The 57,671-nt window shown below is 42.0% G+C and carries 52 protein-coding genes (1 of these 52 running past the window's edge); 21 read left to right on the top strand and 31 right to left on the bottom strand.

Annotation, left to right across the window (positions count from 1 at the left end; translation table 11 throughout):
* Positions 1-15: 15 nt before the first annotated feature.
* Genes DQW11_RS18020 through DQW11_RS18030 form a run of 3 tightly spaced genes read right to left on the bottom strand, consistent with a single transcriptional unit; the run spans position 16 to position 2,971 of the window.
* On the bottom strand, positions 16-1,692 hold the full coding sequence (locus DQW11_RS18020; RefSeq protein WP_113925495.1) for an arylsulfatase: 1,677 nt from the start codon (positions 1,690-1,692) through the stop codon (positions 16-18).
* Between the two features lie 18 nt (positions 1,693-1,710).
* Entirely contained in the window at positions 1,711-2,271 is a 561-nt protein-coding gene (locus DQW11_RS18025; protein ID WP_113925496.1) for a DUF4136 domain-containing protein, read from the bottom strand.
* Between the two features lie 22 nt (positions 2,272-2,293).
* Positions 2,294-2,971 (bottom strand): hypothetical protein, encoded by a 678-nt coding sequence (locus DQW11_RS18030; protein WP_113925497.1) that lies wholly within the window; start codon positions 2,969-2,971, stop codon positions 2,294-2,296.
* 251 nt (positions 2,972-3,222) lie between these two features.
* Here DQW11_RS18030 and DQW11_RS18035 point away from each other — a divergent pair, with 251 nt between their 5' ends.
* Positions 3,223-4,797: a tetratricopeptide repeat protein gene (locus DQW11_RS18035; RefSeq protein WP_113925498.1), complete on the top strand. Its 1,575-nt coding sequence runs from the start codon at positions 3,223-3,225 to the stop codon at positions 4,795-4,797.
* Between the two features lie 118 nt (positions 4,798-4,915).
* Here DQW11_RS18035 and DQW11_RS18040 read toward each other — a convergent pair whose 3' ends face one another.
* The 6 genes from DQW11_RS18040 to DQW11_RS18065 form a co-directional block, all read right to left on the bottom strand.
* On the bottom strand, positions 4,916-5,467 hold the full coding sequence (locus tag DQW11_RS18040) for a GNAT family N-acetyltransferase (protein ID WP_113925499.1): 552 nt from the start codon (positions 5,465-5,467) through the stop codon (positions 4,916-4,918).
* 45 nt (positions 5,468-5,512) lie between these two features.
* Positions 5,513-6,508, bottom strand: a complete 996-nt coding sequence (locus DQW11_RS18045) for a bestrophin family protein (RefSeq protein ID WP_113925500.1) — start codon at positions 6,506-6,508, stop codon at positions 5,513-5,515.
* A 72-nt stretch (positions 6,509-6,580) separates the two neighbouring features.
* The gene (locus DQW11_RS18050) at positions 6,581-7,414 is read right to left on the bottom strand and encodes a hypothetical protein (RefSeq protein ID WP_113925501.1); all 834 of its coding nucleotides are present in this window, start codon (positions 7,412-7,414) and stop codon (positions 6,581-6,583) included.
* 3 nt (positions 7,415-7,417) lie between these two features.
* Positions 7,418-8,368 carry a Smr/MutS family protein gene (locus tag DQW11_RS18055; protein WP_113925502.1) on the bottom strand — a complete coding sequence of 317 codons (951 nt, stop codon included), beginning with the start codon at positions 8,366-8,368 and terminating at the stop codon, positions 7,418-7,420.
* Entirely contained in the window at positions 8,365-9,666 is a 1,302-nt protein-coding gene (locus DQW11_RS18060; RefSeq protein ID WP_113925503.1) for a cryptochrome/photolyase family protein, read from the bottom strand. The genes DQW11_RS18055 and DQW11_RS18060 overlap by 4 nt, the downstream gene beginning before the upstream one ends.
* A 47-nt stretch (positions 9,667-9,713) precedes the next feature.
* The gene (locus DQW11_RS18065; protein ID WP_113925504.1) at positions 9,714-14,336 is read right to left on the bottom strand and encodes a translocation/assembly module TamB domain-containing protein; all 4,623 of its coding nucleotides are present in this window, start codon (positions 14,334-14,336) and stop codon (positions 9,714-9,716) included.
* Positions 14,337-14,348: 12 nt separating this feature from the next.
* On the opposite strand from DQW11_RS18065, the gene tsaD reads away from it, so the two are divergent.
* The 4 genes from tsaD (at position 14,349) to DQW11_RS18085 (ending at position 19,633) form a co-directional block, all read left to right on the top strand.
* Positions 14,349-15,353: a tRNA (adenosine(37)-N6)-threonylcarbamoyltransferase complex transferase subunit TsaD gene (gene tsaD, locus DQW11_RS18070; RefSeq protein WP_113925505.1), complete on the top strand. Its 1,005-nt coding sequence runs from the start codon at positions 14,349-14,351 to the stop codon at positions 15,351-15,353.
* A 610-nt stretch (positions 15,354-15,963) separates the two neighbouring features.
* Positions 15,964-16,434: an SsrA-binding protein gene (gene smpB, locus DQW11_RS18075; protein ID WP_113925506.1), complete on the top strand. Its 471-nt coding sequence runs from the start codon at positions 15,964-15,966 to the stop codon at positions 16,432-16,434.
* 55 nt (positions 16,435-16,489) lie between these two features.
* Positions 16,490-16,996 carry an HNH endonuclease gene (locus tag DQW11_RS18080; RefSeq protein WP_113925507.1) on the top strand — a complete coding sequence of 169 codons (507 nt, stop codon included), beginning with the start codon at positions 16,490-16,492 and terminating at the stop codon, positions 16,994-16,996.
* A gap of 93 nt (positions 16,997-17,089) precedes the next feature.
* Positions 17,090-19,633, top strand: coding sequence for a hybrid sensor histidine kinase/response regulator (locus DQW11_RS18085; protein ID WP_113925508.1), 2,544 nt, complete (start codon positions 17,090-17,092; stop codon positions 19,631-19,633).
* Here DQW11_RS18085 and DQW11_RS18090 read toward each other — a convergent pair whose 3' ends face one another.
* Positions 19,634-20,968, bottom strand: a complete 1,335-nt coding sequence (locus DQW11_RS18090) for a sigma-54-dependent transcriptional regulator (RefSeq protein WP_113925509.1) — start codon at positions 20,966-20,968, stop codon at positions 19,634-19,636.
* Positions 20,969-21,057: 89 nt separating this feature from the next.
* Entirely contained in the window at positions 21,058-21,381 is a 324-nt protein-coding gene (locus tag DQW11_RS18095; RefSeq protein WP_113925510.1) for a hypothetical protein, read from the bottom strand.
* 621 nt (positions 21,382-22,002) lie between these two features.
* Between DQW11_RS18095 and DQW11_RS18100 the strand changes: the two genes are divergently transcribed.
* The 7 genes from DQW11_RS18100 (at position 22,003) to DQW11_RS18130 (ending at position 28,340) form a co-directional block, all read left to right on the top strand.
* Positions 22,003-23,886: an amidophosphoribosyltransferase gene (locus tag DQW11_RS18100; RefSeq protein WP_113925511.1), complete on the top strand. Its 1,884-nt coding sequence runs from the start codon at positions 22,003-22,005 to the stop codon at positions 23,884-23,886.
* A gap of 104 nt (positions 23,887-23,990) precedes the next feature.
* Positions 23,991-25,043: a M42 family metallopeptidase gene (locus tag DQW11_RS18105; protein ID WP_113925512.1), complete on the top strand. Its 1,053-nt coding sequence runs from the start codon at positions 23,991-23,993 to the stop codon at positions 25,041-25,043.
* 74 nt (positions 25,044-25,117) lie between these two features.
* The gene (locus DQW11_RS18110) at positions 25,118-25,336 is read left to right on the top strand and encodes a hypothetical protein (RefSeq protein WP_113925513.1); all 219 of its coding nucleotides are present in this window, start codon (positions 25,118-25,120) and stop codon (positions 25,334-25,336) included.
* An 88-nt stretch (positions 25,337-25,424) separates the two neighbouring features.
* Complete coding sequence (locus DQW11_RS18115; RefSeq protein ID WP_113925514.1) at positions 25,425-25,907, top strand: glutathione peroxidase; 483 nt, start codon at positions 25,425-25,427, stop codon at positions 25,905-25,907.
* A gap of 31 nt (positions 25,908-25,938) precedes the next feature.
* Positions 25,939-27,177 (top strand): NADH:flavin oxidoreductase/NADH oxidase family protein, encoded by a 1,239-nt coding sequence (locus DQW11_RS18120; protein WP_113925515.1) that lies wholly within the window; start codon positions 25,939-25,941, stop codon positions 27,175-27,177.
* A gap of 32 nt (positions 27,178-27,209) precedes the next feature.
* Positions 27,210-27,653 (top strand): DoxX family protein, encoded by a 444-nt coding sequence (locus DQW11_RS18125; protein WP_113925516.1) that lies wholly within the window; start codon positions 27,210-27,212, stop codon positions 27,651-27,653.
* 234 nt (positions 27,654-27,887) lie between these two features.
* Positions 27,888-28,340, top strand: coding sequence for a MarR family winged helix-turn-helix transcriptional regulator (locus DQW11_RS18130; protein ID WP_113925517.1), 453 nt, complete (start codon positions 27,888-27,890; stop codon positions 28,338-28,340).
* Between the two features lie 132 nt (positions 28,341-28,472).
* On the opposite strand, the gene DQW11_RS18135 is transcribed toward DQW11_RS18130, so the two are convergent.
* The 7 genes from DQW11_RS18135 to DQW11_RS18170 form a co-directional block, all read right to left on the bottom strand.
* Entirely contained in the window at positions 28,473-29,594 is a 1,122-nt protein-coding gene (locus DQW11_RS18135) for a hypothetical protein (RefSeq protein WP_113925518.1), read from the bottom strand.
* 66 nt (positions 29,595-29,660) lie between these two features.
* Positions 29,661-30,047, bottom strand: a complete 387-nt coding sequence (locus DQW11_RS18140; protein ID WP_157966146.1) for a hypothetical protein — start codon at positions 30,045-30,047, stop codon at positions 29,661-29,663.
* Positions 30,048-30,600: 553 nt separating this feature from the next.
* Positions 30,601-31,728: a glycoside hydrolase family 10 protein gene (locus DQW11_RS18150; RefSeq protein ID WP_113925521.1), complete on the bottom strand. Its 1,128-nt coding sequence runs from the start codon at positions 31,726-31,728 to the stop codon at positions 30,601-30,603.
* A 117-nt stretch (positions 31,729-31,845) separates the two neighbouring features.
* Positions 31,846-32,325: a hypothetical protein gene (locus DQW11_RS18155; protein WP_113925522.1), complete on the bottom strand. Its 480-nt coding sequence runs from the start codon at positions 32,323-32,325 to the stop codon at positions 31,846-31,848.
* Positions 32,326-32,364: 39 nt separating this feature from the next.
* A complete protein-coding gene (locus DQW11_RS18160; protein ID WP_157966147.1) occupies positions 32,365-33,072 on the bottom strand; it encodes an outer membrane beta-barrel protein in 708 nt (235 codons plus the stop codon).
* 49 nt (positions 33,073-33,121) lie between these two features.
* Entirely contained in the window at positions 33,122-33,655 is a 534-nt protein-coding gene (locus DQW11_RS18165) for a hypothetical protein (RefSeq protein ID WP_113925524.1), read from the bottom strand.
* Positions 33,656-33,880: 225 nt separating this feature from the next.
* On the bottom strand, positions 33,881-34,849 hold the full coding sequence (locus tag DQW11_RS18170; protein ID WP_113925525.1) for a magnesium transporter CorA family protein: 969 nt from the start codon (positions 34,847-34,849) through the stop codon (positions 33,881-33,883).
* Between the two features lie 126 nt (positions 34,850-34,975).
* Between DQW11_RS18170 and DQW11_RS18175 the strand changes: the two genes are divergently transcribed.
* Positions 34,976-35,407: a YidH family protein gene (locus tag DQW11_RS18175; RefSeq protein ID WP_113925526.1), complete on the top strand. Its 432-nt coding sequence runs from the start codon at positions 34,976-34,978 to the stop codon at positions 35,405-35,407.
* Between the two features lie 141 nt (positions 35,408-35,548).
* Here DQW11_RS18175 and DQW11_RS18180 read toward each other — a convergent pair whose 3' ends face one another.
* From DQW11_RS18180 to DQW11_RS18190, 3 genes are all read right to left on the bottom strand, one after another.
* Entirely contained in the window at positions 35,549-36,670 is a 1,122-nt protein-coding gene (locus DQW11_RS18180) for a hypothetical protein (RefSeq protein ID WP_113925527.1), read from the bottom strand.
* Between the two features lie 577 nt (positions 36,671-37,247).
* A complete protein-coding gene (locus tag DQW11_RS18185) occupies positions 37,248-38,744 on the bottom strand; it encodes an alpha-amylase family glycosyl hydrolase (RefSeq protein ID WP_113925578.1) in 1,497 nt (498 codons plus the stop codon).
* Between the two features lie 334 nt (positions 38,745-39,078).
* Complete coding sequence (locus DQW11_RS18190; RefSeq protein WP_113925528.1) at positions 39,079-39,468, bottom strand: hypothetical protein; 390 nt, start codon at positions 39,466-39,468, stop codon at positions 39,079-39,081.
* A gap of 309 nt (positions 39,469-39,777) precedes the next feature.
* On the opposite strand from DQW11_RS18190, the gene katG reads away from it, so the two are divergent.
* Positions 39,778-42,000, top strand: coding sequence for a catalase/peroxidase HPI (gene katG, locus DQW11_RS18195; protein ID WP_113925529.1), 2,223 nt, complete (start codon positions 39,778-39,780; stop codon positions 41,998-42,000).
* 61 nt (positions 42,001-42,061) lie between these two features.
* Here katG and DQW11_RS18200 read toward each other — a convergent pair whose 3' ends face one another.
* From DQW11_RS18200 to DQW11_RS22420, 4 genes are all read right to left on the bottom strand, one after another.
* On the bottom strand, positions 42,062-42,868 hold the full coding sequence (locus DQW11_RS18200; protein ID WP_113925530.1) for a sterol desaturase family protein: 807 nt from the start codon (positions 42,866-42,868) through the stop codon (positions 42,062-42,064).
* 253 nt (positions 42,869-43,121) lie between these two features.
* Positions 43,122-43,511 (bottom strand): VOC family protein, encoded by a 390-nt coding sequence (locus tag DQW11_RS18205; protein ID WP_113925531.1) that lies wholly within the window; start codon positions 43,509-43,511, stop codon positions 43,122-43,124.
* Positions 43,512-43,561: 50 nt separating this feature from the next.
* Positions 43,562-45,379 carry a serine hydrolase gene (locus DQW11_RS18210; protein WP_113925532.1) on the bottom strand — a complete coding sequence of 606 codons (1,818 nt, stop codon included), beginning with the start codon at positions 45,377-45,379 and terminating at the stop codon, positions 43,562-43,564.
* 117 nt (positions 45,380-45,496) lie between these two features.
* Positions 45,497-45,715 (bottom strand): hypothetical protein, encoded by a 219-nt coding sequence (locus tag DQW11_RS22420; protein ID WP_198669919.1) that lies wholly within the window; start codon positions 45,713-45,715, stop codon positions 45,497-45,499.
* Positions 45,716-45,726: 11 nt separating this feature from the next.
* Between DQW11_RS22420 and DQW11_RS22425 the strand changes: the two genes are divergently transcribed.
* Together DQW11_RS22425 and DQW11_RS18220 are read left to right on the top strand one after the other, a co-directional pair.
* A complete protein-coding gene (locus tag DQW11_RS22425) occupies positions 45,727-45,924 on the top strand; it encodes a hypothetical protein (RefSeq protein ID WP_198669920.1) in 198 nt (65 codons plus the stop codon).
* A gap of 202 nt (positions 45,925-46,126) precedes the next feature.
* A complete protein-coding gene (locus tag DQW11_RS18220; RefSeq protein WP_113925533.1) occupies positions 46,127-46,414 on the top strand; it encodes a hypothetical protein in 288 nt (95 codons plus the stop codon).
* 62 nt (positions 46,415-46,476) lie between these two features.
* Here the strand turns inward: DQW11_RS18220 and DQW11_RS18225 are convergent, their stop codons facing one another.
* The 4 genes from DQW11_RS18225 to hutH all read right to left on the bottom strand — a co-directional run bounded on the left by DQW11_RS18225 (position 46,477) and on the right by hutH (position 52,520).
* The gene (locus DQW11_RS18225; RefSeq protein WP_113925534.1) at positions 46,477-46,929 is read right to left on the bottom strand and encodes a DUF1569 domain-containing protein; all 453 of its coding nucleotides are present in this window, start codon (positions 46,927-46,929) and stop codon (positions 46,477-46,479) included.
* A 45-nt stretch (positions 46,930-46,974) separates the two neighbouring features.
* A complete protein-coding gene (locus DQW11_RS18230) occupies positions 46,975-48,969 on the bottom strand; it encodes a urocanate hydratase (protein WP_113925535.1) in 1,995 nt (664 codons plus the stop codon).
* A gap of 482 nt (positions 48,970-49,451) precedes the next feature.
* Positions 49,452-50,690: an imidazolonepropionase gene (gene hutI / locus DQW11_RS18235; RefSeq protein ID WP_113925536.1), complete on the bottom strand. Its 1,239-nt coding sequence runs from the start codon at positions 50,688-50,690 to the stop codon at positions 49,452-49,454.
* A gap of 258 nt (positions 50,691-50,948) precedes the next feature.
* A complete protein-coding gene (gene hutH / locus DQW11_RS18240) occupies positions 50,949-52,520 on the bottom strand; it encodes a histidine ammonia-lyase (protein ID WP_198669921.1) in 1,572 nt (523 codons plus the stop codon).
* A gap of 267 nt (positions 52,521-52,787) precedes the next feature.
* On the opposite strand from hutH, the gene DQW11_RS18245 reads away from it, so the two are divergent.
* Positions 52,788-53,660, top strand: coding sequence for a LysR family transcriptional regulator (locus DQW11_RS18245; protein ID WP_113925538.1), 873 nt, complete (start codon positions 52,788-52,790; stop codon positions 53,658-53,660).
* A 58-nt stretch (positions 53,661-53,718) separates the two neighbouring features.
* Here the strand turns inward: DQW11_RS18245 and DQW11_RS18250 are convergent, their stop codons facing one another.
* Together DQW11_RS18250 and DQW11_RS18255 are read right to left on the bottom strand one after the other, a co-directional pair.
* Positions 53,719-54,174, bottom strand: a complete 456-nt coding sequence (locus DQW11_RS18250) for an RES family NAD+ phosphorylase (RefSeq protein WP_113925539.1) — start codon at positions 54,172-54,174, stop codon at positions 53,719-53,721.
* A gap of 2 nt (positions 54,175-54,176) precedes the next feature.
* The gene (locus DQW11_RS18255; RefSeq protein WP_113925540.1) at positions 54,177-54,605 is read right to left on the bottom strand and encodes an antitoxin Xre/MbcA/ParS toxin-binding domain-containing protein; all 429 of its coding nucleotides are present in this window, start codon (positions 54,603-54,605) and stop codon (positions 54,177-54,179) included.
* A gap of 181 nt (positions 54,606-54,786) precedes the next feature.
* Here DQW11_RS18255 and DQW11_RS18260 point away from each other — a divergent pair, with 181 nt between their 5' ends.
* The 4 genes from DQW11_RS18260 to DQW11_RS18275 all read left to right on the top strand — a co-directional run.
* Complete coding sequence (locus tag DQW11_RS18260; protein WP_113925541.1) at positions 54,787-55,077, top strand: AbrB/MazE/SpoVT family DNA-binding domain-containing protein; 291 nt, start codon at positions 54,787-54,789, stop codon at positions 55,075-55,077.
* Entirely contained in the window at positions 55,074-55,409 is a 336-nt protein-coding gene (locus DQW11_RS18265; RefSeq protein ID WP_113925542.1) for a type II toxin-antitoxin system PemK/MazF family toxin, read from the top strand. Before DQW11_RS18260 ends, DQW11_RS18265 begins: the two co-directional genes overlap by 4 nt.
* 180 nt (positions 55,410-55,589) lie before the next feature.
* A complete protein-coding gene (locus tag DQW11_RS18270; protein ID WP_157966148.1) occupies positions 55,590-56,420 on the top strand; it encodes a helix-turn-helix domain-containing protein in 831 nt (276 codons plus the stop codon).
* Between the two features lie 238 nt (positions 56,421-56,658).
* Positions 56,659-57,671: the 5' portion of a glycoside hydrolase family 16 protein gene (locus tag DQW11_RS18275; RefSeq protein WP_113925544.1), read on the top strand. The gene runs 109 nt beyond the window's last position; only the first 1,013 of its 1,122 coding nucleotides appear in the window; it begins with the start codon at positions 56,659-56,661; its stop codon lies off the right edge, out of view.

Raw genomic sequence — 57,671 nt, forward strand, 5'->3', positions numbered from 1 at the left:
ATCGCTTTAGATCAATCAATGTTCACCCATTAGGCTTCTTCCAAAAAGAGAATCATAATGTCCTTTGTGGTCATAAACATCATTCTTTTTGGCGTATTGAAGCCAATCATTGATGAGAGAGTCTTTTATATCAGGATACTGTAGTGAAAGATCATTGATTTCTCCTGGGTCATTTATCCTATCAAAAAGTTGCCACTCCCCTGTGCTGAAAGGTTTCGGTAACCTCAGGATCTTCCATTTTCCTTTTATGTAGGATTTTCGCTCAAACAATTCCCAACCCATGCCTTCACTGGAAAGATGGGTTTCCTGGGCTGACCCGGATAACACAGGCATCAAAGATTTACCTATAGGTTGTCTTACATCTTTTCCTTTAAATTGTTTTGGATAACTGGCGCCGGCCAATTCCAAAAAAGTAGGCATTAGGTCTGTCACATGGGCAAAACTCGTATTCCAATTCCCATTATTGGCAGAAGTTTGAGGTAATTTTACAATGAGTGGGGCTTTAATGCCGCCTTCAGATGTAAAACTTTTGAATAACCTGAATGGAGATGATGATGCCTGTGCCCAACCAGGACCCATTTCAATAAAGGAATTGGGTAAGCCCCGATTTTCCAAATCATTATTAAATGATCCCAAATATTTACCATCACCATTTCCGGGATATGTGGTTGCCATGACGCCATTGGCTCCATTATCCGACATAAAAACAATAAGCGTATTGTCATACAACCCTTGATTTTTCAAATAGTCTAAAAGACGGCCAATGCTCATATCAAGGTATTCGACCATAGCGGCATATACCTCCATATCTTTGGCAAATTCTTTCTTTTGCTCCGGACTGAGTGAGGACCATGCAGGAATATCACTGGGAGCGAAATCGTTGACGTTTTTGGAAATAATCCCAATTGCTTTTAGGTTGTCGAGCCGAAGGACCCTAAGAGAGTCCCAACCCATATCAAATTTCCCTTTGTATTTGTCGATATATTCTTTTGGAGCATGAAGTGGGTCATGGGGAGCAGTGTATGAAGCATACATGAAAAAGGGTTTGTTATCCGCTTTATGTTTCTCAATATAGCTGATGAGTGTATCTGTGTAATTTTTGGTAGAATAAAAATCCGCCGGTAGTTCAGCTACTTTTTTCCCGTTTGAACGATAGTCCATGACTTGGGGTGGTGACAGAGGGTTTTGGTCAGCATAGTGACTACCACCGCCTTGGAGGAGTGAAAAAGATTCTTCAAATCCTCTCGAGGAAGGGATATGTGCGTCTTCATCCCCAAGATGCCATTTACCTGCCATATAAGTATGGTACCCGGATTCCCTTAAAATTTCCGGAAGGGTTACCACTTCATCATTCAAATGTCCGGAATACCCGGGGAGGTTTGCCACAGAGGGATAGCTGACTTCACTCATGATTCCTACTCCGGCAACGTGGTTGTCATTTCCGGTCAGTAGAGCAGAGCGTGTGGGTGAACAGGTAGGCAATACATAAAAGTTCGAAAACAGCATCCCCTCTTTGCTGAGCTGTCCTAATACCGGGGTTTGAATATTTCCACCAAAAGGTTCAATATCATTAAACCCCAAATCGTCAGCAACGATCAAAAGGATGTTTGGCTGTGGGGAAAGGGTTTCAACATTTTGGTTTTGGCTACACCCTGCCAATACAAAGAGAAAATATAAGGATAGCTTTTTCATTAAAGGATTTACTTTGTTTTACTTCTTTTTAGAACCTGGAGGGAAATCAGAAAGAATCTTGTTTATGTAGGTAGGAATTTCAGTTTCAGGTTTTTTCAATCCTGTATCAATTTCTTTATTGCCTGTTCCTTGCCACAGCAAATGTTTTGTGGAGGCATCCAAGATGTCAATTATCAAAGAACCTTCTTTGAGGTCAGTAACATTGTAAACTGTTGATCCGCCATAAGAAGGACCCCATCGGTATGGCCTGTAGTACCCACCGTAATTATAGTAGCTATTGGCAGTAATCTGCTTTTTTTCATTGACTATGGCCGTAACATTGACTAGAAGTTGAGGATTGTTTTGATCCTCGATAAAGCCTTTTTTGATGAGCTCTTCTCTGGTGGCATTGATGATTCTCTGTTGATTGAGTTCACTTAAACCAGGTCCTTTGTCCTTTAACTCAAAAAAGGAAAAGGATTTGTATTGGCTGAAGTCAGCTTTTGAATCATAATCTGTAATTACTTTCAATGGAGAACTGCAGGCCATTGCAGTTAAGCTGAGTAAAATCAATAATCTGATTTTTGATTGGATTCCCATTTTTTAATTGTTTTAATGAAGTCTATTTTATCCGAATGGTATAATCTTGGTTCTTTGCCTCAACGATCATATTTTGGGTAGGCATATTCAAAGTAGTGGTGGACAAGTGATTCGTTCCGTTGCTGAACTTTTCGTAGTTTAGTTTTCCTTCCACTTTATCTTTTCCCAGCAAAGTGGAAAATTCTTTATAGGTAAATAGGAAGGTTTCAGGATCAATCCGGATCATCAATCGATCCCCGTCCACATGGACATTGTCAGATACAGCTTCAATCTGTCCATCCTTTTCTGTAACCGTTGCTTTATTGAAAAAATCAAGCATTTCACCCTTGGTCATAAATGCATAGTCAGTCGCCAAAGCAAGAGATTTTTCTATGTAATCAGATTTGTCCTCGATGGCACTTGCCTGCGCTTTGCCTCTTAGACCTGGTTTTTTTTCAACACTGGTTTTGGTATCAATGATTTTTGTATCAAGTTTGCCTTCAGGGGTATAACCAAATTCTGTTATTATCGTCAATTTCAGTTCGTTTGCTATAAAAACATCAGACCTCCTTTTCCATACATATTCTTTCAGTTTCATTTGATTGGCTTCCTCAGCTTTTGAAATATCCAAGGATAATTTTTCTTTATCGATTTGGGCTTCTGCATAGAAAACCCCTAAAAACAAGAGCACTGATAATAAAATTGATTTTGATAAATTCATAATTGATGTAATAAAATAGAACTTTAAATTTTTGGCAGTCTTTATCCAATTAAGTAACATCCTCACTCCGAATCGGTATAAAAATTTCTCAATGGAGCCATCTTTACCAAACCTGAATATTTTTCTCCTTGACTGGGTTTAGCTGTAAATCCTGATGGAAACCATCCTTGTCGGAGTTTTTATTTAAATTTTATTCAAAACTATTATTTTGTAGTTTTAAGCGGCAGTTAAGCCAGTTAATTAACCGTTAAATGGAACCCATTCCCCCTATTCAAAAGCAGGAAATAATTGATCAGATGAACCGGATTCTTTCATTCCCGGTATTTAGTAATTCAATGATATTGTCTGAGTTTTTCAGATTTATTGTCCTGGAAACAATTGAGGGGAGATCACATTCCTTGAAGGAATATACCATTGGCACTCAAGTCTTATTGAAAAAAGCTGGATATGACCCACAGACGGATGCCTCTGTTAGGATTCATGCAGGAAGGCTCCGTAAGGCCTTGGATGACTATTATTTTACTTTGGGCAAAAATGACCCTCTGTTGATCTCAGTACCAAAAGGGGCTTACATTCCAACTTTTGAGCCTCCCAAAGCAATCAATCCTTCACCACAGGGAATCTCCCAAAATTTCATCCATAAACCTACCTTGGCAGTGATTCCCTTCTATTGTCTTGGAGAAAATGGCCTTCAGACTTTTGCGGATGGATTGTGTGATCAGATTTGTACGGAGTTTACAGGATTTAGCGAGCTTTCTGTAGTCTCTTATTTTTCTTCGAGGAAGATTGCTTCAGAAGTGTTGGAAAACAAAGATATGGCACTTCTATTGGATGCGACATACCTGCTTACCGGAAGTATCCAATCAGGAGATGACAAGGTTCGGATCAGGGTCCAACTTATCCAAAGCAAATCACAGCATCAGATTTGGGCTTGTTCCTATGAAAAGGAAAAATCCGCAATGTATAATTTTGCCATTCAGGATGACATCGTAAAGCATGTGATCAATCAGATAGGGGGTAGCCATGGAATCATTTACAGAGAAGCAGCCAAGGCAACACCCATCAAACAATCAGTAGATATAAAAGTGTATGATGCCGTTTTTTGGTATTATTATCTGGTCAATGATTTGAATGAAATCACCTTCAAGAAAGGATTGGAGGTCATGAAAAATACAGTACAGCTTGACCCCCAATATGCTTTAGGTTGGGCTATCCTTGGGGAAACCTATATCGCCGGATCCTTTTTTGGTTATGATTGTGGGGCGGCAGACCCCATTGAAGAGGGTGTGAAATGTGGTCAAAAGGCAATTCTCATAGACCCGCGCTGTCAGCACGCCTACCAAACTCTCAGTTTGGCCTATCTTTTCCAGCATAAGCCAAAGAATTGTTTTCAACTTTATGATCAATGGAAAAAATTGAATTTGAATTCCACGGGAATATCCGGAGGATTGGGATTTTGCCTGATATGTGCAGGCGATTATGAACGGGGTTATAAACTTTTGAGTGAATCGATCCAAGTCAATCCCTATTATCAATGGTGGTTCAATGCAGGTCTGAGTATATATCATTTTCATAATTCCGAATTTGAGGAAGCCCTTTACTGGGCAAATAAAATTCAAAAGCAGAGTGTAATTTGGGAATTGATCTTGAAAATTACCTCCTATTCTGAATTGAATAATTATAGTGATGCGTCCTTCTGCTTAGAGGAACTTCGCAAGGAGATTCCTTCGATATCGGAAAATATTAAACCAATTTTAGGATCATTTCTTCAATCTGAAATTTTAGTGGATAGATTTTTGAACGCTTTCAAAAAGGCGGAAATTTAAACAGAATAGCCATGTTGGAATGTTCCATCCACATGCGATGCTGTTTTGGATACATTGATTCGAAAAAGCTTTTCACTCTTATCTTGGTTTCAATGATTCCTAATTGTAATTACCTCCCTCACTCCATCCAATCCCACACTACAATGACCCAAATATCTCCATCGGCATTGGGGTAGCGGCTGAGTTCGCGGAAGCCGACCCGGTAGTGGGCTGCCAGGGAACGGTAGTTTTGGTCCGAAATCTCTGTAATTGCAAAATCAAAATTGTCCCCATGGACTGCACGATAAACCTCGTAGCAATAGTCAAAAACTCCCTGTCCCCGGTATTCTTTTCCCACAGCCACCTGCCCGACGACGAGGTAATTGTATTCCGAAAGCGGGATTCCCTTGTATTCCAATTGGTCAAACTCCTCAAACATCGGAATCAGCATCTCAATGTCATCTTTGCAATCTACCGTCATGGCCAGGATGTAAGCAGCGACGTGTTCGTCGTCTTTGGCGATGATATGCGGCGCAAAGGAATTCATCTTCCAAAGATCTTCTACGGTATGCTCTGCAAAGACAAATCCCTGATCGAGGGATTCGAGGTTTTTGATATGATTTTCCTGCTGCAGGTCAAGGATGCCGACAAATTCCTCATAGGTTTCGGCGGTTTTGAAAATTAGGGACATAGGATGGGATACCACCGACTTTTAGCTGTCAATGACGCTTTCAATTTACATCAAAAAGCCATTCTCTACAGGGTATGGTTTGGGAATTTTTTCATCATTTAACATTTCCCTCAGGTCTATTTCTATACCCCGGGTGATAGCCGAAATAGGCACATCATTGTAGGCGCCTTCAAAGGGGTTTTCGGAGTAATCTCCGATCCTTTCCATCAGGAAGAATATCCAGGTGATCAATCCTGAAAATGGAATGGTCATCCAGACCCATAGTTCTGAAGAGATCAAAAAAATGTCCAATAAGCCAAAAGGGATCAATGCACAAAACACATAGGTCATCCAAAGAGCAACAGAAGCATATTGACGGGGAAGAGGAAAATTTTTGATCCGCTCGGCCATGCCCTGGTTGTCATAAAGCCGCCCGACCAATTGGTGAAACCAGACCTGCTTGAAATCACTGATCAATCCTTTTGAGGTAAGTTCTTGGATCACATCGGATTGTTTCTTTAAAATCTGTGAAGGAATATTTGATTTGGTTCTGTAATGCTGCAACTCTGATTCGGAAATATACTCGAGCAATTCTTTGTCCAGGCCGTTGTTCAAAATCTCGTTATAGGTCGGAACAAAAAGAGTATTCTTTGGACCATATTTATGTTCCCATGTTTTTGGTATCCTGAGCAAATACCTCAGGGAAATGATCCAAGCCAGGTGCCTGTAAATAATGGATTTCTTGATGGCGTCAGTGTTTTCATTGGGGTTTTCATGAAGTAATGTAATGACAGCAGTGGCAAAGGTCCTGCTATCGTTCACAATTGCTCCCCAGATTTTGCGTGCTTCCCAAGTCCTGTCATAGGAGGAATTATTTTTGAAACCCAGGTAAAAGGAAACAGCGATACCGATGATGCTGATGGGCTGCCAGGGTAAGGTGAATTTGATCTCTGTGACTTGGTATAGAATAGTGATGATTGCTGCGTAAGCAAGTCCATAATAAAAAGGATTTCTGGACCATTTGAAAGTCATCCAAAAGCCGTAGTTTCTGTTTACATACATATCGGTATTGCTATATTTCTTTCATCAAAAATGAACTGACTGCTTTTTTAAACTCCGGACTTCGAATTTTTTCTACTCCAAAATCCTCTCAAATAAATCCCTGCATTTGGCTTCCACCTTGGCTGTATTGGTTTTTTTATTTTGCTGCAATGAAGCCAGGAGGTCGATGTATTTTTTGGAAATATTTTCTTTGTCCGTCAAAAATCCCGTCAGGTGCTGTAAAAAAAGATGGTTTTCATACCATACCAAAAGGTCTTTTTGAAGTTCACTCATCCTGTCATGGATTTCTTTAACAAAGACCGAATTGAAGCCGGACTCAATCCGGAGGTTTTCCAGGGCTATGATGACCCGGATGCCTTCATAGATATCCTTGAGCGCTTTGGTGTCCAACTTGGATTTGTTGTCGAGGTTGAAATATTCCAGTTCCTCACTGATGATTTGGGTAGTGGCGGTATTGATCATGAGGGGCTTTAGTCCCTTGCTGTATTGAAATACGGAATTGTAAAATTCATCCCACATCTGCAGTGGTGCGGATACTATCAGGTCATAGATTTCTGCATAAACCTGGTTTTTTTCTGCTTCAAGTGCTTTGGTGTAGGAATTGAAAACCACATTGTCTTTCATTTTGACAGCCTCCACCTGCTTCATGATCATTTTGAGGTGTTTGGTTTTCTTCAGCCCTTTAAAGATTTTTTTGAAGGGTGAAAACAGCTGGAACTTCAGGTTTTCTTCTTTGAAATGGATCCTTGAAAGGAAGTCCACATAGATTTCCAGGAAAATGAGTTTTTGTTCCAGTTCGCCGGATTTTTTTCCTCTATATCTTTTGCTCAGTGATAAAAAAGCTGATTTTGCGTCTTCAAACTGCTGTGTGAACAACCTGAAAATAGGGGAAATCTTTCCTTGCATGGCTTAAGAGATTCTGACCAATGTAGCGCCGTATCCAAACCGGCTTTTTTGTGTGTCCTGAAAATACTTAATATTTCCCAAATGGCTCAAATACTTGTGTATTTCTTTTCGCAGCACGCCGTTGCCGATGCCGTGGATAAAGGTGATCTCATCCATTCCTGAAGCGATGGCGTAGTTGAGGTTTTTTTCGAAGGTTTCCATCTGAAGGCGCACCATTTCACTGTTGCTCATCATAGAGAAATCTTTGGTGAGCTGCTCAATGTGGAGGTCAATTTCCCTGGGAGGTTTTTGGAACTTTAGCACAGGAACAGTTTTTTCTGTGTTCAGCTGTTCGTTCAGCTTTTGGATGTCTATTTCTTTGGTCTGATCCGAAAGCTTGAATACAAAGCCACTTTTGTCCAATATTGGAGCTGTGCCACGGCTTTTGAAGAAGGAGGAAGCCTTGAATTTCAGCCTTCTCTCAAAGGAAGGTTCCATCTTTTCGATTTTGGAATGGATGGGAAAAAACTGCACCAAAAGCAGCGGCCACTCCTCAAAATCATTGATTGATTTTTCACCGAGTTTTTGCGAAGTTTTCTTTTTGAGGATACCTGCAAAAATGGTTTGGCCATTGCCGCCATAGACTTCCGTAGCCATCAGGATGTATTCACGGTCGGTGTTGTTGCTGATATAGATGCTGTGGTCTTTGTCGTTGAGTGGGATGTAGGCTAGGAAAAGACTGTCTTCTTTGGAGGTTTTGACCTTAGAGAAAGAACTTGGCTGGACAGTCACAGCTTCTTTGGACTCGCCAAAATGTTGCTTCTCGGCACTTGAAATGACAACGATCTCGTTTTTCATGGCTGGAATCCGGAACCCGTCTTCGATCTCTACTTCCACCCTTCCACTCGCGGATATTTTTACAATTACTCCTGATTCGTTGCCGTGAAGCAAACGGACTTTGTCTCCTATGTTCATGTGTTCAATGCTGTTTTGTATGTTTCTATGGCCCTTTCTCTTGCGAATTTGTGGTCGACCATAGGTTTTGGATAAGCGGATGTCCCGAACTCGGGCACCCATTTTTTGATGTACCGGAGGTCTTTGTCAAATTTCTCGGTTTGGGATTCGGGATTGAATACCCTGAAATAAGGCTGTGCATCAGTCCCTGTCCCCGCGGCCCATTGCCATCCTCCGTTGTTGGAGGAGAGTTCGAAATCGAGCAATTTTTTTGCAAAGTACGCTTCTCCCCATCGCCAGTCAATCAAAAGATGTTTGGTTAGAAAACTTGCGACGATCATCCTGACCCTGTTGTGCATAAATCCGGTGGCATTGAGCTCCCTCATACCGGCGTCGACTATCGGATATCCAGTCTGGCCTTCACACCATTTTTCAAAATCTTCTTCATTATTCCGCCATGGAATGTTATCATATTTTGGCTTGAAAGCATGGTCGGTCACTTGGGGATTGTGATGGAGGATCATCATGTAAAATTCCCTCCAGATCAATTCATTCAGGTAAGTCGCATTGAGTTTGGAGGCTTCTAAGGCAAGTTTCCTCACGCTGATGGTACCAAATCTCAGATGAATCCCAAGCCGGGAGGTTCCCTTTATTGCAGGGAAATTCCGCTGTGAATCGTATTTTTGGATCAGAGGTTGGTCTATGTCTAGTGAAGGGATTTCGATACCTGATTTCTGAAAACCCATTTCTTCCAATGTAGGAACAGGTAGGGGAGAAGTCTGGTGAAAATTGTTTTTTTTCGGATCCAGGCTCAAAAGCTGAAGTGAAGTTTTCTGGAATTTTTCTAGCCAAACTTTGCTGTAAGGAGTGAAGACTTTGTAAAATTCCCCGCTGCCATTGACGATTTCTTCCTTTTCAAAGATGACCTGATCTTTGAAATCCAAAAATTGGATTCCCTTTTCTTTCAACAAATCTTTGATGGCTTGGTCTCGTTCTTTGGCATAGGGTTCGTAATCCCGGTTGGTATAGACATTTTGGATGTCGTATTCTACCATAAGTTGGCGGTAAATTTCTATTGGTTTACCGTACTTTACCAAAATTGAGCTTCCAAATCCCTTCAATTCTTTCTGGAGTTTTAGAATTTGGGCGTGGATGAATTCCACACGTGCATCTTTTTTGTCTTCCAGTTTGTCAAGGATGTCTTTGTCAAAAATAAACAAAGGGAGGACGTTTTTTTCCTGCGAATAGGCGTAATACAGACCGGTGTTATCTTCGAGTCTCAAATCTCTCCTGAACCAAAATAGGCTGATTTTTTCCATACTGTTTGTTTCCTTTCAGCTATCAATATCCTGAAAGCAAAATTGTTTCAATCCTGCTTCCCTTTTGGTGGATTTTTTACCGGAGGATCCATTTGATAATCCAAAGGACTCACTTTTCTTTGGAGGCTGTCCAATGGAATATTCTTCCAACCTTCCTCTTCACCGTTGTTGTATCTCAAAAAATCATCTTGGTCATTGATGCGGAGACGTTGTTTTTCCTTGTTTCTGATCCTGTCCCACAACTCACCGAAGGTATTGAAAGAAAGGTTTTGGGATACCGAAACACCATAAGTCGCGACATTTCTCGCCAAAGAAAGTGAGGTGAAGGTATTGAAATTATTTCTGTTGTAAACCCTCACCCTGTAGCGTCCATCTTGGGTGACGAGGTATTCGGCCTGCCAGTCGCCCGCGATGCTGTTGAGATCGGCATTACCCTGCAAGTCAGTAAATCCTCCGTCTCTTGATACCCTAAGCCGGCCATCCAAAAAGGTATATGCTACCCGAAGTTGAAAAGTTTCTAAGGCATTTTGATCAAGATTAGCCAAATTGATGTCAACTTCCAGATTTTGATCTACTTGGGCGATGAAACTGTTGAGTTGGGATGAAAGCAACTGGCTGAGGTTGGAGGTAGCGATGTTGCTGACACCTGAAAATTGGCCCTCGGGAGAAAGTGAGCGCATCATGATGACAGAAAAAACCTGCCTGTTTTTTTCCTGCTCGTCGTTTGCGATGCGGTTTTGGAATGCTGAAATATAAGTCTGGATATTGCCTTCTGTCGGGAATTCTGCAAAGTCGAATTTGAAAGTAATCTCCGGCGATAGGAGCTGGCCTTTGAGGTTCATGAGAACTTTTAAGGGAAATCTTCTGCGCATGGCAGGATCTTCCAAAGCGGCGTTTTGGTTGGTTTGTAGACTTTGAAGCGAAACACTTTCGAGGTAGTATGCATTAATGTCCATCACGCCTTCATACGGATCTCCAAACCATGAAATCCGGCCACCGGGCTGTACAATAAATTCTTTTCTCAGGATATTATACAGTGAGAAGTTGTATTTGGCTTCGGTGATCTCATAATTTCCCGACATGGAAAAATTGCCTTGGGTATCAATGTTCATTGTCAAAACCCCGCGTCCCCGGCCTTGGATGGTTTCGCCCGTCCTCGGATCAATCTGGATTTCGGTATAGGCATCAGGCGTGACATCAAAAGTGAAATTCATTCTCACATTGCTGATGTCCAATTTGTCTATTGTTTCTTCCAAAGAAATATTTCTCGCCGTATCGAGTACATTGATGATTTTGATAAATTCCTCCTGGGCTTCATAGCTTTTTGAGCCTAAAGGAATATATATTCTGGTGTTTTTTTGCGAGGTGGCGCGGGCAGTGATATCGAGGTTGTTGGCCGCACCAAAAATATTCAAAGTACCGGTGACATAGGCCGTTCCATAGAATTGGTCATTGTCTCGGGATCCGGTATTTAGGACTTGAAAATTGTCCAGGTTGGATGAAATATCCAGAATAAAATCAGAGAAGTAGTCATGTGAAATTCCCCCGCGCATTCTTGCCCTGTTGCCGTTGGTGTCTTTTAAGGTCAATTCCCTGAAGCTGATTTCATTGTTGTTGAAAATCAAATTACCGTCTACGGTATATTGGGTTTTGAGGTAATTGACTAGCAATGTCCCTCCGGATACCAATCCATTTCCAATCACAACAGGAAAAGCCAGTGATCCTGTTATGTCAAAATCTCCTGAGACAGTGCCTCCCATTCGGGTGATATAGTTGGACAGAAAAGGCTCCAAAACCGACAGGTCAGCTTCGTTTAATTTGGCGTTGAGGTTAAGTTGGTTGTCGGTACTGCCCAAAAACCCATCGATGGCAATCACTTTTTTACCGTTTCGGGTATTGCTGATTTCGACGTTGACGAGCTTGTCAGCGATAAAAGTCGCCGCGTTGATATTGCCTACAAGGAAATTGTTGATGTATAATTCATCCACATTGATCTGTCCATTGACTCCTATGGATTCATAAAAATTGGTAAATCCAAAATTTCCGTTTGCAAGTCCGCTGAATTCTTTGGTGCTGAGGGTATTGAAAAAATCAAGATTGACATTGTGTATTTCCAAACCCAGCATTTCATTGGGATTTGGCGAGATGGTGCCGTTAAGGGCTATAAACTGGTCCGCATTGAAGAGTTTGATGTTGTCAAACAGGAAGGATTTCTGTGCGATGTAGATGCTGTTGTCTTCATCAAAACGCCAGGTTTTGTCAAGGATTTTGAGTTCTGAAGGCTCAAAAACCACAGTCGTATGGTCGGGATAGATGGTGATTTCGTTTTTGATCCGGACAAAGCTTCCAGTCTCCAGTTGGTCTTGGTCATACCTGAAATCAATGCTTGATTCATCCCAGATGGCTTCTATGGCCAGGTTGTTGAATTTTAGGCCGGTGTTGAGTTCCTGTTTTTTGGAAAAGATATAAAAGGAAGCCAAAACCTCCGAGCTGTTGATCAGCTTCGAAGTGTTAAAATCCAAATTGGTATCATAGAGGAAATTCCCATCGTAGTAAATGGTATCAATGCTCGAAAAAAAGTTGAAGATGGTATTGTCCGGTGTCTGGTAAAAAGCCCCTTCGATGATGGTGTTTTTTGAAATAGACGCCCTTGGTTCAAGGAGGTTGATGATGGGATTGATGTCAATGAAATTGAGATTGAGGTCAATACTGTATGGTTCCTCGTTGGCATCAGCCCTGAGTGAAATCTTCTCATCCGAATTTGTCAGGATAGCAAGGTATTGTTGGCTGAGGTTTGTGATGTCTTCAAGCAGTTGTCTTACTTTAAATTTACCAGAAATACCGGCTACAAGCAGATCCGAATTGAGGGAGATCAGCCTTGATTCATCGGTGAAAAGTGATTGAAAATAGAAATTATCTATAAAAAGGTTTCTTCCTTCATAGCTTAGGTTTACATCACTGAATCTTGCGATTCCCTCGATGTCATCCAGAGTCACCCCTTTGGTGTCCAAGGCAATTTTGCCACTCACAAAGGCGTCCTGCTCAATCAAATTCAATTCCTTTAGGAAAGCAGTGTCCAATTTGGCAGTCAGCCGGATAGAGTCTTTGCCATCTCTCAGATCCAAAACCCCACTGAGTTCTCCTTTAAGGTTGGGATCATTTACTTTAAGATTTCCCCTAAACAGATCCTTTCCATAAGTGGCATCAGTTACAATATTCGCATAATTGTAGCCATTGATTCCTGCACTTTTGATATCGGCATCTACCTGGAGGAGTGCAGTTTCCAGGGTCAGACCTGTACCTTTGATCTGCCCTGTCATGGTGACTTTTTGGAACTTTTCCGGATCCTCTACCAAAACGCCTATGTCGAGGTTTTCGAGTTGGAGCCTTCCGGTGTAGGTTGGTTTATTATTTTCAGTTTTGAAGCTCAGCCGCCCGATGATTGTTCCTATGCCCGTTCTGAAATTACCGTTGGCTGTGAAATAGTCAAGATAGCCGGAAAAATCGGTGTCAAAACGGACGTCTTTGAATTTGTTGATTTCTTTCCTTGCATTTTCTCCGATATATGGTGAAAGGTCATTGCTGTTCAGGACCGAATTCAGGAGGGACAATTCAAAGAATGTGCTGTCAATATTGGGGAGTCCGTCGATTTTGAACTTACCAAAAAGTGCACTTTTCTCCCCAAACCTCACCAGGAGCTCGTCAGATGCTAGGTCATCAACTGTACCCTCGATTTCTCCGCTGATAAAAATCCTGTCTTCAATATTTCCTAGGCTTTCAGTAAAGTATTTTAAGTCTTTGATATCCAATGCGGCTTCATCCAACCTTGCCAAAATGTTGACTTCATGAATGAAATTTGAAAGATCTTTGGAAGAGTTGTAGCTGAATTTGAGGTAATCTTTGATTTCTGTATCATTGGATCTCAAGTAGAGATCATCAAATTCCATGAAAGTGGGACCGTATGTGAAATCTGTTTTGAGCTGTTGGAAGACAAGGCCCGAGGTGGACTCCAATCCCCGGAGGTAATTGACTTTGATCCCGATGGTCGGACCTTCAGAATAAAAGTCGTCGGCATCAGCGATCAAATCCCGAAACTGTAACTTATTAAAATCAAATCCACTCTCTATTGGAATACTTCCATAATTGATGATGTCCAAGGACGCTTCTTTGAGACTGATATTTTTGATTCCAAACCTTGAAGCTTTTTTATTGGGATCTCTTGGAGCACTTGGGAAAAGAAGGTTGATCTGGTACAGATATTCTGCGATATTGATAAAATCTTCCTCCGGATGGAATAGCAGCCTGACATTGCCTTTTTCCAATTTGATCTGGTCCAAACCCGGATTGCTGCTGTCCAAAAGTCCTGAAATGGAAAAATCAATATAAACATCTTCCAAGTCCACCATCAAACTGTCATGATGGTCATAAATTACCACATCCTGCAGACTGATAGCATCCCACCACCTGATCCGGACCTTGGATATACTGGTCTCAAATCCGGTGTTTTTGCTGAGGTATTCGGTAAAGGATTTTGTGATTCTTGTCTGGATAGCGGGGATCTGAACAGCGATCACAACTAGTAGGAGAATCAGGAAAAGTAAAAGAACCGCCCTGAAAAGCACCCTTAAGGCTTTCAGTAATTTTTCCGTAACTTTGGGGTTCTTTTCCAAGAGGCAAGCGAAATGAAGATAAATATTCTGGCTATTGAATCATCTTGTGATGAAACGTCGGCGGCGGTCATTTCTGATGGCAAAATACTCAATAATATCATCGCCACCCAATCGGTACATGAAAAATATGGGGGGGTAGTTCCTGAACTTGCCTCCCGTGCACACCAACAACACCTGATCCCGGTAGTTCATGAAGCCATTGATTCATCTGGAATCAGTAAGCAAGAACTTTCGGCCATCGCCTTTACCAGAGGTCCTGGATTGATGGGTTCTTTATTGGTCGGGGTTTCCTTTGCAAAATCGCTGGCCTTTGCCTTAAATATCCCTCTTATTGATGTCAACCACATGCAGGCGCATATTTTGGCACATTTCATCGATGAACCAAAACCGAACTTTCCATTTATCTGTCTGACGGTAAGTGGTGGCCATACCCAACTGGTGTTGGTCAGGGATTATTTGGATATGGAAGTGATAGGAGAGACGACAGACGATGCCGTCGGGGAGGCTTTTGACAAGACAGCCAAGCTGCTTGGATTGCCATATCCGGGGGGACCTTTGATCGATAAGTATGCCAAAACAGGCAACCCAAAAGCTTTCAAATTTCCCATATCTGATATGCCCGGTCTGAGTTTTTCATTTTCAGGGATCAAAACCGCAGTATTGTACTTTCTTAGAGATAATCTCAAAGAGAATCCAAATTTCATTACCGAAAACCTTGCCGATATCTGTGCGTCTGTCCAATATACCCTGATCAAAATGCTTTCCCAAAAACTGGTAAAAGCAGCAAAAGATTACCGAATCAAAGAAATTGCAATTGCGGGAGGGGTATCCGCCAATTCCGGACTGAGGGAGGAACTGAACGTATTGTCAGTCAAATATGGATGGAAGGTGTTCGTCCCGAAATTCGAATACTGCACCGATAATGCCGCGATGATTGCCATGGCAGCACATTTCAAATACCTAAAGGGGGAATTTTGTGGACTGGATGTGGTACCTGAAGCGAGGATGAAGATTTAGAAATAGTATCAAGTATCGAGTATCAAGTATCGAGTACCAAGTATCAAGAACAAAGAAACGAGAAGCGAGAAACGAGAGTCGAGAACTGGGAACCGAGAAATAAGAAAATGGGGTTGAGATTAAAGAAAACCTATCCTTGTCATTTCGAGTGGTCAACATTAATTTGAATGTTTAGAAAGAGTAATGGCATTAATGTGAAATAAATTGGCCTCGGCAAGCTCGGCCACCGCGGTTGTTCTTGGGAGAGGGGCAGGAGGGGAAAAGCGGCGGTGCCGCTTTTCCCCTCCTGCCCCCTAAATTGCCAAACACTAGTTCCCCGAGCTTGCCGAGGGGGTCATTTAAGTTTATGTCATTGGTAGGAGGTACGACTGAGAAATCTTAAAGGAGTATCAAGAACCAAGACACAAGAAGTAAGAAGCGAGAGTCGAGAGAAAATGGAGTAAGAGTGTTCAGTTTCAGTAGAAAGTATGCCCCTGTTCCCAACAACCTGACAACCCGACAACCTGACAACCCGACAACGCGCAGCAGACAAACAATACATCAATTACAACTACTACAACCTCTACAACCATTACAACCATTACAACCATTACAAATAGTAAAACCAAGCATGGCTGTTACCAAAAAAAATAAATTCGATAAAATCATCAATATCAGGAACAAGAAGGCAAGTCATGAATTTGAGTTCTTGGATACCTATACTGCAGGCCTGGTGTTGAGTGGCACAGAAATCAAATCCGTACGGGAAGGAAAAGTCTCCCTCACTGAAGCCTATTGCTATTTTCAAAGGGGGGAGTTGTATGTCAAACAGATGCACATCGCGCCTTATTCGATGGCAGCCAGCTATAACCACGAAGCTGTCCGCGAGAGGAAATTGTTGCTGAACAAAAGGGAGATTGAAAAGATTGAAACAAAATTTTCAGAAAAAGGGCTTTCGGTCATTCCGATCAGGATTTTTATCAATGACAAGGGCTTGGCCAAAATGGAAATAGCCGTCGCAAGAGGCAAAAAACTCCATGACAAGCGGGAGGATATCAAAGAAAAAGACGTAAAAAGAGAGCTTGCCAAGATGAAGTTTTAAAACATTTAAATTCCACAACAGGTTTTTCCAACCAAAGATTTTATATTAGAGGATTATGGAAAGACGTGTTTTGGTTTTAAACTTGGATCATTCTCCTGTCGCTGTGGTGACTGTCCAAAAGGCCTTTGTCTTGACTTATCTGGAGAAAGTAAGTTGCCTGACTTTTTATCAAGACCTGACCATCAGGACAGTGACCAAAACTTTCCAATACCCTGCCGTAATCAGATTGAATGAATATAAAAACATTCCCTACAAAGGTGTTTTGCTGAACAGGGCCAACATTTTCCGTAGAGACAGTCAGGAATGCCAATATTGCGGTTCCAAAAGGCAACTGACCCTTGACCATGTGGTGCCACGATCCAAAGGTGGTAAGTCCAACTGGGTCAATCTGGTCACAGCCTGTCACCGCTGTAATGTCTATAAAGGAGACAAAACCCCCGAGCAGGCAGGAATGCAGCTGAAATCCCAACCTTTCAAACCTAGCTTGGGGTATTTTTTGGCAGAATATGCAGAACGCCATGCCGAAGAATGGGTTCCTTACCTTGAGCTCAGGACAGTTTAGAGTGATTTTTTAATCCGAGCAATTTTCTCTCTGATAAATTGACAAGGATAATGGAACAGTTATTGCCTTTTTGGAAAGTAAAAAAAGGCACCGATGCGGCTTACAGGAAAATATCAGGTCAGGGGAAAGGTTGTCATTGGTTTTATCCTTGCATTCTTTTTGGTGTTGGGCATCAGCGCAGTGACCTATTTCAGCATCCGAAATCTCCTCGACACGGTCCAGGATCTCACCCGGCCAAATGAAAAACTCCAGCAGCTGAATGGCCTCATGGCGGATGTCTATGTGCTTGACATCAACAAAACAGAGCGCACTACGGACAAAGATTCTGTCTCCGAACTCACAAGAAAACGGGTCAAAGAAAGGCTTGAATGGCTAAAATCCAATTCCCTCGATTCAACCGAAATCCAGAACTACCAACAGGTCGGTCTGACTATTTCCGAATTGATGGTAGTTTTTGCCGGATTGGAAGAAGTGAGAAATTACCTTGCCAATAGAAATTTCAGTGCGGAGGCATTAAAAGGAATAGAGATCAGAATCAAAAGGCAGCAAGAACAGAGCGACATGCAGTTTTTGGGAAAACTCCGGACCAAAGATTTGCTTTCCTCATTAAATCCAAAAGATACCAAAGCCGATTCAGATACCACAGGAACTGAAAAAACAGAACCCGAGGCGGAAGAGGGTTTTGACATCGGGAATGAATTACTAGAAATTGCCAAAGACATCAAAAAGTCAGGGACGGTTGTCGCGCCGCCGGTGCCCCCAAAATCCACCAACCAAGATTCAATCCTGCTCGTAATCCGCAAATCTGTAGAGAGGATTTACAAAGATGAACAGCGCCTTCAAGACAGGTTTCTTAGGTTGGAAGAGAACCTGATCGAAAAGAATACAGATATTTTTTTTCAAATCCAGCAAATGATTTCCAATCTTCAGAATGATTTATTGAAGGAATACAAAGTCCAAAACCGCTCTGCCTACAAGCTTACCTATACTGTCTCATGGATTTTGGGGATTTTGGTGTTTTTTGGGGTAGCCGGTTCTTTGGGTTTTGTATTTAGCATCCTCCAAGAAGTAGACAAAGCTGATTTATATGGGGAAAAATTAGAGGAAGCAAAAATGCGATCTGACAAACTAGCCAAGACCAAGCAGGAATTCCTTGCCAATATGAGCCATGAAATCAGAAACCCGCTTCATGCCATTCAGGGTTACCAAAAAGCTTTGGAAAATTCTGATCTCCGCGGCCAACAAAAAGAGTTTGTCGAGAGAATAGGCTTTGCTTCCAATACCCTCATCGCTGTGGTAAATGATATTCTTGATTTTTCTAAGCTCGAAGCGGGGCAGGTTCAGGTGGTGAAAGAACCCTTTGAGGCAAAGGACTTTTTCCTTTCGATCAAGAGTTTTTTTGCATTGAAGACCGAGCAAAAGGGCTTGTCTTTTCATTGGAACATTGACCTTCCCCAAGATCAATGGCTAGTTGGAGACCAATTGAGGATCAATCAGATCATGAATAACCTTCTGGGAAACTCACTTAAATTTACCCAAAAAGGAGGAATTGTGGTCGACATCACTTGGGTAAAAAAGCATCTAGAAATTAAGATTGCTGATACAGGGATGGGAATGACGGCTGAAATCCGAAAAAACATATTCAAGGAATTTAACCAAGGCGATTCCGCCATCAACAGAAAGTTTGGTGGTACAGGTTTGGGCTTGGCGATTGTCAAGAAATTGATTGACAAACTGGGAGGGACCATTCAGGTATCAACTGAAGTTGATAAAGGCACCATTATTTCCTTTACAATACCCTGCGAGGTGATCGAACCTGTTTCCAAACAGTCCGAACATACTTTTGAATTTTCCCTTCAAGGATTAAGAATTCTGTTGGTAGATGATGACCCGCTAGGATTACAATTGCTCAAACTGATCCTCGAAAGCCGCGGGGCAATGGTATCGGCAATACAGGGAGGGGCAGCGTTTGTGAGGGAATTTGTTGCTGATGAAATTGATATTGCCATCATTGACATTCAGATGCCTGAAGTCAGCGGATTGGAGGTGGCGAAAATATTAAGAGCCAATGAAAAATTCCTGACTTTGCCGATAATTGCCATGACTGCCAATGTTTTTGTGGAGGAGGAAAGAAAAATAGAGGAAGCTGGATTTGACGGATTGATTTTAAAACCTTTCAAAGAAAATGAAATAGTCAACAAGATAGGATTGATGTTAGGCCTCACCCAAATAGCTTTTCGCCCGGAAAATCCCACAGAAAACCAAGTGGAGATAAAATCTGATTTGGAATCAATAGACTATGACCTGTCCGACCTGATGAAGTTTTGTATGGGAGACAGGGAAATGCTGATGGAAGTCCTTCAGGATTTTATAAGCGCTGCAAAGGAGGATGTAAGGGGTCTGAATTTGGCTTTGGAAAAACCTGATTTTGGGAAAATACTCGAAATTGTCCATCGGATGTCCAGTCGGCTTGGACAGCTGAAAATTCCCTGCGCCAAATTGGCAATAGAAATTGAGAGGGATTTAAAACTTGGAAAAACTGTCGAAACAATTGAATCGATCAGAGAATTGGCAAAAAATACCGCCGAGGTCATGGTAAAAATTCAGTCTGAATGGATGCCTGAACCCGCCAAATAATTACTTCAGGCCGTATTTTTCCATTTTGTTATAGAGGGTTTTCCTGTCCATCCCAAGGACTTGGGAAGCTTTTGATTTATTGAATCTCACTTCCTTCAAAACCCTGTCAATCATTTCTTTTTCGTGGTTTACCAAATTGCTTTTGTAATCCAAAGCAGGCTCGTGGGATTCAGGTTTGATTTCAAGTAAATCCTGAGGCAACAAATCTTTGCTGATCACTTTATTGCCACACAGTAAAACTGCTCGTCTGACGATATTTTTCAGTTCACGGAGATTTCCGGGCCAGGCATATTCCATAAAAATCCTTTCCACCTCCGCATCAATCCCGGTGACATTTCTATCTAACTTCATGTTGCTTTGCTGGATAAAATGTGCGGTAAAAAGCTTGATGTCCTCTTTTCTTTTCCGCAAGGGCTGCAGGTTGATGGTGAATTCATTCAATCTATGGTAAAGGTCCTCTCTGAAATTACCTTCCTGACTTCCTGACTTCAGTTCATCGTTGGTAGCGGCAATAATCCGAACATCTATTTCTGTTTCTTTGTTGGCTCCGATCTTGCGGATTTTCCTTTCTTCGATGGCCCTGAGCAGTTTGATCTGAATGTCATAACCAAGGTTACCAACCTCATCCAAGAATATAGTGCCCCCATTGGCCTGCTCAAAATGACCGGTTTTATTGTCCAAAGCTCCGGTAAAAGATCCTTTGACATGACCAAAAAGCTCACTTCCTGCAAGTTCCGAAGACAAGGCTCCACAATCAATCGCCACAAAAGGACTGTCTTTGCGATTTGAATTTTGATGGATTTTCTTGGCTATATATTCTTTTCCGGTTCCTGTTTCTCCCAAAACCAGCACACTAAGGTCGGTAGGTGCGACAAGGCTGATGAATTCCTCCAATTTGGAGGCATTGGCGCTGCTCCCTTTGACATAGTCCTGTTCTTTTTTTTCAGCAACAGGCAATTGGGGTTTTGATTCAACGGGTCCTGATAAGGCCTCTTTGACAGTGACGAGCAACTCATCAGGATTGATGGGTTTGGTGATGTATTCGAAGGCCCCCATTTTCATCGCCTTCACTGCGATTCTGATATCGGAATAATTCGTAATCAGGATGACATTGATTTCGGGGTTTTTCTTGATGGATTGCTCCAATAGTTCCAATCCATTTCCGTCAGGAAGCCGGTAATCCGTAATGATGAGTTGTGGCCAACCGGATTGGAAAATGGGTACGGCTTGGGCCAAACTGTTGACTGATTGGACCTCAAGGTTATTTTTTTCTAAAAAATTCCGGATAATCCGGGAATATGTCATGTCATCCTCTATCAAAAGTACCTTTTGCATCTCTTTCCGTTCTTCGTTCGACGGGGAGTATAACAAAAAAAGCACCAGAATATTTCCGGTGCTTTTAAATCTGACAAATTTAAGATTGATTAGTCTTCAATCACTTCTCCTAGGGCAGTATATTTTTTGACAAGTTCTTGGCCCTCGTTGTCAAATTTGATTACGAAATGGCTTGCTGCGTCGTCGCTAACTTTCCAGGCTTCGCTGATTTTCAAAGCTTTCAAAGCTATGTCTTTTTCAATCGCTTCCTTCACAGGAACCGGAAGATCGGCAGGATCAACTTTCACTTTTTCTGATTCCTGAGAAACTTTCATTTCAGTTATTAGACTTGAAGCGGTGGTAGAGTTTGCCATCAAAGGAGCAGTTGCCATTCCAATAACAAACATTGCGGGGATAATAAATCGGGTTTTCATAATAATTTGGTTTAGTTAAAATTGATAATTGGTTTTGTTTAATTTTTGGATTGCTATCTCTTGCTTTTGGCATGGAAATAGACAACTCTGTTTTTTTGAAGCGTGATTCAGTTTCAAATTTCCGGTGCATTGCTTTCCTGTTGTCAGGATGACTTTGCCGGTTTTGAAGTTTTTGATTTCCGTTTCATGTTTACCCTATTTGCACATGTCGTGCCAAGGGGAAAAAGGGCCTTATTTGGTCATAAACAGTGATTCTATTCTTCAAAAGTGGGGAATCATTACACAAAGTGGGGAATAATTCCCCAAACTGAGGGTGAAACAATCCTATTTGGTCGGGTTGGGTTGGCTCAAAATGCAGGTCATTCTTAAATCCGCTTAGGTTTAGTTGACTTCTCACGGTTTAGATCATCTTTGTTTTTAGAATCCAAAAAGTGTAAGGAAGAATGGTATTTGAAAATCTGATATTTTGGACAAAGAATACCCAAAAAAATAAAAAATTGGGTCCGTGGTTTTTTCTGTGGAAGCCAACAAAATATTATATAACCGAACTTTTTTTACTTCCATAAACTTCTAAAAAAGATTTACCTTTACATTTCCAGAAATTACTCGTGTACAAAACCAATGAGTGACCAAATCAAACATGAATGTGGTATTGCGATGATCAGGCTTCGAAAGGAGCCACAATACTACATCGAGAAGTACGGTTCGCCGCTATATGCCCCCAACAGGTTGTACGTCCTGATGCAAAAGCAGATCAACAGAGGTCAAGACGGCGCGGGAGTTGCCAACATCAAGCTTGACACCAAACCCGGCACACGATATATCAGTAGGTACCGGTCTATAGAACCCCAAGCTGTCAATTATATCTTTGACAAAATTTATAAGAAATACAAGAAGGCCAAAAAACTGGGCGGGAAGAAGGGGATGAACAATGCCCAATGGTTGAAAGAAAACGTGGCTTTTTCAGGAGAAGTATGGTTGGGACACCTCAGATATGGAACCCACGGAGAAAACAGCATCGAAACCTGTCACCCTTTTTTGAAGCAAAACAACTGGAGGAGCCGAAACCTCGTCATGGCAGGGAATTTCAACATGACCAACGTGGAGGAATTGTTCAGCAAATTGGTACAGCTTGGACAGCACCCTAAAGAAAAAACGGATACCGTCACCGTCATGGAAAAAGTCGGTCACTTTTTGGACGAAGAAAACCAGCGGATTTTTGACAAATATAAACATCAATATTCCAACGAACAGATTACTGCTGTCATAGAAAATGAAATCGATGTTGCACGCATCCTCAAAAGGTCCTGCAGGGATTTTGATGGAGGATATGCCATGGCGGGAATAATCGGCAACGGTTCAAGTTTTGTCGTCCGCGATCCTTCAGGAATCCGGCCGGCATACTATTATGCAGATGAGGAAATTGTCGTGGTTGCTTCCGAAAAGCCTGCCATCAAATCCGCGTTCAATGTAGATTACAAGCAAATCAAAGAAATCAAACCCGGCCATGCCCTGGTAATCAATAAAGATGGTTCCTACGCAGAGCATGAAATCCTTCCTGCAAGAGAAAAGAAATCCTGCAGTTTTGAAAGGATATATTTCTCAAGGGGAACAGACCCTGATATTTACAGAGAAAGAAAAGCACTTGGCCGCGCACTTGTGCCCCAGGTTTTGAAAGCTATAGATTTTGACCTCAAGAACAGTGTATTTTCCTACATCCCAAATACTGCGGAAACAGCCTTTTTGGGCATGATCGAAGGGCTCGAGGATTACCTGAGTGCCAAAAGGAGGGAAGTGCTCCTGGAAGGAAAGCCTCATTTGGAGGATCTGGAGGAGCTTCTCAACTTCCGTCCAAGGGTAGAAAAACTCGTCAGCAAGGACGTCAAATTGAGGACTTTTATTACCAATGATTCCGACAGGGATGCCATGGTGGCCAATGTATATGACACCACCTACGAAGTCGTCAGGGCGGGACTTGATACCTTGGTGGTCATCGATGACAGTATTGTGAGAGGAACTACTTTGGAAAAAAGCATATTGACCACATTGGACAAACTCAATCCCAAGCGGATCATCATCGTGTCCTCAGCTCCCCAGATCCGTTTCCCGGACTGCTACGGTATTGATATGTCTAAGTTAAGAGAGTTTATCGCTTTCCGTGCGACAGTGGAATTGCTTAAAGACAAAGGCATGAGCTATTTGTTGGATGAGGTTTATGAGAAGTGCAATACCAATCAGATTTTGACAGAAAACTATGTAAAGGCACTTTATGAGCCATTTACCGATCAGGAGATTTCAGATAAAGTAGCCGATATCATCACCACCGACGACATCCATGCGGAGGTAAAAGTCCTCTACCAAACAGTCGACAACTTACATAAATGCATCCCGGACCATTCAGGAGATTGGTATTTTACAGGCGACTTTCCAACTTCAGGAGGAATGCGCGTAGTAAATAGGGCTTTTGCCAATTACATGGAAGGAAAAGTGGTCAGGGCATACTGATCATTACCAATATTTAATCCAATGACCAAACTTCAAGTCCCCAAAGCACTTGTTTTTGGTCATTGTTTGTTTAATTTAAATTCATCTTTATCAAACCCATAATCATGGAAGTCAATGTACCCTTGCTAAAACAGATTTGTGAAATCGCCGGTGCTCCGGGATTTGAAAAAAGAATCAGGGATATGGTCATCGAATTGGTGTCCCCTCTTGCAGACGAGGTCATGACGGACAACATGGGCAGCGTCATAGCCATCAAAAAATCCAAGAAAAATCCCGATTCCAAAAGAGTGATGGTGGCTGCACATATGGATGAAATCGGATTTATCGTCACCCATATTGATGACAAAGGATTTGTGAGATTCCATGTTTTGGGAGGTTTTGACCCCAAGACCCTGACCGCCCAGCGTGTTATCGTCCACGGCAAAAAGGATTTGGTGGGTGTCATGGGGAGTAAACCCATCCATGTCATGACCGCTGACGAAAAGAATAAACTGCCTCAGATCACTGACTTTTTTATTGACTTGGGCATGGAAAAAGAGGAAGTGGAGAAGTACGTAACCATAGGAAATCCCATCACGAGAGATAGGGAACTGATAGAAATGGGAGCCTGTGTCAACTGCAAATCCATTGACAACAGGGTAGCGGTTTTTATACTTTTAGAGACCTTGAGGGTATTGGACAATCCGGCCTATGATGTGTATGCCACTTTTACAGTGCAGGAAGAAGTAGGTATCCGTGGCGCAAATGTTGCAGCACATGGTATCAATCCTGATTTTGGGATAGCATTGGATACAACCATTGCCTTTGATGTACCGGGAGCACAACCTCACGAAAAAGTCACCGAATTGGGTAAAGGAACTGCCATCAAAATCATGGATGCTTCGACCATCTGCGATTATAGGATGGTGGCTTTTATGAAGCATACCGCCGATCAGCATCAGATCAAATGGCAACCTGAAATCCTAACTGCAGGAGGTACAGATACCGCCGGAGTGCAGCGTATGGGCAAGCAGGGGGCTATCGCCGGTGCGATTTCCATACCGACACGTCACCTGCATCAGGTCATAGAAATGGCCCACAAAGAAGATATCTCCAACAGTATCCAACTTCTGAAGGCTTGCTTGGAGGACATCGATGGCTTTGATTGGAGTCATTGAGAAGGTAAAACATAAAATGAATTTCCATTCCGAGGTCTGATTTTTCAGACCTCTTTTTTTTCTTAAAAAATTAAATGTTTGTACACAATTATGCCAGTAGATTGGATATCCATTTAAATTTTTGTCTGCAGACTGAAATATCCGGTACATCCCTGCCCGACGAGAGGCGGGGGTCTTCCGACTTCCTCCCGATAGCTATCGGGATCCGTCCCCATGAAGAAGAATATAGGGTTACTGGCAAAGAAGCGTATATCATGAAAAATTATTCTCTTTCATTCAAAAACAAAATCTAAGGATTTAGATTATAATAAGTCACAAGCGATATAAATTAAGATTATATTTGTATCGCGCACGATATAATACGATTTAACAATATGATTTATGAAAAACAGGTTTTACGATTTTTCTGCCAATAACCTTCAGGGCAAAGAAGTATCCATGTCAGAGTTCAAAGGAAAGACGGTTTTGGTGGTCAATACCGCCAGCCAATGCGGTCTGACTCCACAATATGAAGGCTTGGAAAAACTCAACCAAAAGTACAAAGACAAAGGCTTGGTCATCCTGGGATTTCCCTGCAACCAATTCGGCAATCAGGAACCCGGGGATTCCAAGGACATTGCGGAAGGATGCCTCCTGAATTATGGGGTAAGCTTCCCCATGTTTTCCAAAATCGAAGTCAACGGAAAGAATGCCCATCCTGTATTCAAATTCCTCAAACATGAATTGGGTGGAATATTTGGGTCAAGTATCAAATGGAACTTTACCAAATTTCTGGTAGATGCAAATGGGAAACCCGTCAAGAGATTCTCTCCCATTACCAAGCCTGAGGAAATCGACAAATACCTTAGAAAAATTTTAAAGTAATCATACCGTTTTTATTTCTTTCCCACCAATAATGCCTGAGAATCCATTAAACCGTCCATTTACTCTTCCTAATGGAGTGCTGATCAAAAACAGACTTTTCAAATCCGCCATGAGTGAAGGACTCGGCAATAAGGATGGATCGCCCAAGCCAATGCTCGATCTCCTTTATCGTAAATGGGCGGATGGAGGAATTGGTCTATGTGTCACGGGAAATGTCATGATTGACAGACAGGCACTTGGCGAACCGGGAAATGTTGTCATTGAAGACGCTTCAGGATTGGAAGGATTGAAATCATGGGCCAAAAACGCCACCGCCAACGGGACACACTGTTGGGTTCAGTTGAACCATCCCGGAAAGCAGGCACCGAAGGGACTGAACAAGGAGACAGTTTCTCCCTCGGCTATTCCATTTAGGAAGGACATGCAGTCTTTTTTCAACATTCCAAGAGAACTGACCGAAGCGGAAATCCGGAACCTGATCAAAAGATTTGCGTTTGCAGCGAAAATGGTAAAGGAAGCCGGGTTTTCAGGGGTTCAGATTCACGGTGCACATGGGTATTTGGTCAGCCAGTTTCTTTCTCCCCATCATAATCAGCGTACAGACCTTTGGGGAGGTGACCCGGAAAGACGCAGAAAGTTTGTATTGGAAGTCTATCAGGCCATGCGAGATGCTGTCGGAACTGATTTTCCTATCGGGATCAAACTCAACTCTGCTGATTTTCAGAGGGGTGGTTTTACAGATGAGGAATCTTTGGAAACCATCAAGGCATTGGAATCGGCTGGCATTGACCTGATAGAAATATCCGGCGGAACATATGAAGCCCCTGCGATGATGGGGGCAAAATGGAAAGAAAGCACCCAAAAAAGGGAAGCCTATTTTATGGACTTTGCGGTCAAAGCCAGGAAAGCGGTTAAAATTCCTTTGGTAGTAACGGGTGGATTTAAGAGCTATGAGGGCATGGCAGAAGCTATAGAGTCAGGAAATGTGGATTTTGTAGGTTTGGCAAGGTTAATCGCAGTAGAACCGGATGCACCTCTCAGACTCCTGAATGGACAATCTCCCAAGATATCTATCCAATCAATCAAAACCGGAATCGGACCTATTGACAAAATGAGTGTCATGGAGACTGTGTGGTACCGCGAACAGTTGGAAAGAATGGGCAAAGGAATGGAACCCAAGCCAAACTTATCAGCCTTTGTCGTATTTCTGAAATTCGCTTATAAACTGATATTTAAAAGAAAAGGGGCACTTAAGGAAAGAGCATCCTGATTTTTATTTTCAATGTAAAATCTTCAATAATTATGGAATCAACTTTCAATCCCACCATTCAGCCCAAAACCAACATCGGACAGACTATCGTCAGGGTCCTGCTAGGCAGTTTTCTGCTTTTTGCAGGTATCAGCCATCTTTCCTTTAATCGGGCAGAATTTTTGGCGCAGGTACCGCCTTGGGTTCCCATGGATCCGGACCTAGTTGTAATCTTGTCAGGAATAGTGGAAATCCTCCTTGGAGCATCCTTGCTTTTCCTTGCCTCCAAAAGGGCGCAAGTCGGTTGGGTGGTAGCGCTTTTCTTTGTGCTGATTTTTCCAGGCAACATTTCTCAGTATGTCAATGGGATTGACGCCTTTGGGTTGGATACTGACCGCGCACGGTTTATCCGTTTGTTTTTCCAGCCGGTCCTGATAGTCATGGCATTGTGGTCCACAGGCGCTTGGCAGGTTCGGAGGAAAAAAAATAGTTTTTGATTATCCGTTTGATAGTAGCTTAAATTTAAAGATAAAAGCTGAGGATAATCAGACCATAGATTACAGTCGATAGTCCATAGTCACTACACTTGAACTTCAGCCCAGGAAATTGGCAATGGGTACCAAATCAATATCCGCAATATCCAATATCAATGAATATCGATATGAAAATAGATTTCCAAGGGATTAGTCCAAAGATGAAAAAGTGTTGAAACGTTCTTTTATCAAATCAATATGGATCAGTTAAAACTTGACAATCAGATATGTTTCCCAATGTATGCGGCCTCAAGGTTGATCATCAGGGAATACCAGCCTCATCTGGACAAACTTGGGATTACTTATCCCCAGTATTTGGTCTTGTTGGTTCTTTGGGAGGAGGATGGGATTTCTGTCAATGACATTGCCCATAAGTTGATTTTGAATACCAATACAGTGACGCCGCTTTTGAAGCGGATGGAGACATTGGGATTGGTTTCCAGGATTCGATCTGAAGAAGATGAGCGGAAAGTCATTGTCAGGCTTACTGAAAAAGGAAGCATAATGAAAGCCGAGGCCGCCCATATTCCTTACAGCTTGATGGCGGATATTTCCCCTGATGAGCTCAAGATGGAGGAATTGGTAGCCATGAAAATAAAACTGGAAGAATGGATTGATTTTTTAAAAAAGAAATCTGAAAAAGAGTTATAGAATTAATATTCGCTTGTTTGCCTGTAAACCAATATCTACTTCAATCGTGACGGAAGACCGATGTACCGGAAATGTCAGTCAAAACCCCGAAGATTTTGAAACCTCCGGGGTTTGGGTTTATAGGATGTACGCTTAAAGACCAAATCTATACTGGATGCCTGTCATCAACTGGGTTCTTGAACCCAAAAAGCCAACTTCGGCACGGAACATCAGACTTTTATTTAATTGGTATTGAGATCCAACAATAAAATTCCACAAATCCGCAGGTCTTCGGTCCATGGTATATTGGACAGTGCTGGATTCTCCATTATTCAGCGCACCGTCCACAGCTACAAGAAAAGTACTCGCTTTTTCAATGGCAAGATTGGCGGCGGTAAACTTAGCGATGTTTACCGGATTCAGGCGTTCTACACGGGAAAGTCCTTCCCACCATTCATCTACCCTTACCTGTGCAAGTTCGACTTTTTCAAAACCTAGATCTACTTTTGGCTGGATTTGATCCACAGGTAGGACTTCATCAAGGTTTACTGATCCGCTTTGTTCCCTATTGATATCGATTCTGAAGCCACCCACCCAAACTGCTATTGCGCTTTCAGGTTTGTTGAGTTTGAAGTTTTTGCCAAACCTCGGCCCAACAACAAATGTTCTTGTTGGCACGCTTAATTGCGGTACATCTGTCCAAGCGATGTTTAAGTCTAAAGCTATAAAACCTCCGCCCACACCTATTGTGGGAGTCATTCCAAACCCGAATGTGCCTGCATTGAAATCCACCCTGGAAGCTCCTGAGAATACTTCAGAATCAAAATTGAGAGAATCCGGAAGCCAGACACTATATCCGACTTCGGTGGATGCACTCGTCCGTGCCAATATTCCATAGACGTTCAGGAAAGGGAAGACCCAAACATCCGGCCTTACAGAAATGGCCCCTGCTCTTGATACAGCAGTATTGAATCGAACGATGTCATCCACGTCAAACTTTTGTCCTCCGTTGAACCCTACCATTAGGTTTTCGAGTACAATATCTGATTCTTGCCAAAGGTAATTTACACTTATACCTGCAGAATAGGGGAGGGAAAACCCTGCTTTGGTAGCCTTATCTCCCCAAATTGGCAGGACATAGGGATATTCAGCTGCTTTGATACTGTCAATGTAAGATTGATTTTTTGGACCCACTTCTCTATTCGTAAAAACCTGAGAGAAGCCGGCGCTGACCGAAATAAGTAACACAAACCAGGTAAATAGGGAACGCTTCATTTTTGAAAAACAGTTAATTGGTTTAAAAGAATTATAAACTGAAGAAATTTTTTACTTTTTATGAGACTAGGTTATTTTGATCGGAACATAGAAATAATTCACCTTAGTTGTCAAAACCCCATATTTGAAAACTTCATCAAAACCTGGATCATTTAGCAGATAAGTAGGCATTCCTGTGGCGCCGACATTGGATCTGACCAGAACTCCCATGCTGAAAAAGGAGTATTCTCTGAGCTTGATATGGAAATAGAATCCCAAGTTGAAATTGTTTAATGCTTCAGAATCATTGTATCCATTAAAACTTGACCTATTTAAACCACCTGTCAATCCAAACTCTATTTTTTCGGTATTGAGTGCCTCTCCAAATAGTAAACCGATGATGATTTGGGCTTTGGCTGGAATAGAAATAGAAAAAAGTATTAGCAGGAGGAAGACTTTTAGTTTATTTGCCATTACCAATAGATACATTCATTTGGAGACGAATTTCACCAAAAAAATGGTTTACATGATAATTGCACAGTAAGCTAATTTACCTCAATTGGTGGAATGTTTGCAGGTATTTCAGCTGAAGGGGACAATTTGGGAGTATCTGCTTCAAAAAAAATAAGCTTCAGGAGTGGATTGATTTTTTGAAAAACAAAAGATAAACTCTTGTATTTTAGTTTGACCAAGGCATTGAAAAAGTTACATAAGCAATATTGCCAAAAAGATAAATGTTGCTATTTAATCTTTGGATTGATGTAGAAAAGAGCGCTACATCCGACTTCGGTCTTCCGTCTATTTTGAAATGGTATTTTGGACCACAAGCAAAAAAAATGGGAATTATGTTAAATGTATGTACACAATTATGCCAGTAGATTGGATATCCCTTTAAATTTTTGTCTGCAGACTGAAATATCCGGTACATCCCTGCCCGACAACAGGCGGGGGTCTTCCGACTTCCGTCTTCCGTCCCCATGAAGAAGAATATAGGGTTACTGGCAAAGAAGCGTATATCCATGTTATGTTATTTTATTTCCTCTCTATAAAGTTTTTTCATCACTTTTATTTTGTCCGGGTTTTCGACAAGCGATTGGTCCGAAAACATCATGATGCCGGATGCGGGCGCTTTGGAACCTTCAAGCATGACTTGTCTGAATTCTTCGGGACTGATAATTCCGGGATTGTTATGAGATTGGACTATGGGCCAAATCTGGGGACGTGCTCCTTGGTTCAAGTCTTCTCCTAACCTTTGGTTCAAGTCTTCAGACTTAGACCCTAAGTTTTCTATCTCAATCAAATCACCCAACCAGGTCACATAATCCCCGACCCAAGTGGTTGGCCTTTCCTTCATTTTGTGAAACAACATGGGAGACATCACATCGGCCATTTCGGAAAATGCCTTTGGGTCAATGCCCAAAATTCGGTAAAGTGCAGAGTCGTAATCTGCAGGATACCAGGAGCAATAAAATACGCCCAGTTTTGCATTGGGCTGGATTTCATCCAATACTGATCCCATATCCCTGACCCATCCGTTCAATACCCCACTTCTCCAATTTCTCCATTCTTTATCGGCATGGTTCAAAATCCATTCGGCTTTGTGTCGGGCGCTGTCTCCGGGAATTTCTTTTCCGATACTTTCTCCAAATTGACGGGTACAGCGATCACAAAAACAGGTTTCGGGGAGGATGGGATTTTTGGTTTCAAACTGGGCATGCCAATGGACATAGTCTAAAAAAATCCCGTCTACTTCAAATTCCCGAAGGATATCTTTCAATTGTTCTTGTCGAAAATTCTTAAAATCCGGATCGGTTGGGCAAATTCCCATAAACCAGTCTGCAGGTTCGGCCTTTTCGCCCATTTCTGTGATGGGCCAAGCTTCAGGGTGGTCCTGAAGGTATTCTTTTCCGTTGAGCGTCGGAAACTCTACAAAAACCTTAGTGCCTTGTTGGCGGGCTGTATTATAAAACTCCCTGTTGAGGGAAATGCTTCTGACAAATACCGCATTCATTCCCAAAGAATCTAACCTGTATCCTGCATCCAAAAGTGTGGCGGGATTGCCATAAATTCCTTTTACAAAGGGAGTGGGTTCTTTTTGTGCAGATGTGCAGCAGTAAAAAAGAAGCAAGGTGATCGGTAATATGTTGAATTTCATTTTCCTAATTTACCAATTACAAAACCGGTATCCCAAAAATTTTGCTAGTCAAGTGTATTTAGCAAACTGGAGGTAAAAAAAGGCCGGATATTTTAAATCATCCGGCCTATGAAAGTTTTATTTATCGAACTCTCCGATGTAAGGAATGCCTTCCATAATACCGGCGCGTATTTCACTAATAAAGTATTCCTCTAATTGGAAGAACTGCGCTGCCACCTTAGAGCCATTGGATTTTTTGACTTTTTTGTAATAATCTTCTATCAGCTTGTCGGTATTTTTCCTAAGAGCGATCATCTGACGGACTATTTCATCATAATCCGCATCCCCAAGTTTATCATAGTTCTCAACATACCTATTGAGCAAGTCGAACCTGGTCTGTCCCAAATCTTTCCTTTTGACTTCGTATTCATCATAAATGGTCCAAAAGGGATCGGTCGGATTAATTTGAAGAAATTCAGAAACCATGAGTTTCTTGTCCATGCCATATACGGATTGGAAATATTCAATTTCTCCGTCCTGGATTTGCGCCATGCTGTTTATTCCAAAGCCAAATACCATCAGCCAAGCGGCAATCATAATTAATGTGATTTTTTTCATATTGGTTTTTTTTAGATTGTTTGTATTTTGATTTTTACTCTATTTTTCTTTTTGACCGGCACCGATTGGAATTCTCAAGTAGACATTCAGGGAGGAATTATTGACTGTCGCATCAGGATTCTTCATGACATCGACCAAGCCATAATAGTATAGCATCCCTACACTCATACTTTTCAGGTCTTTTTTAAGCTTATAACCCATTCCTCCTACCAAGCCAAAATCAAGTCTTGTAAAATCATCACTGACTTGGCGTCTAAACTCCAAATCACCGCCATTACTTTCTAAGTTAAAGTAATCATAGGCTTTGGACCTTAATCCTGCCTGTATGCCACCTTCCAAAAGGAACCTTTGGTTGATGCGTTGCTGCCACATGATCGGGACGTAAAAGACATTGACCTTGGTGGTCAGATTACCTTCTTCGAATAACTCGTCAAAATTTTCATCACCCAGTGCATAAGTCGGCATTCCAGTCGCACCCACGTTTGATTTGACCAATACACCTGTGCTTAAAAATGAATTTTCTTTGACCCTGATGTGGAAATAGAAACCCAAATTGAAATTGTTCAGTCCCTCGGAACCATTGTATCCATTGAAATAGGAACGGTTTAATCCGCCTGTCAACCCAAACTCGATCTTTTCAGTGTTGAGGGCATCCCCAAACAAAAGCGAAATGATAACTTGGGCTTTGCTGGTTCCCGATACAGTAATGAACAAAAGTAGAAGGGATATTTTTAGACTTTTTGCCATGATAATGGTTTGTTGGTTTTTGATATGCACTTTTTTTCTTGATTGATAACTATTTTTTGATGGGGATACTTTCTTTCTTGTGGAAAAACAGTCCCCAGATTTGGTCATTGCCAATAGATCTAGCCAATTCTTTGAAAGCGAAGAATGGAATAAAAGAGAAGCCGACCACCAATAGACTTGCAAATAAAACGATGTTAAAATGGTGTGCAAAACCTTCGGCGATTCCTTCCCACGAAGCGGTTTTCACGACAGCCCGTATGAAAACCTCAATTGCCTCAACTATGAGTACAAAAATACTGAAGAAGAAGGTTTTATAAAGGGTGGGAATAAATAGGGGCTTATTTTCGAATTTTTTACTTACGTCCAAAAAAGCCCCGATCATAATGACTTTCCCGATGATCAATGCTTTTACAACCCCAATTAAATAGTCATCCAAGAAAATACCATATTGGGCTAAAAGTACCCTTCGGTAAAAAATAATCACGCTGAAGCAAAGAGACAGGTACAACACATTAATGCCATACTCCTTAAGTTCATGCCATAATTTTTGTTTGAAAGTCTTACTCTGTTTTGAATGTTCCATATTCCGGTTGTTTTTTTTGGATTTTCAATTTTTCGCTAAGATGGTGTTCTATTTTTTAAATGTTTGTACGTAATTGTGCCAGTAGATTGGATGTCCATTTAAATTCTTGCCTGCGGACTGAAATACCCGGTACATCGGTCTTCCGACTTCCGTCTTCCGTCCCCATGAAGAAGAATATGGGGTTACTGGCAAAGAAGCGTTTATCCATGTTTTATAATTTAAATTTCAATCAAACCAACCTCTGCTACGGAAATAAAAAAACATCCCTGCGCTGATGAGGATCATAGCGGCTATGGCATATGCATAACCAAATGGATTGTTGATCAGTGGGATATATTGGAAATTCATTCCCCAAATTCCTGCAAGAAATGTAATCGGCATGAAAATGGTCGACATGATGGTAAGTCTCTCCAGTCTTTTGTTGGTTTTTTCTCTGGCTTGGGCATCATAGAAGGACCGAATAGCATTTAATCTCCTCTCCAATAATTCCAATGTCCTGTCCGCTGAATTCAGATTTGCGGCAGACAGGGTCTGGTATTCTTTAGTTTTTTCGGCGCTGTTGCTAGCTTTATCTGAAGCAGCAAATGCAAGATAAACCGGCAACTGACCTTGAACCACAGATTCGAGTAACAACAAATCCGACTGCAAATCTGCAATTTCTTCTAGTTGGATATCACCTTGGTTGGCATCCAATTTTTTTTCCAGGGTTAGGATGCTTTCGCTGAGAAAAGCGGTCCTCCTTAATAAAACCATGGAAAGGCCAAATAGGAGGGACGAAATAAATCCTAAAATACTGTTGTCGGGGAGCACAGTGGCAAAATCTTCCCATTTAAGGTTTTTTTGAAATCTTGTGAATTGGTTGTCATAAAAGGTAAGGAGGAATCCATTTCCATACAATGATCCCAGATACTCCATTTTACGGTTTACCTTCTTATCAGTAACAACAGGCATGACAAGCAGTGAAAGCGGCTTTAGGGGGTAATAACCGGGATGATCCCTAGAATCTATGCAAAACCTCCTGATCAGGCCATGAACCTTTAGGTCTTCAAGTATCTGCTCTAATTCAGCAACACTAGCTCCTTCTACATCTATCCAAATACTGGTGTTTTCTTGCCCGAGGGAATCGATGGCAGTCTTATAGTCACAGGGTTGGAGATGCTTGTCTTCAAATATGATATTGCAACTGGTTTTCATGTTTTATCGCATTTTTTGATTCCGGATAGAATTCATCATTAATAATTAATCTGATACTTGCTGCGGACTGAAATAAGCTATAAATTATCAAATTACTTATTTATTTTGGAATCAAACAAAACACCGATGAACACAGCCAAACATGAGGAACCTGACCATCTGTCCCATGATGACGAATTGAAGAAGGATAAGAAAGAGAATAAGAAACTATTACAAAACGAAAGGATCAGAGTTGCTTTCGAAAGACTTCAACTTGCATGGATCCGTACCTCAGTTACCTTATTGGCTGTTGGGGTAGGTGCCTATCAGTACTTTTATGAAAGAGTAGAATCCGGACGGACAGGGTTTTTAAAACACATTACAGGAGCCCAGGTCGGCATTGTTTTGATCATTGTATCGTTTATAGTTTTACTCTTGGCTACCTTTCAGCACAATCGCAGCATGACCAAGTTGAAGGAACACTATCGTGAAATGAGGTATTCGATAGGTTCTCTTTTAGCATATTTCATTTTGGCTTTGTCTTTTACTATTTCTATGATGGTTTTATTTGGACTATAATTCAAAGCAGCATCTTCTCAAAGTCAATTGCTCAAATGCTGAAAATTTTTGGGTTGATGCTACAAATCAACTTATAGTAAACCTAAAAATCTCTTTATTTCTTATTTCAAAGTGGTTTTTGGGATTTTGCAAATGAAGATTTTATAACCCAAATCTGTATTGAATTCCTCCCATATACTGTTGTCTTGAGCCAAGAAATCCATATTCGAATCTAAACATGAAGTGTTTGTTAATCTGATATTGGGACCCGACAATGAAATTCCACATATCGGCAGGTCTTTTATCCATAGAATATTGGACTGAAGCAGATTGGTCATCATTTAATGCGGCATCTGCTGCTACAAGAATTTCACTTGCCCTTGTCAAGGTTGCGTTAGCGGCATTGTATTTTGCGATGTTAACTGGATTTTTTTGATCCAAAGGGGAGAGTCCTTCCCACCATGTATCCACTTTGACCTGTGCGCCACCGACTTTTTCGAAACCTTCATCTATTTTTGGCTGAAGGGCATCCGTATCAATTATATCACTAAAATTGACAGAACCATCGGTTTCAGAATTAAGATGGACCCTAAATCCTCCCACCCAAACTGCTATAGATCTTTCCGGTTTTGCGAGTTTAAAGTTTTTCCCCATCCTTGGTCCAAAAACGAATGTTCGTGTAGGTCGACTAAGTTGGGGAACATCAGACCAAGTAACATTTAGATCCAAAGCCAAAAAACCTCCTCCTACTCCTATTGTAGGCGTCATTCCAATTCCAAAGGTTGTGGCCTGAAAGTCCACTTTTGTGGATGTGGCAAAAATCTCGGAATAGGTATTGGTCGAATCCGGTAGCCACAATCCAAACCCCACCTCTGTGGAGGCCTGGGCTTTGCCCAGGATTCCATAAACGTTCAAAAATGGGAAAACCCAAATATCAGGTCTAATTGAGACGGCACTAGCAGTTGCAGCTGCTTTATTAAACCTGACCACATCATCGACATTATACATTTTCCCCCCATTAAATCCAACCATGAGGTTTTCAATGATGAGGTCAGATTCCTGCCAAAAATATTGCACACTTAATCCGGCAGAATAAGGGAGGGTATATCCTGCCTGGGTTGCTTTTGCTCCCCATATAGGCAGCGAATAGGGGTATTCTGAATTTTTAAGGCTATCCCTTTTGGACTGGTTTTTCTCGCCCACTACCTTATTGGTAAAAACCTGAGCCTGGGCACCGGATACTATAAGTAGAAATAAAAAACAAAATATATATAAAGGTTTCATTTGAGAAGGGTACTCTTTATGTTTTTGGATTTCTTTGGTTTTTTAAATGGAAAGTAGCCTTTTCCAAGACTGGGTTTTTCCCAAATATGCAGTGTTTTTTTATTTTTTTGAAAATATCCTTTTCTTAAATTTAACCTTTGAAAAACGGTATTTTTAAACGTTATCGTTTAATTTGAATAAATATAATTTTATGAATTTTCTGTCCCTCTTTTGGAATTTTACGGCTAACGAAATTTGATTTTATCAGGATTTAGAAAATCATTTTTTCCCCTTTTTGGGTGATTAAGGTGGTTTAAGAAAAAAAATTGAAGCTTTCTGATATTTTGGGTTTCAAAAAATACAGGGCTATAAAATCAGCGTTCAAGTCAAGAAAAAAATGGTCCCCAACAAGCTTTTTGTTGACCAGATTTTTTACATGGTCAGGCAAATGAAGGATATTTTCGAGGATGAATTTTGTCAGTTGGAAAAACCCTATTCAGTAACAAATTTTCTGATGCCAATCTGTCTTGGAATAGAAAACAGTAATGGTTTTGATCAAATCTAAAGGAAATAGAAGGGGTTTTCTTTTCTTCAAGATTTAGAGCGTCTTTTTCAATGGCTTAAATTCAAATACATGGTAATGCCAGGCAGGCATATCCAGAAAGAGACCTTCTGACAACATGCTGTTTCCGTCTCTTTCATAATATTCTTCGCCCATCATGTTTTGAAGCTTCCATTTTTTATCTGCCAGATAGGGCAAAGGAAGCTGAAGAAAACACTGACTGGAATATGGGGCGTAATTCACCACAACGACTCCTGTCTTACTTTGAGGTCCTTCCCAAGAAAAGGCGATAAATGATTCCCAGGTACGGTTTTCTGACCAGGTTGCCTTGGCGTCAAGGAGTTTCCACCTGCCTTTTTCAAAAAGAGGGTTTTTGAGTACTTCAAGCAGTCTGCTATAAAACCGTTGCAGATCAGGGTTCACAGGTTCATGGGGACCACGCACCAGGTGGGAAGAAATGTGTGTTCTCTTACCTTCCAGCTGCCCCTGATGGAAAAATCTCAGCCCGGGTGAGAAATAAGTGATGATGGCGGCTGCTTCATGTTTCTTTTGGTCAAAAGTGGCTGCTGCCCTGGATTCGTCATGGTTTTCAAGAAAGCGGACTGTCCGGCTTTGGTATTCCCATTCCGCATTTAGATGTTCGCGGACAGGTCGGGATTTACCCTCGATGAGCCTGTCGAGAAGTCTTTTATCATAGGTATAGTCAAACCCCTCCAGCTGAAGTTCCCATTCCATATTCCAGTATACCTCGGCAATGAATTTGAATTCCGGATTTTTTGTTTTGATTTTTTGGATGGCTTTAGGCCAAAAGAGGCCTGATTCTCTTTTCCATGTTTTCACAAAGACTGAGGGCGTTACCAGCATGGCCATGTCACAGCGGACACCGTCGCAGAGACCGGAGATTTTTTCAAGTTCCCCGATCATGGCTTGGTGCAGGTCAGGATTGGCATAATTCAGCTGAAGGGTATCAGGCCAGCAGGGAAAGAATGGATCTCGACCATGGGCAAAAGCCCTTTCTTTTTTCTTTATCCGGAGTGATGTGTAATTGTGGGCTTCCCGCTGAAGTTCTTCCTCAGTGCCTTCGATATAAAATTCCGGATGTTTTTGGACCCATTCATGGTCTATGGCGGTATGGTTGGGCACAAAATCCAACATCAGATTCAACCCTCTTTCTTTCATTTTTTCTCTAAGGCGTGAGAGCGCCCCATTTCCTCCCATATCCTTGTGGACTTCATAGGCAGAAATCGCAAATCCCGACCCTTCAATATCTCCCATTTTGAGGTCAGGAAGGGTTTTTTCAAATTCCTCCAGCCAATCAGGATTGGTCCTTGAGATTTCCTTTCCCTTGGTTCCGGTTTGCCAGACACTCAGAAGCCACACCCACTCAAATCCCAAGTCCCGGATATGGTCCAACTCCTGATCGGGAATGTCATCCAACATGGCTTTTCTGCCAAGCTTTTTTGAAAGGGAATTTAAGTAAACCCGAGTATTGACTTGGTAGAGAGTAGGATAGTTTTTTTTGGCATTGGTCATAATTGGAAAAGTTAAAGTGGGTATTGTCTTATAAGAGTTGATAGTATTCTTTTTGGTCAGGGAAATTGATACTGACCAACCCTCTTTTTTTCTTCTTCGAAGGACTTCCTTTCTGTTCAGGGAAAGAAAAATCCATGGAAAGGACAATTACTTTTGTTGGGGCTTATGGAAAAATGGGGTAAGGGTAGCGAAATCCTTACTGTAAGCAATTTAATAAATAAAGGTTAAGGAGAAAATGATTTAATGGTCTTTAAACCATGATGATAGTCATGTTTTAAATAATTAAGCGGATGGTTTAAAAGGATTGTTTTCTTCGGGTAATTTGAAAGTTCAATTAAAATACCGCATACAAAATAGCCAAGCCAATCAGCATGGAGAATGGTGAATTCAGACGGAAATAGAGTGGTTTTAGGATTTCGGCACTTTTTAGGGAATAGCTGTGGTGCCATTTCCTTGGTACAAAATAAAGAACAACAGAAGTGCCCAAGATAAACCAACCCACAACACTGATTACCTGCGGAAATCTGGAGAAGTCTGCATACCCAATCAATCCCAATGCAGGAATCATCCTCACCGTTATTTCAGTATAATTGATCAAGTTGGTGCTTCCGGCTTTTTTTAAGATTTCTCTCGCCTTTTGGGGTGCAAATAGCATCAATAAACCTGTTGCAATGAAAAACAAACCAAAAAGTACAACTGTCCATTTTGCTAATAATACCACCATAGGATCTGTTTTTAAATTCCGATAAATATCTGTTTAAATTGATTAAGATTGTTTTTTCAACCTAAGGAAGATTCTCTTTAAAATCAATTTTTGCATTTGGAAAAAGGGCTTTCCAAGGTATTTAGAAAAATCTGTTTTGACGAAAAACTGAATCTCCTGATCAAAATCATTTTTTGAAGGAATGATTTTCGGTAAGTTCAAAGCTTATTAGATTTGCACAAGTGTCATAGATTTTATCAATCGAAAAATGAATTCGATAATCCCTATATTTAGTAAATTCGCAATTATATCAAAATAATCAATTCAATTATGGATCATAACACAAATCAAAATGGTGGCGATTTGAGCAAATGCCCGTTTCACAATGGACAGCTCAAGCAAGTGGCCGGCGGCGGCACCAGCAACCGTGACTGGTGGCCAAACCAGTTGAAATTAAACATCCTGAGACAGCATTCTTCCCTATCCAACCCGATGGGAGAATCTTTCAACTACGCTGAGGCTTTCAATTCACTTGATCTGGCCCAGGTAAAGCAAGATATTGAGACACTTTTGAAAACATCACAGGACTGGTGGCCTGCTGATTACGGACATTATGGACCATTTATGATCCGTATGGCGTGGCACAGTGCAGGTACTTACCGAGTACATGATGGACGTGGCGGTGCAGGTACAGGAACGCAGCGTTTTGCTCCACTGAATAGCTGGCCTGACAACGGCAACTTGGACAAAGCCAGATTGTTGCTTTGGCCAATCAAACAGAAATATGGAAAAAGCCTTTCTTGGGCTGATTTGATGGTACTTACAGGAAACGTCGCCTTGGAATCAATGGGTCTCAAAACCTTTGGTTTCGGTGGTGGACGTGAGGATGTGTGGGAGCCTGAGGAGGATGTATATTGGGGTTCAGAGACCGAATGGCTTGGAGACAAAAGATATACCGGCGACCGTGAATTGGAAAATCCACTCGGAGCCGTACAGATGGGTCTGATCTATGTCAATCCGGAAGGACCTAATGCCAATCCTGATCCTCTCGCTGCGGCCAAAGATATCCGTGAGACTTTCGGCCGTATGGCTATGAATGATTATGAGACTGTCGCCCTGATTGCAGGTGGACACACTTTTGGAAAAGCACATGGTGCCGCAGATCCAAGCAAGTATGTGGGCCGTGAACCTGCTGCTGAGAGTATTGAAGCACAAAGCATGGGTTGGCTCAATTCTTTTGGCAAAGGAAATTCCGAGCATACTATTACCTCAGGTCTTGAAGGAGCTTGGACGAGTACACCTACCAAATGGAGCAATAACTATTTCTGGAATTTATTTGGCTTCGACTGGGAACTGACCAAGAGCCCTGCCGGGGCACATCAGTGGACACCAAAGCATGGCATGGGTGCCAATACCGTACCTGATGCTCACGATCCAAATAAGCGTCATGCACCTATCATGTTTACCACTGATATCGCGCTGAAAATGGATCCTGCTTACGAGAAGGTTTCCAGACATTTCCATGACAACCCTGATGAATTTGCTGATGCATTTGCTAAAGCATGGTTCAAACTCACCCACCGTGATATGGGACCAAAATCCCGTTACCTAGGTCCTGAGGTTCCTGCTGAAGACCTTATCTGGCAAGATCCTGTTCCTGCAGCCAGCCATCCTTTGGTAAATGCAGAAGATATTGCCGGATTGAAAGCCAATATTCTTGCCTCCGGTTTGAGTGTTTCTGAACTGGTTTCTACAGCTTGGGCATCTGCTTCTACATTCCGTGGATCTGACAAAAGAGGTGGTGCAAATGGTGCACATATCCGTCTTGAGCCAATGAAAAACTGGGAAGCCAACAACCCTGCCCAACTTGCAAAAGTACTGGGGACATTGGAAAGCATCCAAGAGGAATTTAACAGTATCCAATCAGATGGCAAGAAAGTATCTATTGCTGATTTGATCGTGCTTGGTGGATGTGCCGCTGTGGAGAAAGCTGCCAAAGACGCAGGTTTTGATATTACTGTTCCATTTACTCCGGGACGCGGAGACGCTTCCCAAGAGCAGACTGAAACAGATTCATTTGAATTCTTAAGGCCAATGGCTGACGGCTTCAGAAACTATATGAGCTCCAAGTGTCCTGTCAAAGCTGAAGAAATGCTGATAGACAAAGCACAGTTGCTGACCCTAACCGCACCGGAAATGACCGTTTTGGTAGGTGGACTTCGCGTTCTGAACGCCAACTTTGACAAATCTAAGCATGGTGTATTTACAGAGACTCCTGGTAAACTGACCAATGATTTCTTTGTAAATCTTTTGGACCTGAGATCAACTTGGAGAGCCACTTCTGATGCCCAGAATGTCTTCGTAGGAAGTGAGAGAATAAGCGGTGAACCAAAATGGACTGCTACCCGTGCTGACCTTATCTTTGGATCTAACTCTGAATTGAGGGCGATTGCTGAGGTCTATGGTTGTGAGGATGCCAAAGAGAAATTCGTAACTGATTTCGTGGCAGCTTGGAACAAGGTGATGAACCTTGACCGTTTTGACCTTGCGTAATATTTGAATAAGTTTGATCTGATTGAAAGGTGGTCTGGAAACAGGCTACCTTTTTTTTTATTCAGTTTTTTTCTTTGGTAGTATGGTCTATAAACCGCTTCTCAAACCCCGCATCTTCTGTCCTCATCCACACATCCCAAAAGGTGAAATAAAGGCCATAATTACAGCGGTATCTGAGGTGGTGCAGGTCATGGTGAGTTGCCCCCACCATCCACCGTGCAAGTGGGGAACGGAGCGCAGTGCTCGCATAAACTTCCACGCCGGCATGGTTGATCACAGCTGTGATGGACATGGTCACCAACAAAGCCAATAAGACTGAAAAATGGATGGGAAGAAACAGAACAAGTACTGGCAAAAAGATCGCCTGCAGAAAAGCTTCTATTGGATGAAAGGAAAAGGAAGTAAATGAACTTGTATAGAGGCTGTTGTGGTGGATATGGTGAAAATGCCGGAGAACCTTTGGGCGGTGCATCCATCGGTGAAGCCAATAGTAATAAGTCTCATGGATAAACATCGCCAGAAAAAAGCTGATTGGAAGCCACAGGATATCCAAAGTGGTGAGCGCCGTATAAAGTTTGGTGTATCCACGCTGCCAAAAGATCAGCATGACTGTTCCCGAAACAGCAAATATGATCGCCCCGAGAAAAGAATACCAGATTTCCGTCTTGACCTGAGGGACTTTTACCTGTTGGTGAAGCCTGCGGTAGGGGAGGGCGTCTCCTAGTTTTTTATAGACCAACTCATGGTATACCCAAGCCAAAAGCAGGTATCTCCCGAAAATCCCTGTCAATAGAATTGAGGCTATGATCAGAAAATTTTTTGGTTGGGTATAATCAGTTTGCAATAGCCAATCGAGGTTGAAATCCATTCCTTGCCGTGCGTTAATGCGTGAAATTAAAGAAAAAATGAATGGACATTGTTTTAATAAATCCAAAATAAAAACATGGAGATTATTCAATGGAATTTGAAGGACCCTTATTGTTTCAAAAGTGATTTTCAAAACAACTCTTCACTGGGTTTTGAAATTGAGTCTTAGATGACCGTTCCAGTCCCAAAAAATTGATTTTTCGATAAGAATTGTAATAAAGTAAACATTAGGTGAATCATTTTATTTTCAAAAATTATTGCAACTGCGTGCCGATGGACCACATGTTTCCAACAAAATCTATGAATGTTCCACGTCTGTCAGGATCACCATCCCGGGTTTTTGGTTGCTCCGTGATTTGGCAACCTGCTTCCTTTGCCTTGTCCATGATATGATCGACATCTGCAACATACACATGCATGACAACTGTCACAGGTGGATACTTGTCGGAGGAATCCCCGAGCATGATGACAGAGTCGTCGATCTGGATTTCAGCATGCATAATCGACCCATCCGGATTATCATACCGTCTGAGTTCTGTGGCATTAAAAATTGTTTTCAATAAATCAATTAATTGTTGGGCTCCTTTTACAATAAAGTAAGGAGAAACAGAATTATATCCTGTTGGTTTGAATGGCTTGGTCATGGGAGAATTTGGTTTGGTTTTCGAATACAGAATTGAATTATTGGAATAATTTAATTGCCCTTCTTTTTCAGAATCTCGGCAATCATCTTCTCTGCATTGATATTTTTGGGATCCATGCTGAAGGATTTTTTATAGTTTTCCAAGGCAAGATCCAGTTCTCCGATTTTCATGCTGGCTTCCGCATAGCTGTCATATACATTGGCGCTATTGGGATATAGGAGTGTATTGATTTTGAAGATATCCTGAGAAATTTTCAATTTGTCTTTTTCCATAAATCTGTAACCAAGCACGTTCAGGTTGTCTTCAGCAATGGTAGGGTCGTTTGGATCAAGTTTTTTTAGTGCTTGGTATTCCTTCAATGCTTGGTCAAATTCTCCTGCAATGATCATTTCCAATGGGATTTTTTCATTTACATCCATTTTGGGAAAGGAAACTTCCTGAATTCCAGAATCAGGATTGAGGACCTGCATTTCAACTTTATTGGTTTCTGGATTGGTTTTGAATCTTACTGGCTGGTTGTTGTCCCTGCCGATATATGTGCTGTCAGTAATTTTGATAAGTTCCTTTGGACTATCCATTAAACCTTTGCTGTACAGTACACCGTCATTTTCAAAAATTTCGATCAGCATATTTCCACCAGGTTTGTACTTGCCAATAATTTGATTTATCTCTCCAGGATTCAGATTCTTTCTTTGATAAACCGGTACAAAATCATCCCAATTATAAGTAAGGGCAACAGACCTGATTAATTCCGAAATAAATTCGGGATGGTTGGAATTGGTCAAAATGACCACACCATATCCTTTGTCTTTGTGTGCGATCAATTCGCTTGAGAATCCCTCATCCCAACCACCGTGTCCAAAATAAATTTCATCCTTCATTTTGTTGATAAAAACACCTAAACCGGTATAATCCTCTACAAAAGGAGTGAGCATCAAGGTAGTCATGTCTTTTGACAAAACAGTTTCTGGTCCTCCTTTCAGCGTCTGTTGGATGTTGATGGCAAATTTGGCAAGGTCTTCAGCGGTCGTCCATAAACCTGCGGCGGCCATTTCAGGATAAGTATGTCTTTTGCCTTTGGTCATGGTGCCATCAGGAAGGTATCCCGTTGCGGCCAATTTCAGTTGTTCAGCTTGAAGTGGCTGGTCATAGGTACTGTTGGCCATTCCCAATGGTTTTAGCACGGTTTCTTTCATCAGTTCCGGAAATGGCTTCCCGGCCACATCCATCATCATCTGCTGCATGACAGTATATCCACCGCCTGAGTACCTGAAATTCTCCTCAGGTTTTTTATTTACAAAAATTGCCCCTGAATTCGCCGGTGGGGTACCATTCAGAACTTCCACCAAAGTCGGAACAGGCAGGTCTGGGCTGTAGCCCAAAAAGCCATGTACTGTAAGTCCGGCAGAATGATTGAGCATGTTCTTAAGCGTAACTTTCTTATCATTGGTAAATTCACTGTCAGGCAATTTCCAGGATTTCAAATAGGTATTGACATCTTCTTCCAAAGCTATTTTGCCTACTTCAACAAGTTTCAATGCACCGTATGCTGCTACTGGTTTACTGATGGATCCTGCCTGAAACAGTGTCTCTTTGGTCACAGGGTTTTTGTCATCTTTGTCCATGACCCCATAGGTTTTGGTCCATTCAATTTTGCCATCATATATCACTGCGATACTCACCCCGGGAACGCCATAATGCGCCATCCGATCTTCAATAGTCCAAGTGGAATCACCTTCTATAAATACCGGACTGATGAGATTGGTTTCTGTTTGGTAAATTTTATCGCTTTGGGAGTCAGTGGCTTTTTTCTGCGAACAGGATTGTATAAAAAACAGGATCAGGAGGAAAGAAATTGTGGTTTTCATAGTGTGGGATTTTTGTAGTGCTTGAAATATAAAAATAAATTATTGACCGCTACTTTGATACAAGCTTAAAATAAAAGTGAAAAAAGAAAAGGCTATTAGCAATACTTTAATTTTTAATCATTTTTGAATCGGGTTTTTTTGCTTGGAAATAAAAATGTCTACTTCCAGGTATTTTTCTTTCATCCGGCTCAAAGCAAATGCCGCAGCCGAATCAGGGTAAACGGAATAGTCTAAGGAAGCTTTTATTACCAATGATAGAATCATCGACAAGTCAAAAATCAGCAATAAGATGCCACTTAATTTTGCGAAAAGTTCTGTTCTGAATCCGATAAGCAAAAACCGCGAATATGATTTCTACAACTGTCGCTATGAATCCTGATGCCGGGATCATCGTAGTAGGAATCCACGGATTGATCAGTTGGGTATATTCCAAAAAACTGTCCCAATTTCCCCAAACCGATATTTCTATGCTCAAAATCCCAAACCTGTCTGCTACTGATGATAAAAATCCAAATGAAATAGGTAATTCGTGGGTTTTAAAATAAGGATTTTCTTTACAAAGCCAAATTGGGAAAACCTCCTTCCGGTATAAATTTAAGCTTGTTAAATTTTCAAATTTCGGGCAAAAAAGGATTAATCATTCTATAAGAAATGGCACCCGGACTAAAACTCCTCTGCTGTCAACCCACTGTTTACAGCAGCTCCAGCCATGTTTCCTGCAGAGGCAGCGAAGACTAAAAAGCTGATATGGGTTATACCAAAAAGGCGACAGCGAGGACCAAAAAGGCGAGACGGGTCACCTCTGAGGCGTTCGTTGTCATAAAAAAGGCGAGACAAGTCACCAAAAAGGTGACACAGGTAGTTAATGAAGTGGAGGGGGGTACTTCCGAAGTACCCCCCTCCACTTGGGAAGTGCCCCTGATGAGTTTCAAGAATGATGAATTTATCTCTTCGCTCTCAGTGACCTTTATGGTAATATCTACCGACCCCTTTCCGCCACTTTGCGAAACCTTTGGGCCCTTTGCGGTAAAATAAATCAATCCGGCTTCTGGAGAAGCAGAATAACGAGACCGATTGGGGACTTAAAAAAATAAGACTCAGAGACTGCCAAACTGCCTTAAATGATGATCGAGATGCTTATATATCATCCTTGACCATTCCTTGCGGCTGAGTTCCCCAAAGAATGGATGGGGGAATAACTTGACTTGGGTTTTTACTTTTTCGAGATAGTGCAACAACTCTGTTTTTTGTTTTTCTATTTCAGTCAATAAAAATTCACTTTTTCCCATGTTCATTTCGTCCGGCGTAGCTGCTCCTTTGGGCCAAGGAATAGTCGAAAATATAAGCCATTTGCCCAATCTTGTCCGCATATATGCAGGGCCTTGGGCCTTGGAGGGAAGTTCTCCCAACGACATTTTCAATTGCGTGGTGCAATGGACAAGCATTTGCTGTAAGTTCATTTTGCCCCATTTCTTCGGACTTGAGCTTGAAAGTGCCAATATCCTTTTTCTTATTTCGGAATAATCTGAATCATTTTGGATATTTTTCATAGGTGCTTTATTTTTCACTTACAGAAATTATTTAAACAAAATACTTTAAAACCTCAATAATTCCTCATCCACCATTTCCGGTAGCGTCACTTTCAAGCTTGGGGTTCTTTCCATTTCTCTCCTGATCGCAAACAATGCTTCTTCATTTCTTGCCCAGGCACGGCGGGAGATGCCGTTGTTGACATCGTAGAATAGCATGGATTGGAGCCTTCGGTTGGCTTCTTCGCTTCCATCGAGCAGCAAGCCGAATCCTCCGTTGATGACTTCACCCCAACCAACACCGCCACCGTTGTGGATGGAGACCCAAGTCGCCCCACGGAAACTGTCACCGATCACGTTGTGGATGGCCATGTCTGCAGTGAATTTGCTGCCGTCATAGATATTGCTCGTCTCCCGAAAAGGGGAATCTGTGCCACTGACATCGTGGTGGTCTCTTCCAAGTACAATTGGGGAGGAGATTTCGCCTGATTGGATGGCTGCATTAAAGGCTTTGGCGATTTCGATCCTGCCCTCTGCATCTGCATAAAGGATTCTCGCCTGAGAGCCCACCACCAATTTATTTTTTCCTGCTTCCTCGATCCAGGTAATATTGTCCTGAAGCTGTTGCTGTATTTCCGAAGGGGCAAAGGTTTTGATTTGTTTGAGCACTTTGGCTGCGATTTGGTCGGTCTTGGCTAGGTCTTCAGGATTGCCCGAAGTACAGACCCAACGGAAAGGTCCAAATCCATAGTCAAAGCACATAGGCCCCAAAATATCCTGTACATAGGAAGGGTATTTAAAATCAATACCGTTGGCAGCCATGACATCGGCTCCGGCACGGGAAGCTTCTAATAAAAAAGCATTTCCATAATCGAAAAAGTAGGTGCCTTTTGCAGCATGCATGTTGACTGCAGCAGCATGTCGGCGGAGGGATTCCTGAACTTTGGTTTTGAATTTTTCGGGTTCTTTGGCCATCATTTCATTGGCTTCCTCAAAATCCAAACCTACCGGATAGTATCCACCTGCCCAAGGATTGTGGAGGGAAGTCTGGTCAGAACCGAGTTCGATGGTGATATTTTCCTGATCAAATTTCTCCCAAACATCCACAACATTGCCAAGGAAGGCGATGGAAACCACTTCCTCGTTTTGCTGTGCCTGACGCACCCGGAGCACCAGATTATCCAAGTCAGTTATCAATTCATCCACCCAACCTTGTTCATGCCGCTTGTTGGCAGCTTTCGGATTGACTTCGGCACAGACCGTGATGCATCCTGCAATATTTCCTGCTTTTGGTTGGGCGCCTGACATGCCTCCCAAACCTGCTGTCAGGAAGACTTTACCTTTTGGATTTATAGCAGGGCCAAGTTTTTTGCGGAAGGCATTCATCACCGTAATGGTGGTGCCGTGGACTATACCCTGAGGACCGATATACATATAAGAACCTGCGGTCATCTGTCCATATTGTGTCACTCCAAGGGCATTGTATTTTTCCCAATCATCCGGTTTGGAGTAGTTTGGGATCATCATCCCGTTGGTGACGACAACTCGTGGAGCATCTTTGGAGGAAGGGAAAAGTCCCATCGGATGGCCGGAATACATATGAAGGGTTTGTTCCTCGGTCATCTCGGCGAGGTACTTCATGGTAAGGAGGTATTGCGCCCAATTTTGAAAAACCGCGCCGTTGCCTCCGTAAGTAATGAGTTCCTGAGGATGTTGGGCCACTGCAGGGTCGAGGTTGTTTTGGATCATCAGCATGATCGCTGCAGCTTGTTGACATTTAGCTGGATAATCAGAAATTGGCCTTGCCCGCATCTCATAATCCGGCATAAAGCGATACATGTAAATCCTCCCGTATTGCTGTAATTCTTCGAAAAACTCCTTTGCCAATTCCTCATGCCAAGCCTTTGGGAAGTACCTTAGCGCGTTTCTCAAAGCCAATTTCTTCTCTTCAGGGCTTAAAATATCCTTTCTTTTTGGCGCATGGCTAAAACTAGGATCAGGTGATTTTCTAGCCGGAAGGGTGGAGGGGATGCCTTGGAGGATTTGGTCTTGGAAGGTCATTGGTAAATTTGGTTGTAATTGTTATAGTTGTTGTAATGGTTCTAATTGTTATCAGGTTGTCGATGTTGTCGAGTTTTCGGGATCGTGACCCTGAGTCCTCAACATTTTAATATGTTCAGAAAGGGAATGACGGTTGGTGTTGCGTCATCTTGAATCCGAGGTACGAGGATGAAAGATCTCAGAGCAAAAGAGACTCCTCGCAACACTCAGAGTGACGGCTCCAACAAATTCGTCATTGATAAGGTGTAACGGCTGAAGGATCTCATTTTTTTTGGTGAGACCCTTCGCTTCACTCAGGGTGACGCCCTCGAATTCTGTCATGGGTAACCCAGAGAGAAATCTTTTCCTAGAATTTGGATCAAAGACTTCTCCTTTCGTCGAAGTGACAAGGAAAGGTCTTTAGATAGTCTTTAATGCAATTTTGGGATTGTAGGCTTCACCTTTGCGGTGAATATCCATCAATATCCAATATCAATTAATATCTAAATTTTTACTCCCCTTTTAAATACCATAGCCGGTTTCAATTTTCCTTGATGGTAGGTGATTTCCCGGTAGTCCGAAGTTTGGAAAAGAAGGATATCCGCCAATTTACCCACAGCAATACTTCCCCTGTCAGACAAGCCGAGTGCAGCTGCGGCCCGGCAGGTAATTCCGGCCAAGACTTCCGCATTGCTGAGTTTCTCGAATGTTCCCAATATGGATGCCTGCATCAGCAAATCTCCCATAGGTGCCGAACCGGGGTTCCAATCTGAAGCGATGGCCAAGGAGGCACCGGCGTCCAGAAGTTTTCGGGCAGGCGTAAAAGCCATTCCCAAACCGATCGATGCGCCCGGCAATGCCACAGCAACGGTATCCGAATTGGCAAGTAATTCAATTTCCTTATCGGTACTTGATTCCAGATGATCTGCTGAAATGGCGCCAAATGCCACCGCCACCGCCGAACCCCCAACATGAAATTGGTCTGCATGTACCGTGATATCGAATCCAAAGTCTTTGGCTTTATGGAAATATGCTGCAATATCATCTGCACTAAATGCAGAATCTTCAATAAAGGCATCGATCCTGTTGCTGAGGTTTTCAGATTTCAAGATTGAGAACAATTCATTGCTGATTATTTCCAAGTATTCTTTTGCTGAACTCTCAAAATCCTTTGGGCAGATATGGGCAGCAAGGCAGGTAGGAATCAAGTCTGCTGCCGTTTCTGAATTTGCCTGTTTGATGGCTTGTAGCATTTTGATTTCTTCAGCCACAGAAAGTCCATAGCCGCTTTTTACCTCAGTGGTGGTGACGCCATCAGTGAGATGACTGTTGGCTCTTTTGACAGTGAGTTTGACCAATTGTTCCAAGGATGCTTTCCTCGTTTGGGTTAATGTATCCCAGATTCCACCCCCTGAATTGGCGATCTCAAGGTAGGATTTTCCGGTATTGCGCATCGCGAAATCTTTGGCCCGGCTTCCCGCAAAGCAGATATGCGTGTGGCAATCCACAAAACCGGGAAGCGCCACAAAGTCGCCTTGCAAGGTTTCCATTTTGGCACCGATGGACTGCGCCTCAGGATAGATGTCCCAATAACTCCCGATTTCATGGATCTTTTCATCCTTCAAAAATATTCCTGCTTCGGTGATGATTTCAAGTTGGCTGTCTTGCAAAGAGCCTTTTGCCCCCAATCCACGCATGGTCAGGAGTTGTCGTATCGGGCCGATGAGGGTGTAGTTGGGCATTTTTTGGTTAATTGTTTATTTGGTTAACTGGTTTGGTTCAAGTTTCGGATGGTTCAAGTCTCTGACTTGGACCCTTAAAATGCAGTCTTGGACTGCGAAGTGGTGAGTCCGAGGTCCAAGTCTGAAGACTTGAACCAGATTTGAGCCCAAGTCCGAAGACTTGAACAAGGTGGAAGTCCAAGTCTGAAGACTTGAACTATTTGGTCGATGGGAAATCCAAGTCTGAAGACTTGAACTATGTGGGTCTGAAGACTTGAACTAGTACCAATCAAACTCCTCGGACCACTTTGTCTCCAATTCCAAACCTTCTCTTGCAGCCACTTCCTTTGCTAAAGTTAGCAATTCTCCACTTCTGATGATGTCAATGGCTATCTCCATGTCTTCATACATGATCTGATCTTCGGTCACATGGTGGATTTTGGTACGGACATGTTCATAGAGTGCGGTCATGATTTTGCCGGACTTCAAAGGGGCATGAAAATCCACAGCCTGTGCCGCGCAGAAGAGTTCGACCCCAAGGATTTTTTCCACATTCTCAATCACCTGCAATGCCTTTCTCGCCCCTATACTGCCCATACTCACGTGGTCTTCCTGTCCCAAAGAAGTTGGAATGCTGTCAGCCGAGGAGGGAAAACACAGCCCCTTGTTTTCACTCGCCAATGCCGCCGTGCTGTATTGGGGAATCATAAACCCGGAGTTCAACCCTGTTTCTTTCAACAACAGTTTTGGAACACCCGGGGTATCGCCTTCCAAAGAAAGGTAAATCCTGCGGTCGGAGATATTGCCGATTTCAGAAGCAGCCAAACAGGCATAATCCAATGGCATGGCAATAGGTTGACCATGGAAATTCCCCCCACTGATGGTATGGTTTTCGTCAAAGACGACGGGATTGTCCGTGACGGAATTGATCTCAGTTTCGATCATTTGCTTCAGGTGAAGCCAGGCATTGCGGGAAGCACCGTGGACCTGCGGCATACAGCGCAAGGAATATGGATCCTGAACCCGCGCACAGGCCGCATGGGAATGGACAATTTCCGACTCATGAAGCAAATTCAAGATCGATTGGGCGACATGTTGGTTTCCGGCGTAAGGGCGGAGTTGGTGGAGGTCAGCACTGAATGGCTTTGTCGAACCCAACAATCCCTCCAACATCATTGCCCCGGTGATGTCGGCATGGGCAAGGATATTGTAAAATCTGTCTACCACCATCACTCCAAAAGCAGCAATGAATTGAGTGCCGTTGATCAGGGCCAAACCTTCTTTAGGCCCAAGGTGAATGGGTTCCAAATCAAGTTGTTGAAAAAGTTTGGCTGTTGAAATTATTTCACCTTTGAAATGGACTTTTCCCAATCCGATCAAAGGCAAAAATAAATGTGAAAGCGGTGCCAAATCCCCAGAGGCACCCACAGAACCCTGTTTGGGCACGACAGGGACAATATTGTTTTCAATGAAAAAAAGGATCCTGTCCAAAGTACTTTCCTGAATTCCCGAAAAACCCTGTGCCAAAGCATGGGTTTTCAGCACCAACATCAGTTTGGCGATTTCGATGGGGATGGGTTCGCCGAGGCCGACAGCATGGCTTTTCAGAAGGTTTTCCTGGAGTTTTTTGGTTTGCTCCGGAGAGATCATCGTGGTGCAAAGCGGTCCAAAACCGGTGTTGATGCCATAAACGGGTTGGCCTTTGCTGACTATTTTTTCGACAGCCTGACTGCTCGCTTGGATTTTTTTCCGGCTTTCAGGAGAGATGATGCCTTTGATATCGCCCCTGCAAATGGCGAGTGCGAGGGATGCAGTGAGTCGGTCTTGGCCACATGAGAAGGTGTTTTTCATTATTCAGATTTTTGTCTCCTACAAAGACGCAAAGTTTAGGAGAGTTTCAATTACAAAAATAACTTTCTGCTTTGATAATTATTGATACCAATATTATCAATAACTGATAACTTTGAGTTATTAAAAAATTTCTTTAGATTTTGACTTAGAATTCAAAATAGAAAAGTGTTGGAATACTGATTGGGTATAATCGATAGTAATTCAAATTTTGGCGAATGAATATCTATTTAAAAATCTTTTCGACTTTGGGTCTTTGCGGGGACTAATATGAATTTAGAACTCAGACACCTGGAATATTTTCGAGCCGTTGCCGAGCACCTGAACTTTAGAAAGGCAGCGGAGCGGCTCTTTATTTCCCAACCGGGACTCAGCAGGCAGATCAGACAGATGGAGGAGATTTTGGAGGTGGAGCTTTTTTACCGTACCAAAAGATCCGTGACGCTGACTGCCGCCGGAGAATTTCTCAAAGGTGAGGTTGATTTTATTTTCAACCATTTGGAACTGACTACCCAACAGGTCAAGAACATAGCTTCGGGGAAGATTGGGGAGTTGCGGATAGGGTTTTTGGGTTCGGCAGCACATCAGGTGATTCCGGATTTGTTGGTTCGCCTGAGCAGGGAATTTCCCGGAATTCAAACCAATCTGGAAGAATTGAGCAACCACCTTCAGGTGGAAATGCTGGAAAAAGACAAGCTCGATCTGGGTTTTGTCAGGTTGGCGCGGGTACCGGATGGACTCAGCATGAAGGTAGTACATCGCGACACGTTTTCATTGGTATTGCCACATAGCCACCCGATTGATGATGATACTTTTGAGCATGTTGGCCAACTTCAGGAGGAGCCATTCATTTTGTTTTCAAGTGACTACAGCAGCATTTATTTTGATAAAATCATGAGTATCTGCGAGGACAGGGGATTTACACCAAAGATTTCCCACAAATCGGTCCATGCGCTGACCATTTTCAAGTTGGTAGAAGCGGGGCTTGGTGTGGCAATTGTGCCGAGTTCGCTGAAGGAAGGTTATGATCTGAAAGTGAAGTTTATCGAGATCAAAGGGATTCCGCAGCATACAGAACTTTTTGCCGTTTGGAAAACCGAAAACCGCAATCCGGCATTGAAGCATGTTTTGGAAATATTGTGACTAGGAAATCAAAGGAAAAACCAATTCCTAAATAGAAAATTTAAGAAGACCATTGTTTTCAAAACAACCTCCCATCCCAATAAAAATCTTCCAAGCCAATAAGTTTGACATGCGAAGAAAATGAATCATGCTTCGTGTTGATGACAAAATTATGCTCTTGAGGGATCAGAGCGGAAGGGACTTTGAGTATCAGACTTTCTCTTTTTTCAAACCATTCGCTACCGATTTCCTGAAGGCGGGGGTAGGATTGTAGGGTATTCCAATTCGGTGAAAGGTCGGAAAGCTGTATTTCCCGGACCATTTCCTGATTTTCAGTTGGGATTTCTATTACCATTACTTTATAAGTTTCGGATTGGATGATTGCTGACCGGTGAACCACCAATTCCAAACTTGCCAAAGCCCTACTTTCCGAAGCATAGATTACAAATTGCCCGGCTTTATTCCATCTGTTTGTTGCACCTGAAGCTTCAAGTTTTTCGGCATATTTTGCCTTGCTGATCCGATAAGCCAACATATCTACACGTTATCGCCATATTCCATGGCCGTCAACCTGTCATCTGTAAACCTGATTCCTGACGAAGTGCTTAGAAAATCCTTTGGAGCCAGGTTGTCAAAAAAGTAATTCTTGGTATCGAGCCATTTGTCGAAGTTTTCAGCATTTCCAAAAACATCTGTTCCGTGTTGGTATAGAGACAAAAGCAAAACCAAATGTTCTTTTAAGCTTTCTTTTAGGTCAGATTCAGATTTGCGATAGTTCCTCAGCGTCTTGACACTGACATCCAGCCAATGGGCTATCACCTCATCACTGAATGAAGTAATCTCCTTTAGGTAGTTGAGGTATTGTAGATCCACTTCTTCATTTTTGATAAAAAACAAGATGTCGATGTCGTTGCCAATGGCAGGAACATGCGATTTGCTGAATTTCGGAAATGTAATATCACCCATAAAGGAAGAAATTTAAATTCAAATATAGGGAAAAATTACCGTATATAAAAGGTAAAAATACCAAATTAAATATATCATCCTTATTTGATAATAAATGACAATTGGAAAGATTTGCAATTCTATGAATTTAGAATTTTTAATTATTGTTATAACAAGTTATTACATTTTCGTATAATCGTACATGGAAACAAAAGTCAGAAAGATCGGAAACAGCAGTGGGGTGATTTTGCCTAAAACACTGATAGAAAAATATAACCTTACTGATGTGGTCATCGAAGACAATGGAGATGGAATTGTGATCCGACCTGCCAATACCTCCATATTTCAGGTAAAATTGGCAGAGGTCAAAAAGAATAAAGAGAAAATTTATGCAAAAATGGATTCACAGGCAGGAGAGAAGCGAATTATAGATTTCTATTCCAAAGAGGAAATTGAATTTGGTAATATTGACCTAGAAATCCTCGATTTATGAAATATGGTGAAGTTTGGCTTGTTAATTTTGAGCCTCAGGTTGGACAAGAAATTAGAAAAACCCGTCCTGCGATCATTGTGAATCACGATTCGGTAGGCAAACTCCCCCTTAAAATTGTTGTTCCACTTACCGATGCATTAAAAACCAAACAGGAGTGGATGGTAGAATTGAAACCCAGTCAAAGCAACGGATTGGAAAAAGAGTCTTTTGCCGATTGTTTTCAAATCAAAAGTTTATCAGAACAAAGACTGATTAAGAAAATCGGAATTTTAAATGAAGATGAAATTTCTGAAATTCAGGTCACTTTAGTCAAAGTGTTGAATTTAATCTGATTCGAAATTTTAGAGAATCTCACTTCTCACTTCTCAAATCTCAAATCTCACGTCTCATATCTCATTTCTCAAGTCTAATTCTCAAATGCCGTGTAAATGTCGGGTTTAATCCTCCCCAAATTCGGATTGGTTTTCTGAAATTCAACCCAAATTGCGATGGTAAAACAAAACCATATTATCATGAAACAACCGGAATTGGGCCAAAAGATTCTCGAACTGAGAAAGGCCAAAGGATTGACACAGGAAGAACTTGTGGAGCTATGCAACATCAACGTGCGCACCATACAGCGTATCGAAGCCGGGGAAGTGACTCCGAGGACTTATACCATCAAAAGTATTCTGGAGGTATTGGGATATGATTTTAAAGAAATCCAAAACAACAATGAAGAGCCTGCATCCATCAGTTCCGAAATAATCGGGAAAGCAGCATTTCTAAAAATAGCCTTTTTTGTAGGAATCGTTTATTTCCTTTTGACTTTTGTGGAAGGTGTATTTGATTATGGACTTTGGGAAGCGGGGGAGGAGATCAGTCCGGAAGCAGCACCATGGTATATCGCCGTCAAGATCGGTATCATGCTCACTTTTGGGGTTTTCACTTTTGGCTATTATAGATTGAGTCTCATCAAACCAAACGTCATAGTGAAAGCTGGGAGTATCTTATTGATCATTGCGACATGCTTTGGCGTAGCTGCAGATATTTATGGATTTAACAATGCCTCTGTCTGGCAATCTGTCCAGTTTTCCAAGGCAATTCTTTTCGGAGCGCTTTATATCGTTTTTGGCTTGGGCCTGATCAGGTATCAAACTGAATTCGGGTCTTTTGCCTTGGTCACAGGAATATTAAGCATCATTTCGGGTATCGCTTTTCTGAGCATCATTTTGGCTATTCCCGGATTGTTTGTATTCACAATCTTCGAAATCTTGCAACTCGTCTTGCTTTACAAAGCATATGAATCCATTACAGGCAAAAGCCCGAGTCCAAAAAATCTGGATATCCACGCTTTTGGGTAATTGGGATTTGGTTATGGAGGTACTGGGTATTGGCTATTGGGTTATTGGTTATTGGAATGAAACATGGTTTAATGATTAAATTTCTATCGCTGCCCTAATCCTTACAAAGCCCCTGTTCTGATATTCGGAGCAGGGGTTTATCTTTGATTTATTTTTTGAATTCCCGTTTGGGTAGCTTTTTAAAGATTGGTGATAATTACCTTATATTTGGGAAATTGATAATTATACCACGACAAAAATGAAATCAATAAGGAACATATGGTGGGTTCAGATCGCATTGATTTGGCTCGTCCTTGGTTGCAATCAGGAAGATGTTGACCAACAGGCCAAAATGCCGACTAACCTGGAAGTAACAGTAGAAAAACTGGGCAAGGGATCGGTCAAAATCACTGTTCAGGCGAATAATGCCAATTTCTACAAAGTAAATTATGGATTGCCCAATCTAACTCCCGAGAGAATGACAGGCAATGCTGTCGTATACGCCTACACTACGCCCGGTTCCTTTGTCATTACGGTGCAGGCACATGCTACAGAGACTGATTTTATTACTGCGACGAAGACCGTAGAAATCACCCCGGCTGAAGTTGGTATCGGCGTTCCCACCACAGGATATGTAAGCCCTTTGACGTACACAGGATATAATCTAGTCTGGAACGATGAATTTGCAAGCACGAGTCTTTCAGATGATTGGGTTTTTGAAATAGGAGATGGGTGTCCCGGACTCTGTGGATGGGGAAATAATGAGCTCCAGTATTATCGTCGTGAAAATATAGAACTAAAGGATGGTTACCTTTTCATCAATGCCAAACAGGAAAGTTTTGGCAATAAAAATTATACCTCCTCAAGGATAAAGACCCAAGGCAAAAAGTCATTTAAGTATGGTAGAATTGACGTGCGGGCTGTACTGCCAAAGGGACAAGGACTATGGCCTGCCGTTTGGATGCTTGGTGACAATATCACTACTGTAGGTTGGCCGGCCTGCGGGGAAATTGATATCATGGAAATGGTGGGAGGCAATGCAGATGGAGGGGACAATACCATTCATGGCACGGTACATTGGGACAACAACGGATCCAATGCGAATTATGGAGGGAGTAAAAAGAAAGTTTCAGGAATATTCAAGGACGACTTCCATGTGTTTTCAATTATCTGGGATGAGGCAAAAATTGTTTGGTTATTGGACAATGTCCCTTTTCATGAAATCGATACCCGCCCTGTTGGTTTGGATGAGTTTAGAGAGCCCTACTTTTT

This window comes from Cognataquiflexum aquatile, from assembly GCF_003316845.1.
GTDB classification, from domain to species: domain Bacteria; phylum Bacteroidota; class Bacteroidia; order Cytophagales; family Cyclobacteriaceae; genus Cognataquiflexum; species Cognataquiflexum aquatile.

Bases quoted from the DNA above. Each gene is read 5' to 3' on its own strand.
- DQW11_RS18245 (WP_113925538.1), top strand. From the start codon at position 52,788: ATGAATTTAGAACTCAGACACCTGGAATATTTTCGAGCCGTTGCCGAG.
- DQW11_RS18220 (WP_113925533.1), top strand. From the start codon at position 46,127: ATGGGTTATACCAAAAAGGCGACAGCGAGGACCAAAAAGGCGAGACGG.
- DQW11_RS18050 (WP_113925501.1), bottom strand. From the start codon at position 7,414: ATGCAAGGAAAGATTTCCCCTATTTTCAGGTTGTTCACACAGCAGTTT.
- DQW11_RS18250 (WP_113925539.1), bottom strand. From the start codon at position 54,174: ATGTTGGCTTATCGGATCAGCAAGGCAAAATATGCCGAAAAACTTGAA.
- DQW11_RS18040 (WP_113925499.1), bottom strand. From the start codon at position 5,467: ATGTCCCTAATTTTCAAAACCGCCGAAACCTATGAGGAATTTGTCGGC.
- DQW11_RS18175 (WP_113925526.1), top strand. From the start codon at position 34,976: ATGAACACAGCCAAACATGAGGAACCTGACCATCTGTCCCATGATGAC.
- DQW11_RS18270 (WP_157966148.1), top strand. From the start codon at position 55,590: ATGAAACAACCGGAATTGGGCCAAAAGATTCTCGAACTGAGAAAGGCC.
- hutI (WP_113925536.1), bottom strand. From the start codon at position 50,690: ATGCCCAACTACACCCTCATCGGCCCGATACGACAACTCCTGACCATG.
- DQW11_RS18265 (WP_113925542.1), top strand. From the start codon at position 55,074: ATGAAATATGGTGAAGTTTGGCTTGTTAATTTTGAGCCTCAGGTTGGA.
- DQW11_RS18100 (WP_113925511.1), top strand. From the start codon at position 22,003: ATGAGTGACCAAATCAAACATGAATGTGGTATTGCGATGATCAGGCTT.
- DQW11_RS18060 (WP_113925503.1), bottom strand. From the start codon at position 9,666: ATGGAAAAAATCAGCCTATTTTGGTTCAGGAGAGATTTGAGACTCGAA.
- DQW11_RS18025 (WP_113925496.1), bottom strand. From the start codon at position 2,271: ATGGGAATCCAATCAAAAATCAGATTATTGATTTTACTCAGCTTAACT.
- DQW11_RS18230 (WP_113925535.1), bottom strand. From the start codon at position 48,969: ATGACCTTCCAAGACCAAATCCTCCAAGGCATCCCCTCCACCCTTCCG.
- DQW11_RS18180 (WP_113925527.1), bottom strand. From the start codon at position 36,670: ATGAAACCTTTATATATATTTTGTTTTTTATTTCTACTTATAGTATCC.
- DQW11_RS18185 (WP_113925578.1), bottom strand. From the start codon at position 38,744: ATGACCAATGCCAAAAAAAACTATCCTACTCTCTACCAAGTCAATACT.
- DQW11_RS18135 (WP_113925518.1), bottom strand. From the start codon at position 29,594: ATGAAGCGTTCCCTATTTACCTGGTTTGTGTTACTTATTTCGGTCAGC.
- DQW11_RS18115 (WP_113925514.1), top strand. From the start codon at position 25,425: ATGAAAAACAGGTTTTACGATTTTTCTGCCAATAACCTTCAGGGCAAA.
- DQW11_RS18080 (WP_113925507.1), top strand. From the start codon at position 16,490: ATGGAAAGACGTGTTTTGGTTTTAAACTTGGATCATTCTCCTGTCGCT.
- DQW11_RS18205 (WP_113925531.1), bottom strand. From the start codon at position 43,511: ATGACCAAGCCATTCAAACCAACAGGATATAATTCTGTTTCTCCTTAC.
- DQW11_RS18200 (WP_113925530.1), bottom strand. From the start codon at position 42,868: ATGGATTTCAACCTCGATTGGCTATTGCAAACTGATTATACCCAACCA.
- DQW11_RS18030 (WP_113925497.1), bottom strand. From the start codon at position 2,971: ATGAATTTATCAAAATCAATTTTATTATCAGTGCTCTTGTTTTTAGGG.
- DQW11_RS18260 (WP_113925541.1), top strand. From the start codon at position 54,787: ATGGAAACAAAAGTCAGAAAGATCGGAAACAGCAGTGGGGTGATTTTG.
- DQW11_RS18130 (WP_113925517.1), top strand. From the start codon at position 27,888: ATGGATCAGTTAAAACTTGACAATCAGATATGTTTCCCAATGTATGCG.
- hutH (WP_198669921.1), bottom strand. From the start codon at position 52,520: ATGAAAAACACCTTCTCATGTGGCCAAGACCGACTCACTGCATCCCTC.
- smpB (WP_113925506.1), top strand. From the start codon at position 15,964: ATGGCTGTTACCAAAAAAAATAAATTCGATAAAATCATCAATATCAGG.
- DQW11_RS18020 (WP_113925495.1), bottom strand. From the start codon at position 1,692: ATGAAAAAGCTATCCTTATATTTTCTCTTTGTATTGGCAGGGTGTAGC.
- DQW11_RS18120 (WP_113925515.1), top strand. From the start codon at position 25,939: ATGCCTGAGAATCCATTAAACCGTCCATTTACTCTTCCTAATGGAGTG.
- DQW11_RS18045 (WP_113925500.1), bottom strand. From the start codon at position 6,508: ATGTATGTAAACAGAAACTACGGCTTTTGGATGACTTTCAAATGGTCC.
- DQW11_RS18035 (WP_113925498.1), top strand. From the start codon at position 3,223: ATGGAACCCATTCCCCCTATTCAAAAGCAGGAAATAATTGATCAGATG.
- DQW11_RS18255 (WP_113925540.1), bottom strand. From the start codon at position 54,605: ATGGGTGATATTACATTTCCGAAATTCAGCAAATCGCATGTTCCTGCC.
- katG (WP_113925529.1), top strand. From the start codon at position 39,778: ATGGATCATAACACAAATCAAAATGGTGGCGATTTGAGCAAATGCCCG.
- DQW11_RS18140 (WP_157966146.1), bottom strand. From the start codon at position 30,047: ATGGCAAATAAACTAAAAGTCTTCCTCCTGCTAATACTTTTTTCTATT.
- DQW11_RS18210 (WP_113925532.1), bottom strand. From the start codon at position 45,379: ATGAAAACCACAATTTCTTTCCTCCTGATCCTGTTTTTTATACAATCC.
- DQW11_RS18150 (WP_113925521.1), bottom strand. From the start codon at position 31,728: ATGAAATTCAACATATTACCGATCACCTTGCTTCTTTTTTACTGCTGC.
- DQW11_RS18190 (WP_113925528.1), bottom strand. From the start codon at position 39,468: ATGGTGGTATTATTAGCAAAATGGACAGTTGTACTTTTTGGTTTGTTT.
- DQW11_RS18165 (WP_113925524.1), bottom strand. From the start codon at position 33,655: ATGGAACATTCAAAACAGAGTAAGACTTTCAAACAAAAATTATGGCAT.
- DQW11_RS18095 (WP_113925510.1), bottom strand. From the start codon at position 21,381: ATGAAAACCCGATTTATTATCCCCGCAATGTTTGTTATTGGAATGGCA.
- DQW11_RS18225 (WP_113925534.1), bottom strand. From the start codon at position 46,929: ATGAAAAATATCCAAAATGATTCAGATTATTCCGAAATAAGAAAAAGG.
- DQW11_RS18160 (WP_157966147.1), bottom strand. From the start codon at position 33,072: ATGGCAAAAAGTCTAAAAATATCCCTTCTACTTTTGTTCATTACTGTA.
- DQW11_RS18105 (WP_113925512.1), top strand. From the start codon at position 23,991: ATGGAAGTCAATGTACCCTTGCTAAAACAGATTTGTGAAATCGCCGGT.
- tsaD (WP_113925505.1), top strand. From the start codon at position 14,349: ATGAAGATAAATATTCTGGCTATTGAATCATCTTGTGATGAAACGTCG.
- DQW11_RS18170 (WP_113925525.1), bottom strand. From the start codon at position 34,849: ATGAAAACCAGTTGCAATATCATATTTGAAGACAAGCATCTCCAACCC.
- DQW11_RS18090 (WP_113925509.1), bottom strand. From the start codon at position 20,968: ATGCAAAAGGTACTTTTGATAGAGGATGACATGACATATTCCCGGATT.
- DQW11_RS22425 (WP_198669920.1), top strand. From the start codon at position 45,727: ATGATTTCTACAACTGTCGCTATGAATCCTGATGCCGGGATCATCGTA.
- DQW11_RS18110 (WP_113925513.1), top strand. From the start codon at position 25,118: ATGTTTGTACACAATTATGCCAGTAGATTGGATATCCATTTAAATTTT.
- DQW11_RS18125 (WP_113925516.1), top strand. From the start codon at position 27,210: ATGGAATCAACTTTCAATCCCACCATTCAGCCCAAAACCAACATCGGA.
- DQW11_RS18085 (WP_113925508.1), top strand. From the start codon at position 17,090: ATGCGGCTTACAGGAAAATATCAGGTCAGGGGAAAGGTTGTCATTGGT.
- DQW11_RS18055 (WP_113925502.1), bottom strand. From the start codon at position 8,368: ATGAACATAGGAGACAAAGTCCGTTTGCTTCACGGCAACGAATCAGGA.
- DQW11_RS18155 (WP_113925522.1), bottom strand. From the start codon at position 32,325: ATGAAAAAAATCACATTAATTATGATTGCCGCTTGGCTGATGGTATTT.